This window comes from Spirillospora sp. NPDC048823 (assembly GCF_043198445.1).
Taxonomy (GTDB): Bacteria; Actinomycetota; Actinomycetes; order Streptosporangiales; family Streptosporangiaceae; genus Spirillospora.
The window spans coordinates 1-55380 of the sequence record NZ_JBICUT010000017.1; the positions used below are offsets into that span (position 1 = coordinate 1).

The 55380-nt window shown below is 71.0% G+C and carries 53 protein-coding genes and 1 riboswitch; of the genes, 25 read left to right on the plus strand and 28 right to left on the minus strand.

Going from position 1 to position 55380, the window contains the following annotated elements; all coding sequences use genetic code 11:
- Nucleotides 1-428: 428 nt before the first annotated feature.
- Nucleotides 429-1160, plus strand: a complete 732-nt coding sequence (locus tag ACGFK0_RS30565; RefSeq protein WP_392911078.1) for a hypothetical protein — start codon at nt 429-431, stop codon at nt 1158-1160.
- Here the strand turns inward: ACGFK0_RS30565 and ACGFK0_RS30570 are convergent, their stop codons facing one another.
- On the minus strand, nt 1161-1475 hold the full coding sequence (locus ACGFK0_RS30570; RefSeq protein WP_392911080.1) for a helix-turn-helix domain-containing protein: 315 nt from the start codon (nt 1473-1475) through the stop codon (nt 1161-1163).
- Nucleotides 1476-1554: 79 nt separating this feature from the next.
- Between ACGFK0_RS30570 and ACGFK0_RS30575 the strand changes: the two genes are divergently transcribed.
- Nucleotides 1555-1650, plus strand: a complete 96-nt coding sequence (locus ACGFK0_RS30575) for a hypothetical protein (RefSeq protein WP_392911082.1) — start codon at nt 1555-1557, stop codon at nt 1648-1650.
- 12 nt (nt 1651-1662) lie between these two features.
- Nucleotides 1663-4737, plus strand: coding sequence for a BTAD domain-containing putative transcriptional regulator (locus ACGFK0_RS30580; RefSeq protein ID WP_392911084.1), 3075 nt, complete (start codon nt 1663-1665; stop codon nt 4735-4737).
- Here ACGFK0_RS30580 and ACGFK0_RS30585 read toward each other — a convergent pair.
- From ACGFK0_RS30585 to ACGFK0_RS30595, 3 genes are all read right to left on the minus strand, one after another.
- Entirely contained in the window at nt 4719-5540 is an 822-nt protein-coding gene (locus ACGFK0_RS30585; protein ID WP_392911087.1) for an ABC transporter permease, read from the minus strand. The two genes, ACGFK0_RS30580 and ACGFK0_RS30585, sit on opposite strands and share 19 nt — an antisense overlap.
- Nucleotides 5537-6496: an ATP-binding cassette domain-containing protein gene (locus tag ACGFK0_RS30590; RefSeq protein ID WP_392911089.1), complete on the minus strand. Its 960-nt coding sequence runs from the start codon at nt 6494-6496 to the stop codon at nt 5537-5539. Before ACGFK0_RS30590 ends, ACGFK0_RS30585 begins: the two co-directional genes overlap by 4 nt.
- A gap of 169 nt (nt 6497-6665) precedes the next feature.
- The gene (locus tag ACGFK0_RS30595) at nt 6666-6974 is read right to left on the minus strand and encodes a hypothetical protein (protein WP_392911091.1); all 309 of its coding nucleotides are present in this window, start codon (nt 6972-6974) and stop codon (nt 6666-6668) included.
- 163 nt (nt 6975-7137) lie between these two features.
- Here ACGFK0_RS30595 and ACGFK0_RS30600 point away from each other — a divergent pair, with 163 nt between their 5' ends.
- A complete protein-coding gene (locus ACGFK0_RS30600; protein ID WP_392911093.1) occupies nt 7138-7830 on the plus strand; it encodes a hypothetical protein in 693 nt (230 codons plus the stop codon).
- 81 nt (nt 7831-7911) lie between these two features.
- Here ACGFK0_RS30600 and ACGFK0_RS30605 read toward each other — a convergent pair whose 3' ends face one another.
- Together ACGFK0_RS30605 and ACGFK0_RS30610 are read right to left on the minus strand one after the other, a co-directional pair.
- Nucleotides 7912-9225 (minus strand): phosphotransferase family protein, encoded by a 1314-nt coding sequence (locus tag ACGFK0_RS30605; RefSeq protein ID WP_392911095.1) that lies wholly within the window; start codon nt 9223-9225, stop codon nt 7912-7914.
- A 102-nt stretch (nt 9226-9327) separates the two neighbouring features.
- Nucleotides 9328-9954, minus strand: a complete 627-nt coding sequence (locus ACGFK0_RS30610; protein ID WP_392911097.1) for a TetR/AcrR family transcriptional regulator — start codon at nt 9952-9954, stop codon at nt 9328-9330.
- Between the two features lie 174 nt (nt 9955-10128).
- Between ACGFK0_RS30610 and ACGFK0_RS30615 the strand changes: the two genes are divergently transcribed.
- The 5 genes from ACGFK0_RS30615 (at nt 10129) to ACGFK0_RS30635 (ending at nt 13562) form a co-directional block, all read left to right on the plus strand.
- Nucleotides 10129-10710: a VOC family protein gene (locus ACGFK0_RS30615; RefSeq protein WP_392911099.1), complete on the plus strand. Its 582-nt coding sequence runs from the start codon at nt 10129-10131 to the stop codon at nt 10708-10710.
- Nucleotides 10694-11335 carry a carboxymuconolactone decarboxylase family protein gene (locus tag ACGFK0_RS30620; RefSeq protein ID WP_392911101.1) on the plus strand — a complete coding sequence of 214 codons (642 nt, stop codon included), beginning with the start codon at nt 10694-10696 and terminating at the stop codon, nt 11333-11335. Before ACGFK0_RS30615 ends, ACGFK0_RS30620 begins: the two co-directional genes overlap by 17 nt.
- Nucleotides 11335-12489, plus strand: a complete 1155-nt coding sequence (locus tag ACGFK0_RS30625) for an acyl-CoA dehydrogenase family protein (protein ID WP_392911103.1) — start codon at nt 11335-11337, stop codon at nt 12487-12489. Before ACGFK0_RS30620 ends, ACGFK0_RS30625 begins: the two co-directional genes overlap by 1 nt.
- 120 nt (nt 12490-12609) lie before the next feature.
- A complete protein-coding gene (locus ACGFK0_RS30630; RefSeq protein WP_392911105.1) occupies nt 12610-12987 on the plus strand; it encodes a hypothetical protein in 378 nt (125 codons plus the stop codon).
- A gap of 134 nt (nt 12988-13121) precedes the next feature.
- Nucleotides 13122-13562, plus strand: a complete 441-nt coding sequence (locus tag ACGFK0_RS30635) for an ATP-binding protein (protein ID WP_392911107.1) — start codon at nt 13122-13124, stop codon at nt 13560-13562.
- Between the two features lie 52 nt (nt 13563-13614).
- Here the strand turns inward: ACGFK0_RS30635 and ACGFK0_RS30640 are convergent, their stop codons facing one another.
- The 3 genes from ACGFK0_RS30640 to ACGFK0_RS30650 form a co-directional block, all read right to left on the minus strand.
- A complete protein-coding gene (locus tag ACGFK0_RS30640) occupies nt 13615-14286 on the minus strand; it encodes a choice-of-anchor P family protein (protein WP_392911110.1) in 672 nt (223 codons plus the stop codon).
- Between the two features lie 42 nt (nt 14287-14328).
- Complete coding sequence (locus tag ACGFK0_RS30645; RefSeq protein ID WP_392911112.1) at nt 14329-15144, minus strand: L,D-transpeptidase; 816 nt, start codon at nt 15142-15144, stop codon at nt 14329-14331.
- 171 nt (nt 15145-15315) lie between these two features.
- Nucleotides 15316-15867, minus strand: coding sequence for a MarR family winged helix-turn-helix transcriptional regulator (locus ACGFK0_RS30650; RefSeq protein ID WP_392911114.1), 552 nt, complete (start codon nt 15865-15867; stop codon nt 15316-15318).
- Between the two features lie 23 nt (nt 15868-15890).
- Here ACGFK0_RS30650 and ACGFK0_RS30655 point away from each other — a divergent pair, with 23 nt between their 5' ends.
- A complete protein-coding gene (locus tag ACGFK0_RS30655; protein ID WP_392911116.1) occupies nt 15891-17075 on the plus strand; it encodes a PP2C family protein-serine/threonine phosphatase in 1185 nt (394 codons plus the stop codon).
- Here ACGFK0_RS30655 and ACGFK0_RS30660 read toward each other — a convergent pair.
- The 4 genes from ACGFK0_RS30660 to ACGFK0_RS30675 form a co-directional block, all read right to left on the minus strand.
- The gene (locus tag ACGFK0_RS30660; RefSeq protein WP_392911118.1) at nt 17059-17496 is read right to left on the minus strand and encodes a response regulator; all 438 of its coding nucleotides are present in this window, start codon (nt 17494-17496) and stop codon (nt 17059-17061) included. The two genes, ACGFK0_RS30655 and ACGFK0_RS30660, sit on opposite strands and share 17 nt — an antisense overlap.
- A 48-nt stretch (nt 17497-17544) precedes the next feature.
- The gene (locus ACGFK0_RS30665) at nt 17545-19182 is read right to left on the minus strand and encodes an ATP-binding protein (protein ID WP_392911121.1); all 1638 of its coding nucleotides are present in this window, start codon (nt 19180-19182) and stop codon (nt 17545-17547) included.
- A 122-nt stretch (nt 19183-19304) separates the two neighbouring features.
- Nucleotides 19305-20504, minus strand: coding sequence for a PP2C family protein-serine/threonine phosphatase (locus ACGFK0_RS30670; protein ID WP_392911127.1), 1200 nt, complete (start codon nt 20502-20504; stop codon nt 19305-19307).
- A gap of 141 nt (nt 20505-20645) precedes the next feature.
- Nucleotides 20646-21197: a CGNR zinc finger domain-containing protein gene (locus ACGFK0_RS30675; protein ID WP_392911130.1), complete on the minus strand. Its 552-nt coding sequence runs from the start codon at nt 21195-21197 to the stop codon at nt 20646-20648.
- A gap of 85 nt (nt 21198-21282) precedes the next feature.
- Here ACGFK0_RS30675 and ACGFK0_RS30680 point away from each other — a divergent pair, with 85 nt between their 5' ends.
- Together ACGFK0_RS30680 and ACGFK0_RS30685 are read left to right on the plus strand one after the other, a co-directional pair.
- On the plus strand, nt 21283-22188 hold the full coding sequence (locus ACGFK0_RS30680) for an alpha/beta fold hydrolase (protein WP_392911133.1): 906 nt from the start codon (nt 21283-21285) through the stop codon (nt 22186-22188).
- A 63-nt stretch (nt 22189-22251) separates the two neighbouring features.
- On the plus strand, nt 22252-22539 hold the full coding sequence (locus ACGFK0_RS30685) for an RNA polymerase sigma factor (protein WP_392911135.1): 288 nt from the start codon (nt 22252-22254) through the stop codon (nt 22537-22539).
- A gap of 81 nt (nt 22540-22620) precedes the next feature.
- Here ACGFK0_RS30685 and ACGFK0_RS30690 read toward each other — a convergent pair whose 3' ends face one another.
- Nucleotides 22621-22932, minus strand: coding sequence for a hypothetical protein (locus ACGFK0_RS30690; RefSeq protein ID WP_392911137.1), 312 nt, complete (start codon nt 22930-22932; stop codon nt 22621-22623).
- Nucleotides 22933-23354: 422 nt separating this feature from the next.
- On the opposite strand from ACGFK0_RS30690, the gene ACGFK0_RS30695 reads away from it, so the two are divergent.
- Nucleotides 23355-25442 (plus strand): RNA degradosome polyphosphate kinase, encoded by a 2088-nt coding sequence (locus ACGFK0_RS30695; RefSeq protein ID WP_392911139.1) that lies wholly within the window; start codon nt 23355-23357, stop codon nt 25440-25442.
- A complete protein-coding gene (locus ACGFK0_RS30700; RefSeq protein ID WP_392911141.1) occupies nt 25435-26358 on the plus strand; it encodes an NUDIX domain-containing protein in 924 nt (307 codons plus the stop codon). Before ACGFK0_RS30695 ends, ACGFK0_RS30700 begins: the two co-directional genes overlap by 8 nt.
- Here the strand turns inward: ACGFK0_RS30700 and ACGFK0_RS30705 are convergent.
- Complete coding sequence (locus ACGFK0_RS30705) at nt 26324-27823, minus strand: CHAD domain-containing protein (RefSeq protein WP_392911143.1); 1500 nt, start codon at nt 27821-27823, stop codon at nt 26324-26326. The genes ACGFK0_RS30700 and ACGFK0_RS30705 overlap by 35 nt on opposite strands.
- Before the next feature lie 323 nt (nt 27824-28146).
- Complete coding sequence (locus ACGFK0_RS30710; RefSeq protein WP_392911445.1) at nt 28147-28605, minus strand: GNAT family N-acetyltransferase; 459 nt, start codon at nt 28603-28605, stop codon at nt 28147-28149.
- Between the two features lie 154 nt (nt 28606-28759).
- Here ACGFK0_RS30710 and ACGFK0_RS30715 point away from each other — a divergent pair, with 154 nt between their 5' ends.
- Nucleotides 28760-29089, plus strand: coding sequence for a WhiB family transcriptional regulator (locus ACGFK0_RS30715; RefSeq protein ID WP_392911145.1), 330 nt, complete (start codon nt 28760-28762; stop codon nt 29087-29089).
- A gap of 129 nt (nt 29090-29218) precedes the next feature.
- On the plus strand, nt 29219-29806 hold the full coding sequence (locus tag ACGFK0_RS30720) for a rhomboid family intramembrane serine protease (RefSeq protein ID WP_392911147.1): 588 nt from the start codon (nt 29219-29221) through the stop codon (nt 29804-29806).
- A 19-nt stretch (nt 29807-29825) separates the two neighbouring features.
- Here the strand turns inward: ACGFK0_RS30720 and ACGFK0_RS30725 are convergent, their stop codons facing one another.
- The 5 genes from ACGFK0_RS30725 to ACGFK0_RS30745 all read right to left on the minus strand — a co-directional run bounded on the left by ACGFK0_RS30725 (nt 29826) and on the right by ACGFK0_RS30745 (nt 34963).
- Nucleotides 29826-30572, minus strand: a complete 747-nt coding sequence (locus ACGFK0_RS30725) for an SDR family oxidoreductase (protein WP_392911149.1) — start codon at nt 30570-30572, stop codon at nt 29826-29828.
- 74 nt (nt 30573-30646) lie between these two features.
- Nucleotides 30647-32116 (minus strand): hypothetical protein, encoded by a 1470-nt coding sequence (locus ACGFK0_RS30730; protein ID WP_392911151.1) that lies wholly within the window; start codon nt 32114-32116, stop codon nt 30647-30649.
- An 81-nt stretch (nt 32117-32197) separates the two neighbouring features.
- Entirely contained in the window at nt 32198-32983 is a 786-nt protein-coding gene (locus tag ACGFK0_RS30735; protein WP_392911153.1) for a sporulation protein, read from the minus strand.
- Between the two features lie 139 nt (nt 32984-33122).
- Complete coding sequence (locus tag ACGFK0_RS30740) at nt 33123-33449, minus strand: DMT family transporter (RefSeq protein ID WP_392911155.1); 327 nt, start codon at nt 33447-33449, stop codon at nt 33123-33125.
- Between the two features lie 32 nt (nt 33450-33481).
- Nucleotides 33482-33544: riboswitch (guanidine-III (ykkC-III) riboswitch) on the minus strand.
- A gap of 81 nt (nt 33545-33625) precedes the next feature.
- On the minus strand, nt 33626-34963 hold the full coding sequence (locus ACGFK0_RS30745; protein WP_392911157.1) for a UDP-glucose dehydrogenase family protein: 1338 nt from the start codon (nt 34961-34963) through the stop codon (nt 33626-33628).
- A 301-nt stretch (nt 34964-35264) separates the two neighbouring features.
- Between ACGFK0_RS30745 and ACGFK0_RS30750 the strand changes: the two genes are divergently transcribed.
- A complete protein-coding gene (locus tag ACGFK0_RS30750; protein WP_392911159.1) occupies nt 35265-37100 on the plus strand; it encodes an acyl-CoA dehydrogenase in 1836 nt (611 codons plus the stop codon).
- Nucleotides 37101-37156: 56 nt separating this feature from the next.
- Here ACGFK0_RS30750 and ACGFK0_RS30755 read toward each other — a convergent pair whose 3' ends face one another.
- Nucleotides 37157-39049: a heavy metal translocating P-type ATPase gene (locus ACGFK0_RS30755; protein WP_392911162.1), complete on the minus strand. Its 1893-nt coding sequence runs from the start codon at nt 39047-39049 to the stop codon at nt 37157-37159.
- 134 nt (nt 39050-39183) lie between these two features.
- Nucleotides 39184-39867: a Crp/Fnr family transcriptional regulator gene (locus ACGFK0_RS30760; protein WP_392911164.1), complete on the minus strand. Its 684-nt coding sequence runs from the start codon at nt 39865-39867 to the stop codon at nt 39184-39186.
- 134 nt (nt 39868-40001) lie between these two features.
- On the opposite strand from ACGFK0_RS30760, the gene ACGFK0_RS30765 reads away from it, so the two are divergent.
- Nucleotides 40002-40238, plus strand: coding sequence for a heavy-metal-associated domain-containing protein (locus ACGFK0_RS30765; protein ID WP_392911166.1), 237 nt, complete (start codon nt 40002-40004; stop codon nt 40236-40238).
- 78 nt (nt 40239-40316) lie between these two features.
- Here ACGFK0_RS30765 and ACGFK0_RS30770 read toward each other — a convergent pair whose 3' ends face one another.
- Nucleotides 40317-42170, minus strand: a complete 1854-nt coding sequence (locus ACGFK0_RS30770) for a class I SAM-dependent methyltransferase (protein WP_392911168.1) — start codon at nt 42168-42170, stop codon at nt 40317-40319.
- A gap of 350 nt (nt 42171-42520) precedes the next feature.
- Between ACGFK0_RS30770 and ACGFK0_RS30775 the strand changes: the two genes are divergently transcribed.
- The 3 genes from ACGFK0_RS30775 (at nt 42521) to ACGFK0_RS30785 (ending at nt 44545) form a co-directional block, all read left to right on the plus strand.
- Complete coding sequence (locus ACGFK0_RS30775) at nt 42521-43951, plus strand: OmpA family protein (protein WP_392911170.1); 1431 nt, start codon at nt 42521-42523, stop codon at nt 43949-43951.
- Between the two features lie 17 nt (nt 43952-43968).
- Nucleotides 43969-44205: a hypothetical protein gene (locus ACGFK0_RS30780; RefSeq protein WP_392911172.1), complete on the plus strand. Its 237-nt coding sequence runs from the start codon at nt 43969-43971 to the stop codon at nt 44203-44205.
- 88 nt (nt 44206-44293) lie between these two features.
- On the plus strand, nt 44294-44545 hold the full coding sequence (locus ACGFK0_RS30785) for a DUF6458 family protein (RefSeq protein ID WP_392911174.1): 252 nt from the start codon (nt 44294-44296) through the stop codon (nt 44543-44545).
- Nucleotides 44546-44618: 73 nt separating this feature from the next.
- Here the strand turns inward: ACGFK0_RS30785 and ACGFK0_RS30790 are convergent, their stop codons facing one another.
- The 4 genes from ACGFK0_RS30790 to ACGFK0_RS30805 form a co-directional block, all read right to left on the minus strand.
- Nucleotides 44619-46079: a dihydrolipoamide acetyltransferase family protein gene (locus tag ACGFK0_RS30790; protein ID WP_392911176.1), complete on the minus strand. Its 1461-nt coding sequence runs from the start codon at nt 46077-46079 to the stop codon at nt 44619-44621.
- Complete coding sequence (locus ACGFK0_RS30795) at nt 46051-47028, minus strand: alpha-ketoacid dehydrogenase subunit beta (protein WP_392911178.1); 978 nt, start codon at nt 47026-47028, stop codon at nt 46051-46053. Before ACGFK0_RS30795 ends, ACGFK0_RS30790 begins: the two co-directional genes overlap by 29 nt.
- Entirely contained in the window at nt 47025-48155 is a 1131-nt protein-coding gene (pdhA, locus tag ACGFK0_RS30800) for a pyruvate dehydrogenase (acetyl-transferring) E1 component subunit alpha (protein WP_392911180.1), read from the minus strand. Before pdhA ends, ACGFK0_RS30795 begins: the two co-directional genes overlap by 4 nt.
- 216 nt (nt 48156-48371) lie before the next feature.
- Complete coding sequence (locus ACGFK0_RS30805; RefSeq protein WP_392911182.1) at nt 48372-49991, minus strand: hypothetical protein; 1620 nt, start codon at nt 49989-49991, stop codon at nt 48372-48374.
- A 95-nt stretch (nt 49992-50086) separates the two neighbouring features.
- Between ACGFK0_RS30805 and purS the strand changes: the two genes are divergently transcribed.
- The 4 genes from purS (at nt 50087) to purL (ending at nt 55208) form a co-directional block, all read left to right on the plus strand.
- Nucleotides 50087-50329, plus strand: a complete 243-nt coding sequence (purS, locus tag ACGFK0_RS30810) for a phosphoribosylformylglycinamidine synthase subunit PurS (RefSeq protein WP_392911184.1) — start codon at nt 50087-50089, stop codon at nt 50327-50329.
- A 199-nt stretch (nt 50330-50528) separates the two neighbouring features.
- Nucleotides 50529-50969, plus strand: a complete 441-nt coding sequence (locus ACGFK0_RS30815) for an ATP-binding protein (protein WP_392911187.1) — start codon at nt 50529-50531, stop codon at nt 50967-50969.
- Between the two features lie 100 nt (nt 50970-51069).
- Nucleotides 51070-51750 (plus strand): phosphoribosylformylglycinamidine synthase subunit PurQ, encoded by a 681-nt coding sequence (gene purQ / locus ACGFK0_RS30820; RefSeq protein WP_392911189.1) that lies wholly within the window; start codon nt 51070-51072, stop codon nt 51748-51750.
- Nucleotides 51747-55208, plus strand: a complete 3462-nt coding sequence (gene purL / locus ACGFK0_RS30825) for a phosphoribosylformylglycinamidine synthase subunit PurL (protein WP_392911191.1) — start codon at nt 51747-51749, stop codon at nt 55206-55208. The genes purQ and purL overlap by 4 nt, the downstream gene beginning before the upstream one ends.
- Nucleotides 55209-55380 lie beyond the last annotated feature (172 nt).

Here is a 55380-nt window from a genome sequence, read left to right on the forward strand (position 1 = left end):
ATGATCACACCACGCCCACCCTCAATGATCAACATGACGGACGGTCGCACACGGCCCAACCAGCAGCACAGCCCGTGAACGGCCTGAATGCTTACAGCGGCTCGCTTTGGGCGCTGCTTCCCGACCGGCTTGTCGAAGCCAGGACCGCCGACGACCTGGCTCGCCAACTCCGCGCCGCTCTCGCGCCGCGTCCCCAGGCGATGTGCCGTCCTGGACCGGCCACTCGCAGGCCGGACGGTAGTTGGGCCACCCCGTCTCGGCGCTCCGTCCGCCGGCGCCGTCGCAATTTCGGGCTCCTCTTGAGCGCGGTGTTCCGTTTCGCGGCGAGCACCTGTTGAGAACCGCGTGCGTTCACCGGCAGGTAGAGTTGCCGACTCTCGTCGAATGCTCTGGGGGACGGAACAGTGGGCGGAAACGGGGAAGCGGGCTTGCGGCAACAGTTCCACGACGCCTCTGGTCCGGGTGACGCATGGCTTTCACCACGCCTGCAGATGACCTTCCGGCCCGCGGCGTCGCCGATCCGCGATCCGCTTGCGAAACTGGGTGGGCAACCGGTGTGGTCGGACGGTTGCCACTGGCCGTTGTCCGCCGCGTACGGCACCCCCATGATGTTCGTCGGCCAGTTCCCGGTCCCGGGTGTTGAGAAGCGGATGGCCTACCTGTTCGTCACCGATAACGACGGCACCGTGTCCTCTTTTAAGGCCGAGGGCGGGGAGAACGCACTGCTTGTCCAGCCCGGTGGCCGGATCCCCGAGTTCCTGACCGTCACCGACGCGGAGGCCGGTCCCTCGCTATGGCGGCGCGGCGCGAGTTGGGACGAACACGTGCCGGTCGAGCTGCTCATCGCGACGTCCCTGCTGGATCCGGCCGAGGAATGGGTGCTGGAAGAAGAGATCGCCCAATGGGAAGCCGAACGTCGCGGCGAATTCATTGATCTTCCGGATACCGAGGTCTTCTCGCCGCGCAGTTACATCGGAGGCAGGCCCAACTTCTGGCAACCCCGGATAGAGGTGCCGTCGCCATGGCGATTCTTCTTCCAGATCCACGGCATGGAGGGATGGGACGGCGAGCCGTACGCGCTGAACTTCGGCGGTGGCACCGGCTACGCGTTTGTGAGCCCTGACGCGTGCGAGGGGCGCTTCTACTGGGACTGCGTGTGATCAGTCGAAAGCACGATCGTGAACCGCCCGAACTCTGCCGATGACAGGTAGGCCGCCGAGGGCCTCGACGTAGCGGGCAACGGCGTCGACGGTGGAGACCTCGCCCCGCTCGATCTGGGACACGCGGCTCTTGGTCACACCCATCCGGTCGGCCACCTCGCTTTGCGACAGGCCGATGGCCTTGCGCCGCTCCGCGAGCCGGTGCCCATCGATGTACGCCTGATTGCGCCTGCGGGCCTCGGCCACACCCTGCTCGCCACCGGCGCCCGCAACGACATCGGCTCGCACATCGCTCCACTTGGGAAAGTTCGTCATCGTTCCCGCCCCTTCACGCTCTCTAGCTCCACATCATCCACACCTCGGAGGCCCACGGGCCGGGATAGACGCCGGTGTCATGCGAGCCGCCGAGGGCCTGGCTCGCCGGGTCATCGGCATGGGGCACGGGAAGGACGGGTTCGTCCGCGTCACCGAACTCCTGTGCCGCCGCTGACACTATGTACGTATGCGGGTTGAGGTCCTTGGGCCGTTGGTCGTGACGGACCGGGGTGAGGACGTCGTGGTCGGCGGGGCACGGTTGCGGGTGCTGCTGATCAGGCTGGCGCTGGAGGCGGGGCGGACGGTCACCGTCGACGCCCTCGTTGAGGCGGTCTGGCCGGACGGCGGGCCGGGGGATCGGGTGCATGCGTTGCAGGCGCTCGTTTCGCGGTTGCGGCGGTGCCTGCCTGCGGGACGGTTGACGTCGGTACCCGGGGGCTACGCCTTGGACGCCGAGGCCGTCGACGCCTCGGAGTTCGAGCGGCTCGCCAGGGACGGCGGCAGGACGCTGAGGGCGGGGGACGCGAAGCTCGCGGTCTCGCAGTTGCGGGAAGCCCTCCGCCTTTGGCGCGGGGACGCCCTGGCGGATGCGGCCGGTGTGCCGTTCGCGGACGCGGCGGCCGTCCGGCTGGAGGCGCTGCGGGTGTCGGCGATCGAGGACCGGGTGTCCGCCGAGCTCGCCGTCGGCGCCGAGCCGGGACCCCTGGTGGCGGAGCTGGAAGAGTTGGCGACGTCGCATCCGTTGCGTGAGCGGGTGCGCGCCCTGCAGGTCGAGGCGCTGCACCGGGCGGGGCGGTCCGCCGAGGCGCTGGCGCTGTTCGAGGAGTTCAGGGGCGTCCTGGCGGAGGAGCTGGGCACCGATCCGGGGCGCGAGCTGCAGGACGCCTACCTGGCCGTGCTGCGGGCCGTCCCCCGGCAGCGGGCGCGTGGGAATCTGCGGGTGCCGCCGACCAGCTTCGTCGGCCGGGAGGACGAGCGCGCGTGGATCGCGCGGCGGCTCTGGGAAGGGCGGCTCGTCTCGCTCGTCGGGGCCGGGGGGTCGGGAAAGACGCGGCTCGCGACCACGGTCGGGGCGGAGCTGGCCGGGCGGTTCCCAGGCGGGGTGTGGCTGGTGGAGCTCGCGGCGGTCGATGATCCCGAAGAGGTGCCCCGGGCCGTGGCGGACGTGCTCGGCCTGCGGGACGGCACCAAACTCGTCGAGGCGCTGTCCGCCGACGACACGCTGATCGTCCTGGACAACTGCGAGCACGTCGTGGAGGCGGCGGCCCGCCTGGTGGACGACCTGCTCGGCACCTGCCCCAGCCTGCGCGTCCTCGCGACGAGCCGGGAACGTCTCGGCGTCGGCGGTGAGGCGCTGTGCCCGGTGCCGCCGCTGGACGTCCCCGAGGAGGGCGAGTCCGGTATGGCGTCCTCGTCGGTCGAGCTGTTCGCCGAACGCGCCCAGGTCGTCCGGCCCGGGTTCACGGTCACCGGGGACAACGTCGCGACGATCGGCGAGATCTGCCGCCGCCTGGACGGCCTGCCGCTGGCGATCGAACTGGCCGCGGCCCGGATGCGTTCGATGTCGCTGGACCAGCTGGCCGCCCGCCTCGACGACCGGTTCCGCCTGCTGACCGGCGGAAACCGTGCGGCCCTGTCCCGGCACCGGACGCTGCGCGCCGTCGTCGCGTGGAGCTTCAACCTGCTGGACGACACCGAACGCCGGTTCGCCGCCCGGCTGTCGGTGTTCCCCGGCACGATCACCCCGGAGAGCGCCGCCCGCGTGACCGGCCACCCGGACGCCCTCGACGTCCTGGACTCCCTCGCCGACCGGTCGCTGCTCCAGGTCGTCGAAGGTGCCGAGCCGAGGTTCCGGATGCTGGAGACGATCCGCGAGTACGGGAGGGAGCGGCTGGCCGAGGCGGGGGAGACCGGCGAGGTCCGCGCAGCGCACCTCGCGTGCTTCCTGGACCTCGCGGAACGGGCCGAGCCGCATCTCCGCCGCCCCGAGCAGCCGGAGTGGTTCTTCCTCCTCGCGGCGGAACGCGACAACCTCGTCGCCGCGCTGCACCACGCCGTGGAGGCGGGCGACGGCGGGTCGGCCGTCCGCCTGGGTGCGGCGCTGGCCACGTTCTGGATGATCCTGGGCGACCACGCCGAGGCGGCCCGCAGGCTGCGGCTCGCGCTGGAGGCACCGCGCCCGGAACCCGTCCCGGAGGACGCGGAGGCGGTCGCGCTGGGCGGTTACCTGTTCAACACCGTCATGGCCGGCGGCGGCGCGCGTGACGACCCGTTCATCGGCGAGAAGGGCCGGGACTCGGCGCATCCTCTCGCCGCGTTGATCGATCCCGCCATCGCGCTGCTCACCGACGACACCGCGCGTGGTGTGGCGGCGATCGATCGCCGGTTGCCCGAGCGCGACCCGTGGACGAGGGCGATGCTGCATCTGATGCGGGCGATGCTCAACGGCAACAGCGGCGAAATGGACGAGGCCTACGCCGACATCGCCGTCGCCCAGGCCGGATTCCGCGAAGCCGGGGAACGGGTCGGCCTCTCACTCGCGCTCGTCTTCATGGCCGAGGGGCGGACCGTCAGGGGAGAGTTCGGCGAGGCCGTCGCCGCGCTGGAGGAATCGATCGAGCTGCTGCGCGAACTGGGCCAGGACAATGGCGCCGTCATGCAGCGGGTCATGCTCGCGGTGACCCGCGCCCGGTTGGGCGACGTGCAGCGGGCGCGGGACGAACTCGCCGCGATGATCGTCCCGGGGGCCGGCACCCCGTCCCGCCACCTGGTGTCCGTGCGGCTCGCCCTGGGCGACCTCGCCCGCCACGCCGGTTCCGTGGACGAGGCGCTTGAGCACTACGCGGCCGCCGGCCGTGAACTCGACCGCGTCCCGTCCTATCCGCAGTACCGCTCGCTGCTGGAGACGGCGCGGGGGCAGATGGCGATCGACCGCGACGACCCGGACGCGGCGCGGCGGCACCTGCGCAACGCCCTCACCCTCGCCGTCGACGCGCCCGACATCCCGATCGCGGCCGTCGCCGGCTACGCGATCGCCCGGTTGCGGGCCGCCGCCGACCCGGAGACCGCGGCGGAGATCCTCGGCGCCGTGTCCGTCCTGCGCGGCGCACCCAACGCGCACAACCCCGACGTCGTGCTCGTGACCCGGCCGCTGAGCCGGGCGCTGGGCGAGCACGCCTACCGGGCCGCCCATGCCCGCGGCGGACGACTGGACGTCCCCGGCGCGCTCGCCCTGCTGGACGATCAGCTCCGGCGCCGGTAGGTGTACACGGCCAGGGGGCAGAACACGACGAGGAACACCGCCGACCACAGCAGCGTCATCGCCGCCGGATCGGCGACCGGGCCGCCGGTCAGCAGTCCCCGCGACGCGTCCACGGCGTCGCTGACCGGGTTGACCTCGACCCACGCCTGCAGCCACCCCGGCAGCGTGTCCGCCGGGACGACCATGTTCGTGCCGAACGCCAGCGGGAAGATCCCGAGGAACGCCACCGTCTGCACGACGACCTCCTCCTTGATCAGGACCCCGATGAGGACGTTGATCCAGCCCAGCGAGAAGCCCAGCGCCGTCGCCAGCGCGGCCGCCGCCACCGCCGACAGCGGGTCGGTCTCCACCCGGAAACCCAGCACGTAGCCCGTGGCGAACAGCACGGCCGCCGCGACGACGTAGCGGATCAGGTCGCCGAGCACGTTGCCGACGAGCGGCACGGAACGTCCGATCGGCAGGCTGCGGAACCGGTCGAACACGCCCTTCTTGACGTCGGTGTTGATGCTGAGCCCGGTGGACAGCATCCCCACCAGCAGCATGGTCATCACCAGCACGCCGGGGAAGATGTAGCGCAGGTACTCCTGCGTGGACCCGGACACCGCGCCGCCGAACAGGTACACGAACAGCAGCAGGAAGATGATCGGCATGAACAGCGCGTCGAGGAGCAGCCCGGGGTTGCGCCTGGTCTTGGTCAGGCTCCGTCCCGCGAGCAGGAGGCTGTGCCGCACCAGCCGGTGACGGCGCCTCGGACGTGCCTCATCCCGCACGGCCAGGCCGGATTCGAGAACGATGTCGCTCATGCCGCCGCCTCCTCTTCTTCCGTGCGGTGGCCGGTCAGGGTGAAGAACACCTCGTCGAGGCTGGGCAGCCGGAGCGACAGCTCCGTGGCGCCGATTCCGGCGGCGTCCAGGCGCCGGACGGCCTCGGCGAACACGTGCTCCCCGTCCCCGGTGACCGGCACGCTGATCACGTCCCTGCGCAGCGACTCGGCCTCCCGTCCCGACACCGCGTTCAAGATCGCGGCGACTTCGATGAGCCGCGCCGGGTCACGCGGCCGCACCGTGATCGTCTGGCCGCCCGCGATCCGCTTCAGCTCGGCGGGCGTGCCGGCCGCGATGACCGTCCCCCGGTCGATGACGGTGATCTCGTCGGCGAGCGCGTCCGCCTCCTCCAGGTACTGCGTGGTCAGCAGGACAGTCCCGCCGCCGTCGGTCATCGACCGGATCAGCCGCCACGCCTCCTCCCGCTTGCCCGGATCGAGGCCGGTCGTCGGCTCGTCCAGGAAGATCACGGCGGGTCTGCCGATCATGCTCGCGGCCAGGTCGAGCCGGCGCCGCATCCCGCCGGAGTAGGTGGAGACGCGGCGCCCGGCGTCCCCGGTCAGCTCGAACCGCTCCAGCAGATCCGCCGCCCGGGCCTGCGCCTCCGTCTTGCGCATGTCGAGCAGCCGCGCGATGAGGACGAGGTTCTCCGTCGCGGTGAGGTCCTCGTCGACCGACGCGTACTGCCCCGTCAGCCCGATCAGTTCCCGTACCTTGGCCGCGTCCCGGACCACGTCCAGGCCGCACACTTCGGCCCTTCCCGCATCGGGCCGCAGCAGCGTCGCCAGGACCCGGACCGCAGTCGTTTTCCCGGCGCCATTGGGCCCGAGGACGCCGAGTACCGTCCCCGGCCGCGCGGCCAGTTCCACCCCCGCGAGCGCGGTCGTCTTCCCGAATCGTTTGACCAGGCCATCGGCCTGAAACGCGTAACTCATGCCCCGAGGCTGCCGCCCCCCGCTCACAAACCCCTCACACGGCACGAATCACCTGGTCAGGCAGGGAGGGGAATGATCGCCCCCCGCGAAAAGAGGCCCCTGGGCACATCAAGCAAACGAATCCGGCGGCGGCCCTCCCCCTGGCCGCCGCCGGACTATCACCGGATCATCACTTCAGGTCGAACTTGACCTTCTGCCCGTCCGACGATGTGACCCTGATCTGGACGCCCCCGACCTCGGCGCTCTGCCCCACGGGGATCTCGGTCGGCGCCGAACCGCCCGCCGACACCGTCATTCCCCGGTCGGTGATCTCTGTGACCGTCACGTTCGTGTCGTTGATATCGAGAGTCTGACCGGCACCGGACACGGTCACGTGACACTCGCCATTGCTGCACGAGTACGAGTTGCTCTGGCATCCGCTGAGCGTCAGCGCACCCGCGACCACGAGAACGGCCAGAACCGGGACGGAACGGAGCAAAGTACCCTCCTCCTGTTGAACACGGTGTCAAAGGAATAGATGCACCAAACCACCTTTTGGTTCGCCGCCCGAACGATGAACCGTCCTGTCCAGATCGCGCCGGTCACAGGCCGGCGAACCGATCACGAGGCCGTTCGTCGGTCGCGACTGCTTGAATGCGGCCATGACCGCCACAGATCTCGCCCACCGGCTCCCCTCCATCGCGGCCGTCCGGACGCTGAGCCGGTCCTTCGCCGTCCTGGACGCGATCCTGAGCCCGAACGGCCACGCCACCTACACCTTCGACAGCCGGTGGGCCGGACACCAGGAACTCGCCTCGATGGACAACGGCAGCGGCGACGAGTACTCGATCGTCTTCACCCCCGCCGGCGCCTTCATCCGCGGGTTCGACCACGAGTCCCCGATGAGCCCTTACGCCGACGAGGACTACGAGCTCTGGCCCGGCCTGGTCGAGTCGATCCCGGAGCAGTTCGCCGAGCAGGCCACCGAACCGGCCTTCTGCCATCACGGGGACACCGAACCGTTCCTGGCGGCCACGGTCTGCCTGTGGCGCCTGCATGACGATTCGGCCTGGCGAACCGGAGACATCGAGTTCCCACCGCAGGAGCAGAGCACAGACCCCGACGGATCAGACTGGCTGTTCGGCCTCCTGGCCGAGGGCACTCCGGAGGCCTACCGCGCCTACGCCACCGACTACTTCGAGGTCTCCCTCGACTCCGCCGCCGTCGGGGAGGTCTTCGAACACCGCCCCCTGACCACCGACCTCGTCCGGCGCATCAACCCGCACACCGACCTCGCCTCCCTGACCGAAACACTCGACACCATCGGCTACCCCTTCACCGAGGTGCGTGCATAGTCAGCGCGGACGGGGCCGAGTCGACGCCTTTCCAAGTTCGTCATTCGATAGTGAACTTGACTGTCCGGCCGTCCACGGAGCTTAGCCGGGTAGGGAGAGGTGGGCGGGGTTGGCGACGGTGAGTTTGTCGATGATCGAGGCGCGTACCGCGGCCACGACTTCGTCCCGCCGGTCGTCCAGGGTGGCTTCGCGGATGGCCGTGGCCAGGTCGGCGTCGGTTTCGCAGTCCAGCTTCCGCAGGCGGTCGAGGTGCGCGGCCTTGTGGGTTTCGCCCAGGAGGAGTTCCCGGCGGGCTATGCCGAGGGCCGCCGCGGCCACGCGGGCGTGGAAGCGGAGGCGGTCGTCGGGCTGCTCGGCCTGGATCAGGAACGCGGCGACGGCGTCTATGAGGGTGGACGCGCCAGGGCGGTCATGGGGCGCGTTGTCCGGGGTGGGGGCCGTTTTCAGCGGGTCTTGGACGGTCATCGGTTCGGTGAGGCCCAACGCCAGGAAGAGGTCGTGTTCCTGTTCGCAGACCTTCCGGCCCAGGACGGCGTACTCGATGGACAGGTCGGTGCCGCTGAGGTAGCGCTCGGCCTGGTGGCGGCACAGGATCGTCCAGCGGAGGGTGCCGTAGACCTCCCACCAGTGGAGTTCCTCAGGGGTCGGCGGGGTGCCGCCGGCGGCGGCGTAGCCGTCCAGGAGGTCTTCGCGGGGGCCGAAGCCGCCGACGGGGTGAGGGGAGCCGAAGCGCCACGCCTTCACGCACAGCCAGCCGAGGTCTTCGGCCGGGTCGCCGGTGTGGGCGAGTTCCCAGTCCAGGACGCCGGTCACGCCGGACGGGTCGATCATCAGGTTGCCGTTGCGGAAGTCGCCGTGGACGACCGTGCGGCGGCCGGACGCGGGCGGGCGGTTCTCGTGCAGCCACCGCAAGGCCAGTTCGACGGCGGGACGCGGTTCGTCGAACTCCTCGTAGTAGGCGGTGAGCGCGGTGAGCGGGTCGTCGTCGGGCAGGCCCGGGACGGGTGACATCGTGTGGAGCCGGGCGAGGATGGCGCCGAGGTCGCGGGCGAGGCGGCCCCGGACGGGTGCGAGGCGCTCGTCCCGGAGCAGGCGGCGTGGGATCGTCTCGCCGGACAGGCGTTCCATGATCAGGTAGGGGGAGCCGTCCAGGTCGGGGCCGTGGTCGACCAGGTGGGGGACGGGGACGCCCGCGGACGCGGCGGAGGCCAGGAGGGCGGCCTCGCGGGCCATCGCCTCGGCGTCGGGGGACGCGGGCGGGTCGCGGCGCAGGATCAGCGGGCGGCCGTCCGCGTCGAACGACCAGGTTTCGCGGCTCGCCCCGCCCGACAGGCGGACCAGATCCGACACGGCCGCGCCGAGGCGTGCGGCGAGCGCGGCGTCCAGCCCGGTCATGCGCGGGCCCGCAGGGTGTCTTCGACGTTGAAACGGTCGGCGAGTTCCACGAGTCTCCCTTGAGGTCGGCGGGGGCAAGGCGGCAGGGGCGAGGCGGCGGGGTCAGGTCGGCAGGCCGAGGGCACGGATGCTGAGGGTGTCGAGGGTGTCCAGGAGGCGGTCCGTGTGGGCGTCCTCGTCGCCCTGGACGAGCCACAGGTACAGCGAGTGGTCGACCATCGCGGCGAGCGCGCGGGCGGTCATCTCCGGGTCGACGTCGGACGGGACGATCCCGGCGCTCTGCCAGCGTTCGATGGCCTTGGCGGAGCGGCTCCAGGACACGGCACGGTGCTTGCGGCGCATCTCCTGGAACTCCACGTTGAACGTGGCGACCTGCTCGATGATCGCCATCATCCTCGCGTTGCGCCGGTACGCCTCGTAGTAGGCGCGGTTGACGCGGCGGATGCGCGCGGCGGGGGACGGGCCGGTGACCGGGACGAGGTCGCGGTCGATCATGTCCTGGAAGAGCCGGTCCGCGACCTCCAGGAACACCGCCTCCTTGGACGGGAAGTAGGTGTAGAAGGAGCCGTAGGCCACCTTGGCGTGCCGGGTGATGTGCGCGACGCGGGTCTCGAGGAAGCCGCGCTCCTCGAACACTTCCCGCGCGGCGGCGATGACGCGTTCCCGGGTCCGGGCGCCGCGCTCGGTGCGCGGCCCCTGCTGACCTCCTGGATCATCCCCGCTCCGCATGGCCGTGGATCCTTTCGCCCGGGTTGACAGACCGACGTTCGCAGGCAGAGTATCCGAGCATCCGAATAAATTGATATGACTGTCAAGTCAACTCTGGGAACCGTGATGGGTGACCGCGCGGCGTCGCGGGCAAGGTCCTGAACACGATCTTCGCCTCGTCCATAGGGAGGTCTCATGACCGGCGGGAACACCGAGTTCGAGCTCGGTGGCATCAACCACCTGGCGCTGGTGTCGTCCGACATGAAGCGCACCATCGACTTCTACTCCGGCGTCCTCGGCATGCCGCTCATCAAGACCCTGGACCTGCCGGCCGGCATGGGCCAGCACTTCTTCTTCGACTGCGGCGGCGGCGACTGCGTCGCGTTCTTCTGGTTCCCCGACGCCCCCGACGGCGTCCCCGGGATCTCCGCGCCGAAGGGCCGCCCCGAGGAGGGCGAGCTGATCAGCGCGGTCGGGTCGATGAACCATGTCGCGTTCCACGTCCCGACCGACAAGTTCGACGACTACCGCCGCCGGCTGAAGGAGAAGGGCGTCAAGGTCAGCCCGGTCCTGAACCACGACGACAGCGAGTTCGGCGTCTCCCGCGACGTGAACGAGGGCGTGTTCGTCCGGTCGTTCTACTTCCAGGACCCGGACGGGATCCTCCTCGAATTCGCCTGCTGGACGCGCACGTTCGGCGACTCCGACGTCTCCCACGAGCCCAAGACCGCCGCCGACCGCACCATTGCCAAGGAGAAGCATGCCGCGACTGCGTGAAGTTCCCCGCGCCGAGGTCACCGACGAACAGATCCTCTTCTTCTACGACCGTCTGTTCGGCCCCGACCGCGACCCGGCCGTCGACCACGGCACCGCGACCGGCTCGCCCGGTGACTGGTGGACGGTCTTCGCGCAGTCCCCGGACGTGTTCCGGCACGCCGTCAAGGGCTTCGCGCTGTACCGGAACGCCGAACTGGACCCCGTCCTCCGCGAACTCGGCCAATGCCGGGCCGGGTGGGCGCGCGGGAGTCAGTTCGTCTTCTCGCAGCACTGCAAGCAGATGCGGGCGCTCGGCATGGCCGAGGAGAAGATCGAGGCGATCCCGCACTGGCAGACGGCCGACTGCTACTCGCCGCTGGAACGCGCCGTCCTCGCCTACACCGACGGGCTCGTCCTGGACGGCGGCCGGGTGGCCGACGCGGTCTTCGACGTCCTCAAGGAGCACCTGTCCGACAAGGAGATCCTCCAGCTCACCTACATCACCTGCATGTACGACATGCACGCGACGATGTCGCGGGCGCTGCGGCTGGAGTTCGACGACCGTCCGGAGCCGATCGTCGAGGTCGCGGCGCCCGAGGGCTACGGCGACCGCGACATCTCCGCCGACCTGACCGGGGACCGCTGATGCTGTTCCCCGTGCCGGACCGGGTCCGGGACGTCCGCGACGCCGTCCACGCGTTCATGACCGAACGCGTTGAGCCCGCCGAACCCGCCCTCAGCGGCGGCGACCGCGAGAAACTCGGGGAGCTTCAGCGGGAGGCCAAGGACGCCGGCCTCTGGGCGCTCGGCCACCCCGCCGAACTCGGCGGCGGGGGCCTGCCCTTTCTCGACTACGTCTACGTCAACGAGGTGCAGGGACGCTCCGAATGGGGCCAGCTCGCCCTCGGCACGTTCACCCTCCAGGACTCGCTCATGCTGCACAAGTACGCGAGTCCGAGCTGGCGTGAGCGCTACCTGGCGCCGCTGGTCGCGGGCGAGGTGTGGCCGAGCTTCGCGATGACCGAACCCGACTTCGCCGGCTCCGACCCGACCCAGCTGCAGACGAAGGCCGTCCTGGACGGCGACCACTGGGTCATCAGCGGCCGCAAATGGTTCACGACGGGCGCGGCGAACGCCGCCTACACCACCGTCATGTGCCGCACCGAGCCCGAGGGGACGGCCCCGCACCGCTCCTTCAGCATGATCGTCGTGCCGACGGACACGCCCGGTTACCGCATCGTCCGGGAGACGCCCGTCCTCGGCATGAACGGCGGGCACTACGAGGTCGCCTACGACGACGTGCGCGTCCCCGCCGAGAACCTGCTCGGCCCGCGCGGCGACGGCTTCGTCATCGCCCAGGACCGCCTCGGCCCCGGACGGATCTTCCACTGCATGCGCTGGCTCGGCCAGGCGCAGCGGGCATTCGAGCTCATGTGCGCCCGCCTCGGCACCCGCGTCGCCTTCGGTGAGCCACTCGCCGCCAAGCAGCTCATGCAGCAGCACGTCTTCGACTCCTACACCGAGATCCAGGCGTCCCGGCTGCTGACCCTCCAGGCCGCCGAGCGGATCGACGCGGGCGACCAGGCACGCATCGAGATCGGAACCATCAAGGTCGCCGGCGCCCGGATGCTGCACAACGTCGTCGACCGCGCCATCCAGGTCCACGGCGCCGCGGGCCTGACCGACGACACGCCCCTCTCCCGGATGTACCGCCACGCCCGCGAAGCCCGCCTCTACGACGGCCCGGACGAGGTCCACATCCAGAGCACGGCCCGCCGCATCCTCCACAAGATGACCTGAGGCCAGGCCGACTCGCGTCCCAGCTCACCCGGTGGGCCGGTCCGGCGTCCAAGGTCAAGAACGCGTCATTGACGTCAGGGTGGCTTGACGTCCGAGGTCCACGATGTTGAGACTTGGGGCATGGTCACTCCGGATGGAATCGAACGGGACATCACGCTGACGACTGCGGCGGGGCGGTACGACGAGCTGTGGCTGCGGGACGCGGTCGGGGAGGAGCCGCTCCGGCGGGAGGAGGTGCTGGAGATGCTCGCGCTCGGGGAGGTGATCGCGCGGAAGGCGGTGTACGGGCGGCAGCTCGCGGTGCGGTCGGCGCGGTCGGCCGGGGCGTCGTGGACGCAGATCGGGGCGGCGCTCGGGGTCAGCAAGCAGGCCGCGTGGGAGGCGCACGGCCGGTGGATCGACGACCAGGCCGAGCAGCATCGGCGCAGTGACCACCAGGGGCTGGACGAGGAGCAGATCGCGGCGGCGCGGCGGCTCGCCGGGCGCGCGGACGAGTAGGCCCGGTGAGCAAGCGGGCGGACGCGGAAGTCGCGGTGAAAGGGCGTCCCGGTGGCCCGTGTTTTTCTGGTGGCTTGAGTTTCTTCTGAAGATCAGCGGGAAATCTGGCTGCTAGAGGAACGGAGGCGATTGGCATGGAGGTCGTTCTCGAAATGACCCTGCCGAGGAACGCCGAGAGCGCTCCGCTGGTACGGCACACGCTCGATGCCTCGCTGCGCGGGCTCGGGGTCGCCTCCGAGATCCGTGCCGATATCGCGCTCGCTCTGGGTGAGGCGTGCGCGAACGTCATCCAGCACGCCGAGAACGGAATGGAATATGAGGTCCGGGCGCGGATGGACGGGGCGAGATGCGTCGTGGAGGTCATCGACGGGGGCGCGGCGAACGGCGTCGGCGTCGCGGTGGCCGGCGACGAGGCCGACGGGGCCGGCGGGTGGGAGAGCGCCGTGACCGCGCCGCTGGCCGAGCACGGGCGGGGACTTCAGCTCATGCGGGCGTTCACGGAGGAACTGCACATCGCCGATCGCGTCCACCGTGAGGGCGCGATCGTGCATTTCGAGAAGTCGCTGGCGAGCTGACGGCGACGGCCCGGAGGGGGTACCCGCCGGGCCGCCGCGTCGAGGACGTTCGTCAGCCGGTGACCGGAAGGTCGTGCTCGACCGGCGTCGGGGCGGGCGCCTCGGACGGGGTCTCGGACGGGCCGGCCTGGCCGCAGGTGGCGGACGCGATCCTGACCGTCGCGGGCTTGCCGGGCAGTGGCACCTGGAGTTCCATCGCGGTGACGCCGAGCCGGCCGTCGGCCATGCGCTGCTGCTTGTTGAGGATCAGCGAGGCGCGGCCGAGGCCTTCGATGTCGACGGGGACGGTGGTGTTGGGCGGCGGCGAGGCGTCCAGGCGCTTGCCGGCGATGACGGCGCGGGCGAGGTGGGCCGAGCCCCGGCCGCCGTCGCATCGCGCGGAGACCGCGCTGGCCATGAGCTTCGCGGCCGGGACGGCGACCCGCGCGACGGTCGAGCGGGCACGGGCGGCGGACGCGGTGACGTCCAGCGCGGACGCCTGGACGAGCTTGGTGTGGTTCTCGCGCAGCAGGCTCTTGCTGACCTCGCCGGTGGTGGACGAGACGGCGGGCACCGGTGGGACGGAGACCGGTCCGGCGACCGTCAGCCCGTACGCGGAGCCTTCGGAGCCGTGCGGGGCGGCGGCGAGGGCCGTGGTCGCGGCGGTGGCCGTGACGGGGGCCAGCAGTCCGGTGGCGAGCAGTCCGGTGGCGGTGAGCCGTCCGACGGCAGTGCTGTAACGCATGATGGTTCTCCGATTCTTGGGATCTGAGGCGTGTCCGGCAGGTCAGCCGTTGATGAACACCAGGGACCCGAGCGGGACCCGTGACAGGGCGTCGAGCGCGTCCTCCGGCACCCGAACGCAGCCGTGCGTGACGGCCTTGCCGAACACGGAGGCGTCGGGCCAGCCGTGCAGGGCGACGGTGCCGGGACCGCCGCCGAAGGTGTCGAGGGTGGCCGAGTGGGTGCCGAGCGGCAGGACGATCGGGCTCGGCGACGTCTTCTTCCGGGCGAGCGTGGCCATGAGGAACGTCCGCCCGGACGGTGTCGGGGTGTTCGCGCCGCCGATCGCGACCTTCCACCGGCCGACCTGCCGCGCGGACTTGAGCAGCGTGAGCTGACGTTCGGCGAGGTCGACGCGGATGGCGTAGGACGTGTGCGCGGTCCGCAGCGGCCCCGCACCGGAGATCCAGCCGCTCGCCCGGTTGGGACGGCTCGGCAGGAGCACCCGCCGCCAGCCGCCCGAGGTTTCCACCACGGGGACCCAGGTGGGGCCGCCCAGCTGCTCGGTGGGAAGGGTGGCGACGCGGCGCCCGTCCGGCCGGTCGTGCACCGGAACCGGTTTGGCCGGGTGCAGGACCAGGCCGTCGGTGGCGCCGTCCGGCGCCGGGTCCCTCGGGGCACCGGAGACGGTGGTGAACGTGGTGGCCTCGGGGACCTTGGACGCCGCGGCCTCGCCGCCCGCCGCGTCCCCGCCCTTCGCCGCCGCGCTGGGCGACGCACCGCCGCATCCGCCGAGCAGCAGCGCGGCGGCCGCCGCCGGGATCAGGCCGGCGGCGGTGACGGCGCGGCGGGAATGCCGCGGGACATTTGTGGTCGCCATGAGGCGCGATATTAGCGGGACAGGGGGCGCCCACATCGAGAATGGCGGAAAATTGACGCGGAGTCGCTCGCGGAAATGGCGATATTCTCCGACTTTCTAGAAATTCTGCCAAGTCTCGGATTATCCGGCAAACCGGATCATTGCGGCGGTTCGGGCAGGCGTGGAGGGGGATCAGGCGGGCATGGAAAAGGAACCGCCGTCGGCCCCCGGCTTCGAGGCCGCCTCATGGAACTCGCCGAGCCCCCACAGCAGCGCCGCCCGCGCGGGCGCCGGCATCGACGCCAGCACCCGGGCCAGGTCCTCGCGCCGCCGCAGCCGGACCCGGTCGAGCAGCGCCTGCCCGTCCGCGCTCAGCCGCACCGTGACCTCGCGCCGGTCCCGGCCGGAGTCGCGGGTCAGCAGCCCGGACGCCTCCAGCCGGTCGCACAGCCGGCTCGCCGAGGACACCAGCGCGCCGAGCTCCTCCGCCAGCCGGCTGACGTTGACCGGCCCGCGCTCCACCACGAACAGCGCGCGCAACTGTGTCGACGGAACGGGTACATCGGGGGCACTGTGCGCACGCGACCAGACGTTCATCAGGGTGGAGGCCGCGTCATCGAGCGCGGCCGCGGACTCCGCGGCGTCCTCACCCGACGTGGCCACCATGCCCTCCACTGTTACATACGACGTCGCCGACGGCATCCGCAGCTGCCACAGGGCCGTCCAGTTCTCCAGGTGGCGCACGCTCCTACCAGGCGAGGAAGCCGATGCATGACGAACCAGCGGACAAAGAGTTCCAGGCCATCGCGCAGGGCATCTGGGCGGCTGCCCCGCACGAGCTCATCGACATCGCGAACGGGCTCATCGGACGGTACGCGAACGGGGTCGACGCCGAAGTCATGCTCATCGACTACCGGCAGGCGTTCCTCGTCCCGACCGGCCCGGGGCACGAGGACGTCCCGGTCGACAACACCGCCCCCGGACGCGCGTTCGCTTCACGGCAGACCGTCCGGGAACGGCAGGACGAGGACGGCGGCCGCCGCGTCCACGTGCCCCTGACCGTGCACGGCGAACGCCTCGGCGTGCTCAGCGTCCGCCTCCCGGACGGTGCCCCGCCCTGGCTGGAGGAGTTCGCCGCCGTCCTCGCCCGCGCCATCAAGATCGCGGACCAGGGCACCGACCTGTTCCGCCGCATCCGGCGGCGGACGCGGCTGACCCTCGCGGCCGAGATGCAGTGGGACCTGCTGCCCGCCCTGTCCTGCGACGGCGCCGAGTTCCACCTCGCCGGGCAGCTCGAACCCGCGTACGCGGTGTGGGGCGACAACTTCGACTGGGCCGCGTCCGGGGAGCGGCTGACGCTGACGGTCAGCAACGGGATGGGGTCGGGGACGGACGCGGCGGCGCTCACCCACCTCGCGATCAGCGCGCTGCGCAACGCGCGGCGGTCCGGCGCGGGCATCGCCGAGCAGGCCGCGCTCGCCGACCAGACGGTCTTCGCGCGGCACCGCGGCGAACGGCACGTGGACACGCTTCTGCTGGACTTCGAGCTCGCCACCGGGCGCGTCAGGGTGACCGACGCGGGTTCGCCGAGGATTCTCCGCATGCGGGGGAGCGCGACCGACGGCGTCGGGTTCGAGGCGCAGATGCCGCTCGGGATGTTCGGCGACACCCGGTACGTGACGGAGGAGTTCGCCGCCGAGCCGGGCGACCGCCTGGTCATCGTGAGCGACGGGGTGCACACCGCCTTGTCGCCGGCGGGCGAGCCGTATGGAGAGTCCGCGCTGATCCAGGCCCTGCGCGCCACCCGGCTGCAGGAGCCGCCGGAGGCCGTCCGCACCATGGTCCGGCATTTCGTCGCCTACCACGAGGAGACCGAACCGGCCGACGACGCGGTGATCGTCTGCATCGACTGGGCCGGACGCGGTGAACCGCCGGTCAGCGCGGAAGCTTGACCACCGTCACGAAGAAGTCGTCGATCCGGCGGACGACGGAGATGAACTGCTCGAAGTCGACCGGCTTGGTGACGTAGGCGTTGGCGTGCAGGTTGTAGCTGCGCAGGATGTCCTCGTCGGCCTCGGACGTGGTGAGCACGACCACGGGGATGCGGCGCAGGTCCTCGTCGTTCTTGATCTCCTGGAGCACCTCCCGGCCGTCCTTGCGCGGCAGGTTGAGGTCGAGAAGTACCAGGTCGGGACGCGGGACGTCCGCGTACTCGCCGTCCCGGCGCAGGAACGCCATGGCCTGCTCGCCGTCGTTGACGACGTGCAGGGTGTTGTTGACCTTGTTGTGCTCGAACGCCTCGACGGTCAGCAGGACGTCGCCGGGATCGTCCTCGACGAGCAGGACCTCGATGGGGTGCGGACCGTTAGGCATGTGCGTGTCCTTGCTCGGTGTCTCGGGTGTGGCGCGGCGATGTCATCGCTATGCGTCCGTGCCGGGTTTCGCGTGTGTTCGTGCGGGGTCGGCGGGCAGCGTCCAGTGGAAGACGGTGCCGGGGTCGCCGTCGCCGTCGCCGGTGCCGGGGCCGAGCCAGATCCGGCCGCCGTGGAACTCGACGATCTTCTTGCAGAGGGCCAGGCCGATGCCGGTACCGGCGTACGCCTCGCGCGGATGGAGCCGCTGGAAGATCAGGAAGATCCGGTCGGCGTAGCGGGGCTCGATGCCGATGCCGTTGTCGGCGCAGCGGAACTCCCACTCGTCCCCGGTCCGCCGGACGTCGATGGTGACGCGGGGCGGCGCGTCCTCGCGGCGGAACTTGATCGCGTTGCCGAGGAGGTTCTGGAAGAGTTGCGTGAGCTGCGTGCGGTCGCCGCGCACACGCGGCAGGTCCCCGACGTCGACCTCGGCGCCGGTCTCCTCCCGCAGGGCCGCGACGTTGTCCAGGGCTTGCTGGACGACCTCGTTCAGATCGACCGATTCCTCCGGACGCGACATCCGGCCGACCCGGGAGAAGCTCAGCAGGTCGTTGATGAGCGCCTGCATGCGCTTCGCGCCGTCGACGGCGAACGCGATGTACTGCCGCCCCCGCTCGTCCAGCTCGTCGCCGTACCGGCGTTCGATCATCTGGCAGAAGCTCGCCACCTTGCGCAGCGGCTCCTGCAGGTCGTGGCTCGCGACGTAGGCGAACTGCTCCAGTTCGGAGTTGGAGCGGCGCAGCTCCTCGGTCTGCTCATCGAGCTGCCGGGTCTTCTCGACGGTGGCCCGCCATTCGTCGATGATCCGGTCGCGCATCGCGTCGATGATCACCGCGAGTTCGTTGATCTCCGCCGGGCCGGGGACGTCCAGCGGATGTGCGAAGTCGCCCTGGGCCACCGCGCGGACCCGTGCGGTCAGCGAGGACATCGGGGTCAGCACGGTCCGGCGGATCAGCACGGCGAGCGCGAGCGCGGCCGCCACGACCAGGGCCAGCGCGGTGACCGTCGACCACAGCATCGTCCTCGCGCGGGCACGGAGCGTGTCGGCGGCCCGGTCGTGCAGCCGGGTGATCCCGGCCTGCAGCGGGGACATGTCGCCCCGCGCCTGGTTGAGCAGCTGCCGTGCCTGCCGGCTCTCGACACGGCCGAGGCCCTGGGCGCCCGGCCCGGCCGCGACGTCGTCGGCGAACGCGGTCCGCCATGCCCGTGAATCCGCGACCGCCTTGTCCAGGAGACGAAGGACGTCCCCGCTGCCCGGCACGTCCGCCAGAAGTTCGTGCATCCTGGCGGCGGACGTCCGTTCCCGCCGGACCGCCTCCCGGTACTCGGTGAGCTGCTCCTGGCCGCCGTCCAGCGCGTAGTCGCGGATGGCCCCGTCCTGGGTCGTGAGCGCGGACGAGAGCCGGAACTGCTCCAGCGCCGCCGGGTCGACCTTGTTGACGAGGACGTCCCGCGCCTGGTTGTTCTCGTGCAGCGCCGCCCCGGCCTGCGCGAACGCGAGGAGAAGCAGCAGCCCGAGGACGACCGAACCCCAACGGTAGATCTGGACGAGCCGCATGCGGCTCATCCCGTGCGCCTCCGGGAGATCCGCCGCCGGCAGTACGACGGCCGGCCCGGCGATCCTCGGCTTCCGCCCGGTCTCCACGACCGGCGGCGGCTCCGCGGGCAGTGGGGAAGACCCGCCCGCGCGGGATCCGCCCACGGGAGATCGGCCCACGGGAGATCGGCCCGCGGGAGGCTTGTCCGGGCCGGGGCGGTCCGCGGTCATCAGCCGCCGCCCCGGCTCAGCAGGAGCACGGCCAGGTCGTCGGACAGGACGTCCCCGTTCAGCCGCTCGGCTTCGGCGATGAGCCCGTCGACGAGCACGTCACCGCGCTGGCCGTCCCCGTGCGCGGTCGTCGCCAGCTCCACCAGGCCGGCCAGGTCGAGGTGCTCGCCGTCGTCGCCGGCGTACCCCTCGATCAGCCCGTCGGTGTAGAGCAGCAGCCCCCACGAGTCGCCGAGGTCGAGGTCGACCGCGGGCCAGTCCGCGCCGGGGATCAGCCCGAGCGCGGGGCCGCGCGGCTCGTCCGGGATCGGCTCGACGCCGCCCGGGCCGAAGAACAGCGGGCACGGATGCCCGGCCCGGTACAGCTTGGCGCCGCGCCGGTCGGGGGCGATGGTCAGCATGCACACGGTCGTGAAGATCTCATCGCCCCACCGCTCGTGTTCCAGGACGGCGTCGAGCGTGTCGAGGAGCCGCGGCCCGGTGTGCCCGGCGAGGACGAGCGTGCGCCACGCCATGCGGAGCCGCACCCCGAGGGACGCCTCGTCCGCGCCGTGCCCGCTGACGTCGCCGATGACCACGTGGACGGTGCCGTCCTCGGTCTCCACGGTGTCGTGGAAGTCGCCGCCGAGCAGCGCCCGGTCGCGTCCCGGCCGGTACCGGGTGTGGTGGCGCAGGGTCGTGTCCTTGAGGATCGGGACGGGCAGCAGCCCGCGCTCCAAGCGGGCGTTCTCCCGGCTCAGCGCGCGCGCCTCCACCAGTTGCCGCTCGGACTCGTCGGCGCGCTTGCGCTCGATCGCATAGCTGATCGCCCGGGTGAGCAGCGCACTGTCCACGTCCTGTTTGACGAGGTAGTCCTGGGCGCCGGCGGCGACGGCCTCGACGCCGACGTGGGCGTCGTCGAGACCGGTCAGCACGAGGACGGCGATGGACGGCGCGTGGGCGTGCATCTGGCGCAGCGCGTCGAGGCCCCGCGCGTCCGGCAGCGACAGGTCGACGATGACGCACTGGATGTCGGGCCGCAGCGCGTCGAGGGCCTCCCTGAGCGTGGTGGCGACGGTGATCCGCACGCCGGGCTGGGCTTCGGCCAGCAGTTCCTCGAACAGGAACGCGTCGCCGGGGTCGTCCTCGACGAGAAGCAGGTGGGGGGAGCCGGCCACGCCGAGGAGCCGCTCCGCGCCGCGACTGTGCATCGCGGTCATGAATCAGCCCCCTTGGCACGACCATTGAGCATGGCAGACGGGCGGTTGTTTGCCATCGAGCAAATGTTAAGGGCACTCGACTGATGTGGTGCACCCTGGTTCCGGTGTATCGCCCGAAACGGATCCTTTCGTCCGGTCAACCTACTTGTGCCGTTCGTAGTAGCGGGCGACGCGCATGCGATTTCCGCAGCGGGCCGCCGAGCACCAGCGGCGGCGGGGGTGCGCAGGCAGGAAGAGCATCGTGCAGTCGGCGGCCTCGCAGGACCGGATCCGGCCGATCGCGGGGTCGGTGAGGAGCGCGACGGCCGCCTCGGCGAGGTGCGCGGCGAGGCATACGCCGTAGGGGCCGGTGCGGTCGGCGGTCGCGGTGACGGCCGTTCCGTCCCAGGCCGGCCGCTTGATCGCGGGCGCCCGCCGCTGGGCGTCGGCGAGGCCCTCGAGGGACGCGGTGGGCGGCCGCTCGCCCTTGCGTGCGTGGTCGATGGCGGCGGCGGCGTGGTCGCGGACGGCGTGGACCGGCGCGAGGTCGTCCACGGTGAGCGTTCCGGGTTCCGGCTGCGGTACGCGGTCGCCCTGGAGGGCCAGCCAGGCGGCGAGCCCGTCCGGTGTGGAGATCAGGTCGGCGCCGGCGGGGCGGGTGTTGACCAGGTCCAGCGCGGGCGGCTCACCGGTCAGCGGGACGAGCTGGTTCATGGCCCTAATGCTACCTGTCCGTGTTGACACATTAGGTGGCCGCGGGTTAGGACTAATGCATCTTCCTGCCTTGGAGGCATGTGACATGACGTTCCCCGTACTCGCCCGCACCGCACACCGCCACATCGACGTCGACGGGATCCGGGTCTTCTACCGCGAGTCGCTGCCCGAGACGCCCGACGCGCCCGTGCTGCTCCTGCTGCACGGCTTCCCGTCCGCCTCGCACCAGTTCCGGCGCCTGATCGACGTGCTCGGGGGGCGCTATCGGCTGATCGCCCCCGACTACCCGGGATTCGGGCACAGCGACGTCCCGGAACCCGCGTCCACCGGCGGGACGTTCGCCTACACCTTCGACGGGCTCGCCGACGTCATGGAGGGGTTCGTCCAGGGCCTCGGCCTGGACCGCTTCGCCATGTACGTGTTCGACTTCGGGGCGCCGGTCGGGTTCCGGCTGGCCCTGCGGCATCCCGAGTGGATCGCGGGCCTGGTCGTCCAGAACGGCAACGCCTACGAGGAGGGGCTCTCGGAGGGCGCCCGCGAGTTCATCGCGTTGCGCCCGGAGACGGAAGGCGCGGAGAAGACGATCCGCGACCTGCTGACGCTGCCGTCCACACGCGGCCAGTACGAGGGCGGGACGGCCGACCCCGAACTCGTCGCCCCCGACGGCTGGACGCTCGACCAGCACTTCCTCGACCAGCCCGGCCGGACCAGGCCCCAGATCGACCTCGCCTTCGACTACCACTCGAACGTCGAGCGGTATCCGGAGTGGCAGGCGTGGCTGCGGGAGCACACCCCGCCCACCCTCATCGTGTGGGGACGGAACGACATGTTCTTCCCCGAACCCGGCGCCCGCGCCTACCTGCGCGACCTCCCCGACGCCGACGTCCACGTCCTCGGCACCGGCCACTTCGCGCTGGAGGACGGGCTTCCCGAGATCGCCCCGCTCATCGCGGACTTCCTCGACACGGTCTTCCCGCGAACACGCGCGTAACGATGGCGCTCCCCGGGCCACTACCTGGTGACGTGGACATCCGGACGGACAGAGGAGCAGCCGGTGCCAGATGAGGCCCCCGATGAACGGCGCTTCACGGCGATCTACGACGAGTGCCGCCAGCGCGTGTGGGCGTTCGCCGTCAGCCGCGCCGGGCGGCAGGTCGCGGACGAGGTGGTGAGCGAGACCTTCGCCATCGCGTGGCGGCGGCTCGCCGACGTCCCCGACCCGGCGCTGCCGTGGCTGCTCGGCGTCGCGCGGAACGTCCTGCGCGACGGCCACCGCGCGGACGTGCGGCGTGAGTCGTTCGCCACGGTCGGCACGGAATGGACCGACTCGGCCCCGCGGTGACCCGTTTATGGGAAGGGGCGGCGCCCGGCCGGTGCCGTCCCTTTCGCATGGCCGCGGCGAGTGTTAGTGGCCGGGTTGTGATCAGGCGCTTTTCGGAGCGTGGCGCGCGGTTCTCTGTGCGGCCCTGCGCTGGGCGGCGGTCGCCCTCGCGCGGTTGAGGCTTTCCCTGACCTTGGCGGCGCCGCGCGTCGCGGTCACGGTGTCCTTGGCGCGGCCGGCGTAAACCGCGAGGACCTCCGCGACGGGCGGCGGCTGCCATTCCTCCTTCGAGACGATGGGCACGACGGGCAGGACGGGCACGGTGGTCGCGGCGGAGTTTCCAGGCACGGGGACGAGCGCGAGATGCGATTGGCAGTGCGGGCACTGCACCCCCGGGTGGGTGTCTCTGCTCATAACTGGAATCATTACCCAAGGGTCTGACAAAACAAGTGCCCCGCCCTTTCGGAGTGATCCCCGGTTATGCGTTCGGCCGCGCCGCAGAACAGCAGCCCCGCGATCCACCCGGGCACCCAGAAGCACGAAAGCCCCACCCCCGCCCGAACTCCGGCCCCCCTGGCGGGTCTCCAGGGATCGTCCCCCTGGAACGACACGGCACGAGCCGGGCGACCGCAGCGACACGACACCAACCGAGACGGTCACAACAACCGCAACCGTGTCGTGAGGATCGACCGGCTCGTGACGGGGGTCCCAGGGGGTCGCCCCCCTGGGAAACAAAGTGTGAGCAGCGGGAACCCCGGGCATGATCGAAGTGTCGGATACTTGGGCGATACCGCCGAGTTCGACTCTCGTTCATCTTGCTCAGGGAAAATACGGGTATGACCGTCAATCCAGGACAACTCCCCCATCAACGCGCCGAAGCGCTCCCGGACGACCGCTTCCTCGACAGGGAGGAGAGCTGGCTCAGATTCAACCAGCGCGTCCTGGAGCTCGCCGAAGACCCCGGCCTGCCGCTGCTCGAACGGGTTCGGTTCCTGTCGATCTTCTCCAGCAACCTGGACGAGTTCTTCATGGTCCGCGTCGCCGGCCTCGCCCGCCGGATGGCGACCGGGCTCGCCGTCCAGTCCGCCAGCGGCCGGCAGCCCCGCGAGGTCCTCGAACGCACCGGTGAGGTCGCGCACGAGCTGATGGGGCGGCACGCCGCCTGCTTCCGCAACGGGATCCGCCCCGCGCTCGGCGACGAGGGCATCGACATCCTGCGCTGGGACGAGCTGGCCGAGACGGAGCGGGAGCGGCTGCGGCGGCTGTTCCGCGACCGGATCTACCCCGTCCTCACCCCCCTCGTCGTCGACTCCGCGCACCCGTTCCCCTACATCTCGGGCCTGTCCCTCAACCTCGCGGTGATCGTCCGCGACCCGGAGACGGACGCGACGATGTTCGCCCGCGTCAAGGTCCCGCCGCTGCTGCCGCGCTTCATCGAGGCGTCGTCCGACCGGTTCACGCCGCTGGAGGACGTCATCGCGGCGCACCTCGGCCAGCTGTTCAGCGGGATGGAGGTCGTCGAGCACCACGCGTTCCGCGTCACCCGCAACCAGGACCTGGAGATCGACGACGACATCAGCGAAGGCCTCCTGCAGGCCCTCGAACGCGAGCTGCTGCGCCGCCGGTTCGGCCCGGTCGTCCGGCTGGAGGTCGAGGAGTCGATCTCCGAGGGCGTGCTCGACCTGCTGACCGACGAGCTGGCCGTGGACGAGGGCCAGATCTACCGCGTCGTCGGCCCCCTCGACCTCGGCGGCCTCGCGTCGATCGCCGACCTCGACCGCCCGGAGCTGAAGTACCCCCCTTTCGTCCCGTCCAAGGAGGCGCTGCCGGAGGACGCGAGCATTTTCAGCGCCATCCGTGAACGGGACGTGCTCGTCCACCACCCCTACGACTCGTTCACCACGAGCGTCCAGCGGCTGATCGAGGACGCCGCGACCGACCCGCGCGTCCTGGCGATCAAGCAGACGCTCTACCGGACCAGCGGCGACTCGCCGATCGTGGACGCGCTGATGAACGCCGCCGAGGCCGGCAAGCAGGTCGTGGTCGTCGTCGAGCTGAAGGCCCGCTTCGACGAGCGCGCCAACATCGCCTGGGCGCGCAAGCTGGAGACGGCCGGCTGCCACGTCGTCTACGGGTTCGTCGGGCTGAAGACGCACTGCAAGCTCGCGCTGATCGTCCGGCAGGACGCCGACGGCCAGCTGCGCCGCTACTGCCACATCGGCACCGGCAACTACCATCCGAAGACCGCACGCCTCTACGAGGACTTCGGGCTGCTCACCGCCGACCCCGAGGTCGGCGAGGACGTCAGCGCCCTGTTCAACCACCTCACCGGCTACTCGCGGCAGAACTCCTACCACCGGCTGCTCGTCGCGCCGAACAGCCTGCGCTCGGGGCTCGTCCAGCGGATCGACCACGAGATCGACAACCGGCGGGCCGGGCATCCCGCCCGGATCCGGATCAAGTGCAACTCCCTCGTGGACGAGGTGATCATCGACGCGCTGTACCGGGCGTCGCGGGCCGGTGTCCCGGTGGACGTCTGGGTCCGCGGCATCTGCGCCGTGCGTCCGGGCGTGCCCGGCCTGTCGGACACGATCCGGGTGCGCAGCGTCCTCGGCCGGTTCCTGGAGCACTCCCGGGTGTTCGCGTTCGAGAACGGCGGCGAACCCGAGGTGTGGCTCGGCAGCGCCGACCTCATGCACCGCAACCTCGACCGCCGCGTCGAGGCGCTCGTCACCGTCACCGACCGGGTCCAGCGGGACGAGCTGCTGTCCCTCATCGACCAGGCCATGGACGACGGCACCGACGCGTGGGCGCTCTCCGGCGACGGCACGTGGACGCGGCTCACCGCCCGTCCGGGCGAGACCCTTCAGGACATCCAGACCCACCTGGTCAAGAGCCGGCGGTGGAGGACCGTCGATGGCTGAGCGCGCCACCCCGCCGGGCCCCGGGGTCATCTGGGCCGCCGGTGCGCTGCTGTGGCGCGACGGGCCCGAGTTCGCGGTGATCCACCGTCCCCGCTACGACGACTGGTCGTTCCCGAAGGGCAAGGTCGACAAGGGGGAGCATGTGCTGCGGGCCGCCGTCCGCGAGATCGAGGAGGAGACCGGTATCGTCCCCCGCCTCGGCCGCCGCCTGCCCACCAGCACCTACCCGGTCGGCGACCGGAACAAGCGGGTCGACTACTGGGCGGCCCGCCCCGCCGCCGAGGCCGCCGCCGCCTTCGCCCCGAACGACGAGGTGGACGAGCTGGTCTGGCTGCCGGCCGGCGAAGCCGAGGACAGGCTCAGCTACCTGCACGACATCGACCTGCTCCACGAGTTCCTGCGCGGCCCCCTGCACACCTCGCCGCTGGTGATCCTGCGGCACGCGTCCGCCGGGGAGAAGAGCGACTGGCGCGACGCCGACGAACTGCGGCCGCTGGACGCCGCGGGCCGCGCCGAAGCGGCCCGCCTCGCCGGCCTCTTGTACGCCTACGGCCCCGCACGGCTGATCAGCTCCGCGACGGCCCGCTGCCTGGAGACCGTCCTGCCCTACGCGCGCCGCACCGGCGCGTCCATCGTCACCGACCCGGCGTTCACGGTCGGCGACACCGGCCCCGGCAAGGCGACGGACAGGCTGCTGTCACTGGTCGCGGACGGCGTCCCCACCATCGTGTGCACTCACGGCGAGGTCGTCTCCGAACTCGTCACCGCCCTGTGCAGGGAAACGGGGGAGAAGGTCCCGGACGACCCGGGCCTGCGCAAGTCGGAGTTCTGGGCGGCGCATCTCGCCGGCGGCTCGATGCCCGCCCTGGAACGTCACACCGTTAGAACGACGGCCCCAGAGTCTGCGACCAGGTAGTCGACAGGCGGTCTCGTGCCCCTTCGGCCTGGCACCGTTCCCGCCCGTACAGGACGCCCAGGGTGAACGCCTCCTCCGGGACCCTGGTGCGCTTGGCCGCCGCCCCCAGATGCTCCATGGCGATCACGCCGTCCTGGTAGCCGCCGAGGACCTCCTGGATGCGCTTGGCGTCCTTCACCACCCGCTTCGCGGCCACACCCAGCACCGGAACCGCCAGCTCCGCCGCGTACCGCGCCCGCTTGGCCGACTTGCGGGTCTCGTGCTGCGCGACCTCGGGATCCTTCGCGCCCTTGATCGACGCGTAGTCCTTGGCCATGCGGTCCCACGCCCGCGTGACCAGATCGGGCAGCTCCTTGCGGGCCTTCTTGTCCGCCGCCTCCACGACCAGCGGCGGCTCGGCGATCAGCTTGTCGAGCTCGTCGAGCAGCGCGAAGTACCGCGGCTCCTTGAGTGAGGTGTTCATCCGCCGGTACGCGGCGCGTTCCCGCCGCTCCAGGTCGTCCAGCAGGAACGCGGGGGCCTCCGCGAAACGCATCCGGAGCACCTCGAGGTCGCGCACCTCACCGAGGACGGCGGCCAGCCACCGCAGCTCCTGCCCCAGCGGCGCGGTCCGCGCCGGGTCCAGGACGGTCCGGTAGCTGCGCAGAGCGCTCCTGATCCGCCGCGTCGCCACCCGCATCCGGTGGACCGCGTCCTCCTCGCCCAGCCGCGCCTTCGGGTCGAACGCCACCACGGCCTCGACCTGCTCGGCCAGGTAGGCCAGGACGACATCCCCGGTCGTGATGGACGGCCCCTTCCCGTTGGACGCCGCCGCCGCGATCCGCGACCTCGCCGCCGCCCGCGCCGCCGCGGACACCGACGGCACGACCGCCTCGCCCAGCAGCCGCCCCAGCTTGGACGACGACCTGCCCTTCTTGGCGCCGCCCTTCCGGAGCCGCTTGCCCGCCGCCTTCAGCAGCTCGGCCGGGCCGTCCCTCAGCTCGACCTCGATCTCCCGCCACCGCTCGGTCTCCGCGCCGTCCCCGCCGCCCCGGCCGGTCACCAGGTCGTCGGCGACCTCGGCCAGCTCGACGCCGTCCTGCCCGAGCAGCCGGACGACCGTCCGCCGCGTCTCCAGCGTCGCGACGGGGCACAGCTCCGCCCCGCGCGTGTACACCGCGACCAGCCCCGCCAGCCGCGGGGGGACGATCAGCGGCCGCCCCAGCGGGGCCCGCAGCTCCTGCCTGCTGTCCGGCCCGGCCGGCATCTTCAGATGCCACCCCGCGTCCGGGCCGCCGCGCCTGCGCCGCAGCGTGATCCCGTGCGCCGCCAGCCGCAGGTCGGCGGTGTCGAAGTAGGTGGCGTGCAGCTCGTGGACCTCCGGCTCCCCCGCCGACACCACGCCCGGCAACCCGTCCAGCTCCGGCAGGACGAAGTCGGCGGCGGCGTCGTACTTCTGCTCGATCTCGAGATGCCTCTCGGCCACGCTCAGCTCCTCCAAGACGACCCGGCAACCACGCACACCCAGGTGACAAGCATTTCACGCCCGCATGAACAACAACAGAAACCTTGCGGTCAAGCCTTTGCGCCTGGCATGCGCGGCTGCGAACACCGGTGCCCTGGGACACCGGCCACACCCTCATCAACGCGGAGGGGTTAAACGCCGAAATCTACGCCATTGCGCTCCTCCGTCTGACCAGCCACCCACCAAAGAAGATCGCCCCCACGGCCGGACGCGCCATCACCGCCGGCACACTCCGCCGGGCCGGGCCGAGGCGAGCTCTCGCCGCCGGTAGAGGCTGGTCGCCGTCAGATGTCGCGGAGGTGGTACTTCATGCCCATGTGGGAGGGGCGGAAGCCGATCTTCTGGTAGAAGCGGATGGCGGCGGGGCGCTGGCGGTCGGTGGTGAGCTGGACGACGCGGCAGCCTCGGGCGCGGGCCTGGTCGATGGCCCAATTGATCATGTCCTGGCCGACGCCGAGGCCGCGTTGCTCTGCGGCCACGCGGACGCCTTCGATCTGGGCGCGTTCGCCGCCGGTGTAGGTGAGGCCGGGGATGAAGGTCAATTGGAGCGTTCCGGCGATGTCGCCGCCGACCTCCGCGACGATCAGGTTGTTGTTGGGGTCCTTTTCGATCGCGGTGAAGGCCGTGAAGTAGGCCTCCGGGATCTCGTCCCCGGGTGTTTCGCGGGTGGCTCCGAGGGGATCGTCGGCGAGTAGTCGGACGATCTGGGGCAGATCGGCCACCGTCGCCTCGCGGAAGGTCACTTCTTGATCACGCTGCACACCTCCCAGGTTATCCGCACGGTAACTTGCAACGTTCACGAACGTCTTGTAGTACTACGAGTCGTAGTACTACGTTGAGTGGAGACCACCCCGAGCCGAACTGCCGGTGGTCTCGTCGCCGCGCAGGGAGAAGCCAATGCACATCAACGAGAACGAGGATCACTGGAGCGACCACGCCATCTGTCGCGGTGCCGATCCGGACCTGTTCTTCCCGATCGGCTACTCGGTACCGGTGCTCCAGGCTCAGGAGGACGCCGCCAAGGCGATCTGCGCGAACTGCCCCGTGAAGGCCGAATGCCTCGCGTGGGCGCTGCGGGTCGGCGAGCCCGACGGCATCTGGGGCGGCACGACCCCGGAGGAGCGCCGCCACCTGCGCCGGACGGCCGACGCTCCCGCACGGCGTCCCCTGCCCGTCATCGTCGTCCGCGGGGACGCGTCCGAGTCGGAGCACGCGTCCGCCGCCTAGGGGCCTCGCAGATCGCAGCGCGCATCCGTCCAATATGCCGGAGGCGGCGCGGGAAGCCCGGGTCAGGGGCACCTTTGGGCCGTCCCGCGCGTTGACTGTGCAGGGTCGTCGAGACTTACGGTGGCTGATATGAGCTATGTCCCCGACCGGCAGCGTTCCGAAGGGCTCGCCAAGCACGGCGCTCGCGCGCTCTCCTCGGCGGTCCTGATCGGGTCCGTGACCGCGCTGATGTGGGTGCTGGAGGCGTTCGACTACACGGCGGGCGGGTGGCTCGACCGGTTCGGCATCCAGCCCCGGGACGTGAACGACCTGCCCGACATCTTCACCGCGCCGTTCATGCACGGCGGGTTCGGGCACCTGATGGCGAACACGGTCCCGTTCCTCATTCTCGGGTTCATCGCGGCGGCGCGGGGAATCGCCAAGTTCCTGGCCGCCAGCCTGATCATCATCGTGGTCGGCGGGCTCGGCGTGTGGTTCACCAGCTCCGCCAACACGCTCGGATCCAGCATCCTGATCTTCGGCTTCTTCGGCTACCTGGTCGGACGCGGGATCTTCGAGCGGCGGCTGATCGACATCGGGATCGCCGTCGCCGTCGTGGCCGTCTACGGGACGATGCTGCTCGGCGTCATCCCGGGCGACCCCGGCATCTCCTGGCAGGGCCACCTGTTCGGGCTGATCGGCGGTGTGCTGGGCGCCTGGTTCCTGCGCCGGAGCTGAGTCAGGCCCGCAAGCCGGATCAACCGGGCCGGACGGTGACCTCCGAGACGACCGCGTCGCGGGACGTCTCCAGGGCCGACACCAGCACCCGCGCCACGGTCGCGGGCGCCGCGAAGTCGTCCTCGGCGTAGGGGTGGCCTTCCTGGGCGCGTACCCTCCGCTGCATCTCCGTCGCCGTCCGCCCGGGGTAGACGGTCGTGACGCGCAAGGCCGGTTCTTCGGCGCGCAGGGAGTCGGCCAGGGCCCGAAGGCCGAACTTGCTCGCCGCGTATGCCGACCACTCAGGGTTGGCGCGCAGACCGGCGGTCGAGTTCACGAAGACGACGTGGCCCCCGGCGGCGCGTAGCGCGGGCAAGAGCAGCCGGGTCAACTCGGCCGCGGACACCAGGTTGACCGAAAGGTGCTCGATCCACTCGTCCGCTTCGGTGTCCGCCACCCGTGCCAGGTGCACCATGCCCGCAGTGTGGACGACGCCGTCCAGCCGCGCGGGTACGCCGGCCATGGCGAGGGCCGCCTCGATGCGCCGCGGCTCCGTCAGGTCCAGCGGGATCGTGGTGATGGACGCGCTCCGCGGCGGTGAGGGGACCGCGCCGGGGTTGATGACCTGTGTGGCCGCGTTCGCGCCGCCGCGCAGGGACTTGGCCAGCCCGTCGAGGCGGTCGGGCGAGCGTCCGGTGAGGATGAGGTCATGCCCGCGCTCGCGCAGCAGTTCGGCCACCGCGGTCCCGATGCCGCCGGTCGCCCCCGTGATCAGATACGTGCCCATGAGGTTCCATTCTGGTTGATCCTCGACCTCGGTGGACGCCCGGGGCGTCCCTTTGGTTCGGGTTCGGGTGGGGCTCAGCGCGAGCCCGTGCTGGGTCGCAGGACCCGTGCCGTCCCGGCGATGAGCGCGGTGGCCAGGACCCAGCCCGTCGTGACGAGCCCGTACGCCACCCAGCGGGACCAGTTCACGGCGTCGTAGGACAACTGCTGCCCGAACGTGTCGAGCGGGATCAGCAGGTCCAGGGTGTAGATCAGTGCGTGGAACGCCGGCAGTTCGTCACGCGGCTTGACGGGACGCGGATTCTCGATCGAGAACACCGTCGTCCCGAGGGCCAGCAGCGCCGCGAACCACGCGAACGCCAGCCAGGGCCGGTAGCCGAAACCGACCGTCCAGTCCAGGAGGTGGTTCCATGCCTTGCCGACCGGGTTCAGCCTGCGGCGGCGTGCCCGGAGTTTGGCGAGCTGCACCTTGCGGGCCAGGTCGTCGTGGCCGATGTCGTGGTACCAGGCGGCGAGCTGCTCGTACGGCTGGAGATGGAACTCCTTGTCGCGGGACACCCAGCTGAGGCGGTCCTTGAACTCGGCGCCGCGCAGCGTCTCGTACGTCATACCGTTCAGGTACAGCTCGTCCGGCCACACGGACGGATGGTCCATGATCAGGTCGATCCGGGAGTACGACAGCGACACCCGGCCCTTGATCTGCTCCTCGGGCCACAGGAGCAGCTCGTCGGCCTGGATGTGGCTGGCATGCAGCGCCATCCGGGCGGGGTCGCCGGAGTCGAGCCGGGCGCGGGAGAAGGACAGGATGCCGTTGAAGCGCCCGCTGCGCAGCCGGACGGTGCCGAGCGCGGTGAACCCGCGGCTGAACTCGGCGGCGTCCTCGACGACCATGTTCTGGGCGTCCAGCGCGAGGCGGCCGGGGTTGGCGAGGGTGGTCCCCTCCATGAACAGCCCGCCGTTCATCCGGGCCCCGACGAACCGCACCCCGCCGGTGATCCGCGCGTCCCGGATGAAGGTGCCGACCTCGACGACGAGTCCGCCGCTGAACAGCGCCCACTTGTCCGGCTCGGACGCGGTGATCGTCGTCCCGTTCATCCGCAGGCCGCCGGCGAGCTGCGCACGCGGCAGCCTGACCTCCCCCTCGATCTCCGACCCGGACAGGCTGAGGTAGCCGTCCGCCCGCAGGCCGCCGCCGTCGAAGCCGGGCATCCAGCACCTGGCGAACCGCAGCTCCCGTGTCCCGGCGTTGGAGAAGTCGGGCTCCTCGACGATGCGGCAGTCCTCCAGCCGGAGTTCGTACTCGACGGAGCCGCCGGAGATGTCCATCCGCCCCATGATGTAGGCGCCGCGCAGCCGCACGGCCGCGACGGCTCCGGGACGCGGGTCCTGCGCGCCGAGAAGGAGCCGGGTGATGATCTCGGCGCGGACGATCCGGTCGGGCAGCGGGCCGGCGGGACGGTCGTCGCCGAGGACGACGGTCTCGCCGGTGGGGAACGCGGCCCAGAGGCGTCGTTCCGCGTCGTTCAGTCCGGGGGGCTGGGGCACGGAAGATCTTTCTACGCGGAGATCCCCTCCGCGAGCAAATGTCGCGGAGGGGATCGGGTCGGCCGTCGGGTCGCCGGGGGCTTAGAAGAAGCCCTTGCGGCGCCCGGCGTCCTGCAGGAAGCCGCCGAGCTGCTGCTCCCAGTCGGTGTTGTCGACGCTCGCGTAGTCGACGGTGAACCGGCTGAACGCGTCGCGCCCCTCGGTGAACGCGCCGCCGCGCTTGTCGAGCTCCAGCACGACCTCCATCGACTGCGGGTAGGACACGAACGTCACTTCGAGCTGCTTGATGCCGCGCGCGTACTGCCCCGGAGGGAAGAACTCGATCTCCTGGTAGAACGGCAGCTCCTGGTGCACGCCCCAGATGCGGCCCTTCTCGCAGTCGGCGTTGCGGAACTGGAAGCCGAGGTTGGAGAACGCCGCGAGGATGCGCTCCTGCGCGGGCAGCGGGTGCACGGCGATCGGGTCGAGGTCGCCCGGGTCGATCGCCCCCGCGACCTCCAGTTCGGTCGCGAGTCCGACCGTGGTGCCGCGCAGCGGCTGCCCGTACATGTGGGTGAGCGGTGCCTCCCACGGGATGGCGAACTGGAACGGGAGGCTGTGCCTCGCGCCGTCGTCCAGCTCGAAACTGCCGGCCACCCGCAGTTTGGCGTACTCCAGGTTGGAGGTGTACTCGTTGTCGCCCGACTCGACCTCGACCCTGGTGCGCAGGGCGAGGTTCACCGACTTGATGTCGGAGTCGTGCTGGCCTCCGATGATGGTGACCTCGCCGGTGATGGTGCCACCGGGCCTGGTGTTCGGGTCGTGCAGGATCGTTTCGATCGACGGGCCGCCGATGCCCATCGCCTGGCGCAGCTTCTTGAAGACCAAGATCCGTCCTCCCGTGTTCGAGCACCCCGGGCGCTCTCCGTCCCGTGCGTCCGGGCACTCTCATCCCATAGACGCCGTTACCGGAGATTACGTTCCTGGATATCGTCGTGACCTGCGAATCGCCGGGTTGGTCGGCTTTTCAGTGGCCGCCGGCGCCCGCCAGGTTGAGGCCGATGACCCCGATGACGATGAAGGCCAGCGCGGTGATCTTGGCCACGGAGACCTGGTCGCCCATGACCAGCATGCCCAGTGCGGCGGTTCCGACGGCTCCGATGCCGACCCAGACCGCGTAGGCGGTGCCGACGTCCAGGTTCTTCAGGGCCAGGCTGAGCAGGCCGAAACTGGTCACGGCGAAGACGAGGAATCCGGCGGACGGCAGCGGCTCGGTGAAGCCCTTGCCGGCCTTCAGGCACAAGGCCATCGCGACCTCGAATAGACCGGCGACGATGACGAGGATCCAGGCCATGGTTCTGCTCCCGGTAAGCGAGACGGTTGTTGCACGCGTCGTCTTCGCCTGCCGGGTACGACGCACCTCGTCCGGGAGGACCACGGGCCCTCACCACGGAGAACGGCCCCGGCGCGCAGGGTGTTCCCTGCCCGGCGGGACGCCGGGACGCCTGGACGCCGGGACGCCGGGAAACGTCAGGATCGGCCGAGTGCGCGGTACTCCCAGCCCGCCGCGCGCCAGTGCGCCGCGTCCAGGGCGTGGCGGCCGTCCACGATGCGCTTGTGCCGGACGACCTCGGCAAGCGCCTCCGGCTCCACCTCCCGGAAGACCGACCATTCGGTCAGCAGGACGACGACGTCGGCGTCCTCGGCCACGTCGAACGCGCTGTCGCCGTACCGGAGTTCGGGGAAGGCGCGGCGGGCGTTGCCGAGTGCCGCCGGATCATGGACGCGGACGTCCCCGCCGAGGCCGTGCAGGGTGTGCGCCACGTCCAGCGCGGGCGCGTCGCGGATGTCGTCGGAGTTGGGCTTGAACGCGGCGCCCCACGCGGCGATCCGCTTGCCGGCGACGGTGCCGCCGAGCACCTCGCGGACGAGGTCGACGGTGCGGGCGCGGCGGCGCCGGTTGATGTCGTCCACCTCGCGCAGGAACGACACGGCCTGGCCGACGCCGATCTCCTCCGCGCGGTGCGCGAAGGCGCGGATGTCCTTGGGGAGGCAGCCGCCGCCGAAGCCGAGGCCGGGCCGGAGGAACTTGCCGCCGATCCGGTCGTCGAGGGCGAGGGAGTCGGCGAGGTCCTTGATGTCTGCGCCGACGGCCTCGCAGACCTCGGCCATGGCGTTGATGTAGGAGATCTTGGTGGCGAGGAAGGAGTTGGCGGCGACCTTGACCAGTTCGGCGGTGGCGAGGTCGGTCCGGATCACCGGTGTGCCGATGTCGAGGACGGGTTTGAACGCGGCGCGCAGCCGCTCGTCCGCCCAGTCGGAGGCGACGCCGAACACGAGCCGGTTGGGACGCATGGTGTCGTCGACGGCGTAGCCCTCGCGGAGGAACTCGGGGTTCCAGGCCAGTTCGACGCCGGTGCCCGCGGGCGCCAGTTCCTGGACGACGCCGGTGAGGCGCTGCGCCGTCCCGACCGGCACGGTGGACTTGCCGACGACGAGGGAGCGGCGGCGCAGGTGCGGGGCGAGGGAGCGGACGGCGGCGTCGACGTAGGACAGGTCGGCGGCGTCGGAGTCGGGGAGCTGCGGCGTCCCTACGCACAGGAAGTGGACGTCGCCGAACTCGCCGGCCTCCGCGTAGGAGGTGGTGAAACGGAGGCGCCCGGAGTCGAGGGCCTTGGTGAGCAGCTCGGGCAGGCCGGGTTCGAACATCGGGACCTCGCCGGACGCCAGCCGGGCGATCTTGCCCGGGTCGGCGTCCACACCGAGGACCTCGAACCCGAGCACGGCCATGCAGATGGCGTGCGTGGCGCCGAGATAGCCGGTGCCGATGACGGTCAGTCTCGGGGCCTCGGCATCCCCCTGTTTCATGCGCACCTCCCTTGCTTCGCGGTGGTTTCGCTGCGCCCGATCCTCCCACCGGCGGTCCGCGGCCCGTAGGCGGGTGTCCGTGCCGGGCGACTGCCCTGCGTGGACGCCGGACGTCCCGCCATCGTGTGAGCGGGATCACGCGGGGGGTCCGGACGTGATATCGATATGGCCTCCCTCTCCGGATTGGGGTGGTTGTCACGGGTTACCAGCGGGTAGCATGATGTTGAGTTACTAGCGAGTAAAACCAGTCAGTAGTAGACGCGCGGCGCCGCCGGGCCCGCAGGACCAGACGGAGTCTCGAATGGGGCACTACAAGAGCAACCTCCGGGACCTGGAGTTCAACCTCTTCGAGGTGTTCAGGCGCCAGGACCTCCTCGGCAGCGGCCCGTACGCCGACCTCGACGAGGACACCGCGCGCAGCATCCTGGACGAGATGAAGCGCCTGGCGGAGGGCCCGCTCGCGGAGTCCTTCGAGGACGCCGACCGCAACCCGCCGGAGTTCGACCCGGCCACCGGCGCCGTGACGATGCCGGAGAGCTTCAAGAAGTCGTACAAGGCGTGGATGGACGCCGAGTGGTACCGCCTCGACCTCGGCCCCGACTTCGGCGGCACCGGCGCCCCGCGCTCCCTGACCTGGGCGGTGGCGGAGCAGGTGCTCGGCGCCAACCCCGCCGTCTACATGTTCTCGTCCGGCCCCAGCTTCGCCCAGATCCTCTGGCGCATCGGCACGCCGGAGCAGAAGAAGTTCGCCGAGCTGGCCCGTGAGCGGCAGTGGGGCGCCACGATGGTGCTGACCGAGCCGGACGCCGGCTCCGACGTCGGCGCCGGCCGCGCCAAGGCCGTCGAGCAGCCGGACGGCACCTGGCACATCGAGGGCGTCAAGCGCTTCATCACCTCGGCCGAGCACGACATGTCGGAGAACATCTTCCACCTGGTGCTCGCCCGCCCCGAGGGCGCCGGCCCCGGCACCAAGGGCCTGTCGATGTTCCTCGTCCCCAAGTACATGGTGGACGTGGAGACCGGCGAGCTGGGCGAGCGCAACGGCGCCTACGTGACCAACGTCGAGAAGAAGATGGGCCTCAAGGTCTCCACGACCTGCGAGCTGACCTTCGGTGAGAAGCACCCGGCCGTCGGCTACCTGGTCGGCGGCGTGCACCAGGGCATCAGGCAGATGTTCCTCGTCATCGAGCACGCGCGGATGATGGTCGGCACCAAGGCCATCGCCACCCTGTCCACCGGCTACCTGAACGCGCTCGAGTACGCCAAGGAGCGCGTGCAGGGTGCGGACATGACGCAGATGACGGACAAGACCGCCCCGCGTGTGACGATCACCCACCACCCGGACGTCCGCCGCAGCCTCATGACGCAGAAGGCGTACGCCGAGGGCATGCGGGCGCTGGTGCTGCTCGCCTCGTCCTACCAGGACGCCGTGCAGATCGCCGGGCACGAGGGCCGCAAGGACGAGATCGCCGAGAAGATCAACGACCTGCTGCTGCCGATCGTGAAGGGCTTCGGCTCGGAACGCGCGTACGCCCTGCTCGGCGCCGAGTCGCTGCAGACCCTCGGCGGGTCCGGCTTCCTGCAGGACTACCCGATCGAGCAGTACATCCGCGACTCCAAGATCGACACCCTGTACGAGGGCACCACCGCGATCCAGGGCCAGGACCTGTTCTTCCGCAAGATCGTCCGGGACAACGGCGAGGCGCTCAAGGTGCTCACCGGCGAGATCAGGAAGTTCACCGAGTCCGAGGCCGGCAACGGCCGGCTGAAGAACGAGCGGGCGCTGCTCGGCCGCGCCCTGGACGACGTGCAGGGCATCATCGACCCGATGGTCGGGTGGGCGCTCGGCTCGATGGAGAACCCGAAGGAGCTCTACAAGATCGGGCTCAACTCGTCCCGCCTGCTGATGGCCCTCGGCGACCTCATCGTCGGCTGGCTGCTGGCCCGCCAGGCCGAGGTCGCCCTCACCGCCCTCGGCGGCGGCGGCGTGTCCGACTCCGACAAGGCGTTCTACAACGGCAAGGTCGCGTCCGCGCAGTTCTTCTGCCAGACCGTCCTGCCGCGCCTGGCGGCCGACCGCGCCACCACCGAGTCCACCACCCTGGACCTGATGGAACTCCCCGAAGAGTCCTTCTAGCGCCAGAGGCCGGCGGCCGAGGGGGTGCTTTCCCTTCGGCCGCCTCTGTCGTCGGGTCACGATGCCAGCCGGTCAGGATCCCGGGCCTCGGACCGGTGCGGCGTCCGGTCGGGCGTGCCGCCCGCGGTCCGGGGCGTGCCGCGGCGGCGCAGCAGACGCATCGCGTTGCCGATGACCACCAGGACCGAGATCTCGTGGACGAGCATCCCGATCGCCATCGTGACACCGCCCAGAAGGACGCCCGCGAGCAGGGCGCCGACGGTGCCGAGGGCGATGAAGATGTTCTGGCGCATGACCGAGACGGTGCTGCGGGCCATGGCGATGGCCCGGGGCAGCTTGGACAGGTCGTCCTTCATCAGGGCGATGTCCGCGGTCTCGATCGCCACGCCCGTTCCCGCCGCGCCCATCGCGACGCCGATGTCGGCGGTGGCCAGGGCGGGGGCGTCGTTGACGCCGTCGCCGACCATGGCGACCACGTGCCCGCGGGCGCGCAGGCCGGCGACGGCCTCCAGCTTGCCCTCCGGCAGCAGCTCCGCACGGACCTCGTCGACACCGACCTGCCCGGCGACCGCCTCGGCGACCCGCCGGGTGTCCCCGGTGAGCATGACGACCTTCTTCACACCGGCGGCGTGCAGGTCGGCGACCATCCGCGCCGCATCGGAGCGGACCCGGTCCGCAACGGCGACGACACCGGCCGGACGGGCGTCCACGGCCACGACCATGGGGGTCCGGCCCGCGGCGGCGAGCTCGTCGACCACGCCGGCGATCACCGCGGACGTGACCCCCTCGTCCTCCAGAAGGGCCAGGTTGCCCACCGCGACGCGGTGCCCGTCGAGGGTCGCGACGATGCCCTTCCCCGGCACCGGCTCGGTGGCCTCCGGCAGGCCGGTGATGTCGAGCCCCTCGCCGCGCGCCGCGTCGACGATCGGACGGGCCAGCGGATGCTCCGAGCCGGCCTCGGCGCGGGCCGCCCAGCCGAGCACGTCCGCGCGGCTCCACGCCGCGCCGAGGGGCACCACGTCGGTCAGGTACGGGCGGCCTTCGGTCAGCGTGCCGGTCTTGTCCAGCGCGACGGCGTCGATCCTGGCGGAGGTCTCCAGATACTCCCCACCCTTGATCAGGATGCCGTCCTTGGCGCCGCGCCCGATGCCGGCGACGATCGCGACCGGTATGGAGATGACCAGGGCGCCGGGGCAGCCGATGACCAGCAGCGTCAGCGCGAGCACGGCATCGCCGGTCGCCAGGCCGAAGGCCAGTGCCAGAGCGATGACCGCCGGGGTGTACCAGGACGAGAACCGGTCCATGAACGCGGCGGTGCGCGCCTTGGCGTCCTGGGCCTCCTCGACCCGGTGGATGATCCGGGCCAGCGTGGTGCCGGCACCGACGCCGGCGGCCCGCACCTGGAGGAAACCTCCCATGGAGACGGTTCCGGCGTACACCTCGTCGCCGGTGGTCTTCTCCACGGGGATCGACTCACCGGTGATCGACGCCTCGTCCAGCGCCCCCGTGCCGCCGGTGACCTCACCGTCGACCGGAACCCTGGCACCGTTCTTGACCAGCACCTCCTCCCCGACCGCCACCGAGGCGGCGGGCACCTCCACCTGCTCACCGCCGCGGAGCACCACGGCGACCTCGGGGGCCACCGCGACCAGCTCGGCCAGGGCCGATCTCGTCCTGCTCAGCGTCGCGTTCTCCAGCGCGTGTCCCACGGCGAACAGGAACGTCACCGCGGCCGCTTCCCAGTACTCGCCGATGATCACCGCGCCGATCGCGGCCACCGAGACCAGCAGGTCGATGCCGACCACGCGGACCATCAGGGCACGGGCCGCCTTGACCGCGATGCCCCATCCGGCCACCGCCGCCGCCGCGACCATCAGCGCGTCACCGAGCGCGTCCGCGCCCGACGCGGCCGAGGCCGCGAACGACGCGACGATCAGGAGGCCGCTCACCAGCGGCACTCTCCACCGCCAAGAACCCATCCGACTCAACTCCTCACAACGCCCTGTCAACGTCTGCCTCCGACGCTAGGCCGGGACGCCTTGACGTTCCTTGACGCGGGTCAAGCCGCTCAGGGGCGGAACGGTCAGCGGGGCACGGCCGCGTGATCGAGAGCCTCGACGTCGAGGATGACGACGTCGCGGCGGCCGCGCAGTTCGATGACACCGTCCGCGGACAGGGCGGCGAGGGAGCGGCTGAGGGTCTCCGGCGTCGTCCCCAGGTAGGCGGCCACGTCCTTCTTCGCCATCGGCAGCCGGACCGCGGGGACCCCGTCCCGCACATCGGCCGGCAGGTCGAGCAGATGGGCCGCGATACGGGCGGTGACGTCGCTGGAGGTGACCGCGGCGAGCAGCCGCTCGACGGAGGCGAGCCGGTCCGACAGCGTGCGCAGCATCCGCCGGCCGATCTCCGGGTGGTCGTGCAGCAGCGGCGAAAGGTCACGATGGTCGAACGCGCACATCCGGCTGTCTTCGAGAGCGACTGCGAAGTGCTCTGGCCGGTGACCCGTGAGGAAGGCCCGCTCGCCCACCACGTCCCCCTCGGACGCCGTGCGCAGGATCTGCTCATGGCCGCTGGCCGCCACGTGGCTGATCTTGAGGCGCCCACTGTGCATCACCAGCAGGCGGGACGCTCCGCGCTCCGGGGCGAGGACGGTCTCACCCTTCGTCACGGACACCGGGCGAGCGAGGCCCGCGACCTCGATCTGCTCCGCACGGGTCAGTCCCTGGAAGATCGGGACACGGGTCACGCACAGGTCGTCCTCGGCCATGATGCCAGCTTGCCACGCAGCGCCCCCGGGCCTGCGGGCGCTTGATCCACGTCAAGGAATCCGGCGTCCCGGTTGCCTACGGTGAAGCCGTCATCAAGAGAACGGACCGGCGAGTAAGAAGGGAAACCGGGACCATGAACGCGACAGCGAACACCACGACGACCATCCTGCGAGCCGAGGGCTTCTCCTGCCCGTCCTGCATCAACAAGATCGAGAAGCAGGTCGGCCGGCTCCGCGGCGTCGAGTCGGTGAAGGTGCACTTCGCCTCGTCCAGGGTCGAGGTCGTCCACGACCCCGCGGAGGCCGGCACCGACGAACTGGTCGCCGCGGTGAAGAAGGCCGGGTACGTCGCCCGCCCCACCGCCTTCTGACCCGACGTGGACGCGACACCCGCCTCGGCTCGGCCACCGGGGCGAGATCGCCGAATGGTCGGCCGGGCGACGGTGCCATCAGGCCGCGGGCACCTTCCGGGCGAGGATGCGGTAGGTGTTGCTGCCGCGCCGGAACGGCATGATCAGCAGGTCCAGCACGGTCGCCGCGGTGAGCAGGGGAAGGCCGACCAGCTGGCCCGCCGTGATGCGGGCGTACTGCCGGACGCCGGGCCGGTGCGGGCTCCGCCACGGATGCTCCAGGTCCACCCCGATCAGGTTGATCAGGCAGGCGGCACCGCCCCCGAGGTCGCCGCCGCGGCGCGCCTCCCGGCGGTGCACGGCGACCACCTCCATGCCCCGCTCGCGAAGGGCCCGCTCGAGGTTGCCGATGGGGATCAGGTGGAGGTGCTGCGGCGGCAGGTACGGCAGGTAGAACGTGCGCAGCAGCTTCGCGAACGGGGACTCCGGGTCCGGCATCTCCAGCAGGAAGAGCCCCTCGGGGGCGAGGACCTTGGCGGCCAGGTCCAGCTCGGCCAGCGGGTCGGCGGTGTGCTCCAGGTAGTGGTTCATGCTGATCACGTCGTAACGGCCGGCCATTTCGGGTCCGAGGTCGAAGAACTGGCCGTTGTAGGCGCGGTCGATCCAGCCGCGGCGGACGGCCTCCTCGACGCCGGTGCCCATGTCCAGTCCGTCGAACGCGGTCTCGGGGAGCACGGTGCGGGCTACGCGGCAGAAGTGGCCCTTGCCCGTGCCGACGTCCAGCCAGCGGTAGGGCGTGCCGAGCCGCTGCACCATTCGGGCGCGTGCGAGGTAGTCGCTGTTGGTGGAGCTGAGGATGAGTTCGGTCGTCTGCTCGTTGAGCCCGTCGTAGGCGTCGCGGTAGTAGAAGTCCAGGCCGTCCGGGGTCAGCCTGGGGTTCTGGAAGATGTGCCCGCACTGCTTGCAGCGGTCCAGGGGGAACCGGCCCGGCTTCCCAAGGATGACGTCCCGGGTTACCACGTGGCGGGTGAGCTCGGCGGATCCGCACCACGGGCATTCGGTGCACCGCTCGCCCTGGAAGCGCTCGACGCCCGCCTCGATCTCCTTCCAGTACCACTCCCGGGCGCGTTCCCGGCGGTCCAGCAGGCGCCGTTCCCACCTGGTGCGGGGCGCGCGCAGCGTCCGCCAGATCGACAGCGGCGTGGCGACCGGGCGGGTCCAGGCGGCCAGGTGCAGGTCCGCGGGAGCCAGCGGGGTCCGGGCGAACACGATGTAGGGGCTCAGGCAGTAGAGCAGGACGAGCCCGAGTCCCCAGCGGACGTCGATCAGTAGGCTGGACAGCACGAGCAGGTAGGCGGCCCCGGCGAAGTAGGACGTCTGCGGCAGCGCCACCGAGGGCGGCAGCGACAGCGCCAGCGAGCGCAGCCAGGCCCGCCGCTGCCCGGTCCGGTCGACGGCGTGGAACGGGGCGACCACCATGTCCGCGGACTTGACGTAGAACCGGAGCCGTCCCGTGGTCTCGCCCATCTCGCCGGCGTCGAGTCCGGTGGGTTCGGCGGAGCCGGGCAGGGGGATGTCGGAGCGTTCCAAGGAGGTCTTCGCTCGCTGGAAGGCCCCCGTCTCCAGCAGCACCGTGTAACCGGCGCCCCGGCCGAGCCCGAACCACTGCCCGCGGTAGGACCGCGGATCGACGTGGCGTACCAGGTCGAGAGCCTGCTCCACCGGCAGGTCGGACGGAACCAGGTCCAGCATCCCGATCCCGCCCCGCCGGGCGTGCTCGGCGGCGGCCTGAAGGACGGGCGCGGGGACGTCGGCGTCGGTGGCCGTGACGGCCGTGAATCCGTCAAGGGATCCTTTTGAGGCGGACAGCGTGGACAGGCCGGTGACCCTGCGGCGCATGCGCAGGCCGTTGGCCAGGACCCCGCCCATCACCGCCCAGATCAGCCAGACCACGGGGCATCCAGAGAGAACGGGGTGTGCAGGGCGGCGCACGCCGCGCTGAGCCGCCCGGCGGACGGCGTCGAAGTTGAGATCACGGTCTGTGAGCGTATGCGGTTTTTGCCACGCTGTGTCAGGCGACAGCGATGTGTAAGGACTCCACAAGATCTTGTCACTTCTTCGGGACATGCGATGACGCCCTGTTACAGCCCGGCCGTATCCCCAAACGCCGCGTGTGCCGCTCGCAAGCCGGCTGACCGGTCCAACGCACCGGAGGTGCCCTCCGCCGGGATCTGGCGGGGTGCGTCCGGGGTGACTACTCTGGCCCCCGTCCCCCGCCCGTCCTTCCCCCCGACGGATGATCGATGCGCCGTGCCCTGCCCCTCGCCGTCTCCTTTTCGGGGTTGCTGCTCCTTGCCGGCTGCGGCGGCGGTGGTGAGGCGGAGAAGGTCGATCCGCCGACGGCGGGGGTCGTCGGCTCGGCCCGTCCCGCGAACGCCGGGGGAGGGTTCGCCAAGGAGGGCTGGTTCGGCGGGGCGGACGGGCTGCACGCGCGTGTTCAGATCAAGGGTGTCGAGCGGCAGGGCACCAAGTCGGTGTTGCGCTACAGCGTGACGTCTCTGGATTCGTCCACGAAGTCCGTCGCGTTCGCCATCAGGCTCCTCGACCCGGTCGGACGCCTGCTCTACCGGCCCACCGGGTCCACGAGCGGGGACGGGTTCGCGCCCGGTGCGACCCGTGAGATGGCCGCCGAGTACCCGGCCATTCCGGCGGGCGTCGAGAAGGTCACCGTGCTCACGCCGGGCACGGCGGGGGAGTTCACCGGTGTTCCCGTGACCGGCACCGGCGACGCGGCCGCCGCGGCCTCGGCCCGGCAGCGCGGCAATCCCGCCGACCTGTACGACATCACCGAGGGCGAGATCAAGGACGTCGCGTCCAGCGGCTCGTGGGTGACGGTCGACCTGCACACCGACGTGCTTTTCGCCACCGGCTCCGCCGAACTGTCCGGACGGGCCAAGACCGTCCTGGACCAGGCCGCGCAGGAGATCAAGGCGAAGGCCATGAGCCCCCTGACGTTCGAGGGGCACACCGACGGCGAAGGCGGCGACGCCGACAACCTGAAGCTGTCCAAGGAGCGCGCGGAGGCCGTGCTGAAGGAGATGAAGTCCCGGCTCGGCGACGGCTACACCTACACGTCGCGCGGCATGGGCGAGGCGGAGCCGGTCGCCGAGGAGGGCGGCGCGGACGACGCCAAGGCGCGCGCCCGCAACCGCCGCGTCGAGATCACCTACCAGGTGAAGCGGCCGCCGGCGGGGTCGCCGAGCCCGTCCGCGATCCCGGGCCGTGGCGCCGCTCCCGCCGGGTTCCGGGCGGACGACGGCGAGACGGTCGCCAGCCGCTACGGACGCTTCGGTGAGGCGAAACGGCGCCTGGACGTCAAACCGTTCTACCGGGACGGCGCCTACATCGTCGCCGTGTTCGACATCGTGAACGAAGGGCCCGGCACGACGCCGCCCGACGCCTCCTACGCGCACAAGGACTATCCGGGAGGCGTGTTCACCTCCTTCTCCATCCAGGTGCCGGGTGACCAGACCGTCTACCGAGCCGTCCGGATCGGGCCCGCGTCGCCGGACGCCGCCGGCGCCTACGCCGACCCGGGACGCGCCGTTTTCCGGACGGAAATGAACCAGCCGGTCCGCGGCTTCGTCTATGTACCAGCGCCATCGGGGGACATCACGTCCGTCGTCTTCAATGGTGGCCCTTTCGGAAAGGTCGACAAGGTTCCAGTCTCGTAGTGGAGGAGATCCACCACATGCGTGCCGCTCCCAGCCTTCTCCTCGCCCTCTTCTGCGTCCTGTTCGGTTCGCTCCTCGCGTTCACGATCGACGACGAGACCAACTCCGACGCGTGGATGCTGCAGATCTTCGGCGTGGTCCTCATCGCCGGGGGCGCGCTGGGACTCCTCGTGAGCCTGATCGCCACCTGGAACGCCCGACGGGCCGGCGAGGGCGACGACCCCGTCCCGGGCGGGGACGGGCTGTCGCGGTGACCTACCTGCCGCCCGTTCGACGTGTGACCGGCGATCCGAACGGATAGTTAAAGAGCACGGCTACGGATCGTCTGGCGGAGGTCATCGCATGGGTGTCGGCGTCAGTGTTTTCACGATCACGCTCGGACTGATCCTCAAGTTCGCGATCAGCCCGGACGCGATGACGGACCCGGTGGACATTCACGTCATCGGCGTAATTCTGATCATCGTCGGCGGGGTGTCGTTCGCGCTCCAGTTGCTGATGATGTCGCGTACGGGTGGGCAGCAGCGCGGCCCGCGGTTCCAGGAGAGGCGGGACGAGCGCACCTACGACGGAGAGAACAACCCGCCCGTCCCCTGAACGCTCGCCCCCGAAGAAGTGGGGCCGGTGCCGCCTGCACGGCACCGGCCCCACGATTCCGTCGATCCCTGAGTTACCCCCAGGCGAGCATGCGGATCGGGTCCTCCAGCATGTCGCCGACGTCGCGGAGCACCCGCGACCCCAGTTCGCCGTCCACGATCCGGTGGTCGAACGACAGCGACAGCGTGGTGACCTTCCGGATCGCCAGCTCGCCCTCGTGCACCCACGGCATGTCCCGGATCTGGCCGAACGCCAGGATCGCGGCTTCACCGGGCGTGAGGATCGGGGTGCCGGTGTCCACCCCGAACACGCCCACGTTGGTGATCGTGATCGTTCCGTCGGACAGGTCGGCCGGGGACGCCTTGCCCGCCCGCGCCTTCTCCGCCAGGGCGTTGATCGCGCCGGCCAGGCCGGGCAGGTCGAGGTCCTGCGCGTCCTTCACCTTCGGGACGATCAGGCCCCGGTCGGTGGCCGCCGCGATCCCGAGGTTCACGTACCGCTTGACGACGATCTCCGCGCCGGACCGGCCGTCGCCCGACGGGTCGTCCACCCACGTGGAGTTCACCTGCGGGTTCCGCGCCACGGCCGTGAGCAGCGCCCGCGCCACCAGCAGCAGCGGCGACACCTTCACGTCCGCGAACTCGGGCAGCTCGCGGAGCCGTTTCACGGTCTCCATCGTCCGCGTCACGTCGACCTGGAGGAACTCGGTGACGTGCGGCGCGGTGAACGCCGAGCCGGACACCGCCGCCGCGGTCGCCTTGCGGACGCCCTTGACCGGCATCCGCTCCTCCCGCGGCCCCGCCTGGACGGGAACCCGCGGCGCCTCCGCCGCAGCCTGGGCGGCGGCGACGTCGTCGCGCGTGATCGACCCCTGCGGGCCCGACCCGGTGACGGTCGCGAGGTCGATGCCGAGGTCCTTGGCCATTTTCCGGACGGGCGGCTTCGCCAGCGGCAACCCGTTGTCCACAGGCTGTGGACGAGGAGCCGGCGGAGCCTGACGTGCCGGAGCCGGTGCCGGAGCCGGGGGCGGTGGCGGGGGCGCTGCCGCCGCCGGCGGTGGCGTTCCGTTCGTCGACTTGCGTTGGCGGCGCTTGGTCGCGCCCTCCTTGACCCCGTACCCGACGAGGACGGGCTGCCGCTTCGGGGGCTTCTCCGGGGACACCATGCCCGGCTCCTCGACGCGCGGCACGCCATCCCTCTTGATCGCCGCCGCCTGCGCGGGAGGTTCGGACACCGGCGTCGCCACGGCGCCGTCCCCGTCGGCGTCCACGGAGATGATCGGCATGCCGACGTCGACGGTCTCGCCCTCGGCGACCAGCAGTGCGGTCACCACGCCCTCGAACGGGCAGGGCAGCTCCACGATCGCCTTCGCCGTCTCGATCTCGACGATGGTCTGGTTGATCTCGACCGTGTCACCGGGCTGGACGTGCCATTTGACGATCTCGGCCTCGGTCAGGCCCTCGCCCACGTCCGGCAGCTTGAAGGTCTTCGGCTGGCTCACCGCGTCACCACCCGAAGGTCCGGTCGACGGCATCCAGGATGCGGTCGAGGTCGGGCAGGTAATGGTCCTCGATGCGGGACGGCGGATACGGCGTGGAGAACCCGCCGACCCTCAGCACCGGCGACTCCAGCCGGTAGAAGCACTTCTCGGTGATCCGCGCGGCCAGTTCCGCGCCGAACCCGTTGAACACCGGTGCCTCGTGGACGACGACGCAGCGTCCCGTCCGGTTCACCGACTCCACCACGGTGCCGATGTCGAGCGGGTTGAGCGACCGCAGGTCGATGACCTCCAGCGACCGTCCCTCCTCGGCGGCCGCGGCGGCCGCCTCCAGGCACGTCTTCACCGACGGCCCGTAGGCCAGCACGGTCACGTGCTCGCCCGGCTGGACGACCCGGGCCCGGTGCAGCGGCGTCCAGTCGGCGGACTCGGTGTCGACCTCGGCCTTCTCCCAGTACCGCCGCTTCGGCTCGAAGAAGATCACCGGGTCGGGGGACGTGATCGACTGCTGGATCATCGAGTACGCGTCCGCCGGGTTCGAGCACGCCACCACGCGCAGGCCGGCGGTGTGCGTGAAGTACGCCTCGGGCGACTCCGAGTGGTGCTCCACCGCCCCGATGCCGCCGCCGCACGGGATCCGGATGACGACCGGCAGCGACAGCGTGCCGAGCGACCGCATCCGCATCTTCGCGAGCTGCGTGATGATCTGGTCGGCCGCGGGGAACACGAACCCGTCGAACTGGATCTCGCACACGGGCCGGTAGCCCCGCAGCGCCAGCCCGATCGCCGTCCCGACGATGCCCGACTCGGCGAGCGGCGTGTCGATGACCCGCTCCTCGCCGAAGTCCTTCTGCAGCCCGTCGGTGATCCGGAAGACCCCGCCGAGCTTCCCGACGTCCTCGCCCATCATGAGGACCTTCGGGTCGTTCTCCATGGCCTTGCGCAGGCCTTCGTTCAACGCCTTGCCGAGGGTCAGGGTGGTCACTTCGCCTCCTCCTCGAACGAGGCCAGGTAGGCGGCGAACTGCTCCTGCTCCTCGGTCATCATCGGATGCCGGTCCGCGTACACGTGGTCGAACATCGACAGGGGTTCGGGGTCCGGCAGCGCCAGGCACGCCTCCCGCAGTTCCCTCGCCATCTGCTTGGCCTCGTCGTCGACCTTCTCGAAGAACCCCGAGTCCGCCAGGTCGCTCCGCACCAGGTACGCCTTGACGCGCTCGATCGGGTCCTTGAGCTTCCACGCCTCCTCTTCGGCCTTCAGCCGGTAGCGCGTGGGGTCGTCCGTCGTCGTGTGGGCGCCCATCCGGTACGTGTACGCCTCGATGAGGGTCGGGCCCTGTCCCGTCCTGGCGTTCTCCAGGGCCTTCCTGGTCACGGCCAGGCAGGCGAAGACGTCGTTGCCGTCCACCCGCAGGCCCGGGAACCCGAATCCCTGCGCCCTCTTGTAGAGCGGAATCCTGGACTGCCGTTCGAGCGGTTCCGAGATGGCCCACTGGTTGTTCTGGCAGAAGAACACGATGGGTGCGTTGAACACCGAGGCGAACACGAACGACTCGTTCACGTCGCCCTGCGATGTCGCCCCGTCCCCGAAGTACGCGATCGTCGCGCCCGCCGACGACGTGCCCAGCACGCCGTCCCGCTGGATGCCCATCGCGTACCCGGTGGCGTGCAGCGTCTGGCTGCCGATCACGATGGTGTACAGGTGGAAGCCGTGCTCGGCGGGATCCCACCCGCCGTGGCTGACGCCCCGGAACAGGCCGAGCAGCCTCAGCGGCTCCACGTCCCGGCACCACGCCACGCCGTGCTCCCGGTACGTCGGGAACACCATGTCGTGATCGGACAGAGCGCGTCCTGACCCGATCTGCGCCGCTTCCTGCCCCAGCAGCGACGCCCAGATGCCGAGCTCGCCCTGGCGGGTGAGCGCCACGGCCTCCAGGTCGATCCGGCGCACGATCACGAGATCGCGGTACAGATCGCGGACTTCCTCGGCGCTGAGGTCCAGGGGGTAGTCGGGATGCTCGACGCGCTCGCCCTCGGGGGTGAGCAACTGGACGAGCTCTGGCCCGGCGAGCTCGGGGGTGCCGGGCGCACCGCGCACGGAGTCGATCGTCATCGATGACACTCCTCGTTCGGGGCCGCCGCGCGGGATCGCCGCACGTCCGGCCGATGTCAACGACCTTGGGCCCCGGTAAGGGACAAAAGCCGCTTATGCCATCGTGGCAGACATCACACCTCGCGATGCAAGTCCGCCACCGAGGTCCCTACCCTTAGGCACATCCCCTGACCCAAACGTGATACACGCCACCGCGCCGACACCGGGCAGGCCGGCTCATTCGCGGGAGAGGGCCCGGGTGGCTCCGGCGGCGACCGTCAGGCCGAGGAGCAGGCCGGCCGTGACGATGAACATGGCGATCCACTGGTAGACGCCGTCGGGGGCGAAAACCCTCTCCTGACCGAGGTCGCCGATGGGCAGGATCAGGTCGAGCGTGTAGATGAACGCGTTGAAATGGGGGCTGTCGTCACTGTTCAGAATGGCGGGCTTGTGGAAGGAGAAGATGATCGTCCCGAAGGCGAGCAGGCCGACCAGCCAGCTCGCCGCACGGAACGGGCGGTAGCCGTAGCCGACCAGGCCGTCCTGCAGCCAGCCGACGATCTTGCGGGGGAAGCCCTGGGTCTTGCGGCGGTCCCGGGCCTTGGCGAGCAGGACCGAACGCCCGTCGGAGTCCAGGCCGAGGGCACGGTAGGTCTGGGCGAGGCGCTCGTAGGGCTGCGGGGCGTAGCCGTCGGTGTCGCGGTGCAGCCAGTCGAGACGTTCACGTGCCGTCAGCGGCGGTTCGAGCGTCTCGTACTGCAGGCCGTCCAACTGGAGGCGCTCCGGCCAGGACTTGGCGTCGTCGCGCAGCAGGTTGACACGGGCGTAGGACAGGTCCGCGATGCCGTGGATCGGCTCGGCGGTGCGCAGCAGGAGTTCCTCCGCCTGGATGCGCTGCACGCTGAGCGCCGTCCCCTCCTCGTTCCGCAGCCGGGCGTCGCGCAGGCTGAGCTGGCCGGTGATGCGGGCGCCGGCGAAGCTGACGGCGCCGACCGCGCTGAAGCCGTCCGAGCAGTAGACGTCGGTCTCCACACCCAGGTCGTCCGCGTTCAGGGCGGTGCGCTGGGGGGCCGACAGGCGTGCGCCCACGAACGACAGGTAGCCGCCGACGCGGGCGCCCCGGAGCCGGATCTCGCCCTCCGCGGAGAACCCGCCGTCGCAGAACACGTTCGCCGCCACGTCCAGGCGGCTGGCGTACAGGGCCGCGCCGGACGGGTTGTGCAGCCGCGCACCCCGGAAGATCAGCTGGCCGCCGACGCGGGCACCGGGCAGCCGGACCTCCCCGTTGGCCGCGAAGCCCTGGTCGCAGTACACGTTCGCCTCGACGGCGAGGCGGTCGGCGAGCAGCGCGTCCCCGCCCGGGTTGCTCAACTGCACGCCCGACATGTTGAGGATGCCGGTGATGTTCGCGCCGTCCAGCCACAGGCCCCCGGAGATGCGGCTGCCCTCCAGCCACAGATGCCCGTCGACCCTGGTACCGGACGCGATGAGGCCCGGCAGGCGGCAGCGCATCAGGTGGACGCTGTTCATGCTCGCCCAGTACAGATGCGGGGCCTCGTCGAATGAGCACGAGGTGAGCGCCAGCGGGACGCCGACCTCCGCGTGCCCGAGGTTCAGCGAACCGGTGATGCGGGCGCCGCCGAGCCGGACGGCGGCGACCTGACCCGGCTGGGGCTCCACCGCGCCGACGAGCAGGGCGACGAGGACCTCGGCCCTGACCGTCCGCTCACGACCCCACCGGTCGGCCTGCCCGAGGTCGTCGTAGGCGGGGTCGCCGGACGACAGGTCGACGGATTCGCCCTTGGGGAAGGCCTCCCAAAGGCGGCGTTCCGCGGGGGTGAGGTCCTCGATGTTCATCGGGCTGCTCCGGGGGTGCGGGTGGTCCGTGATGGGCAATGGTGCCGTACGCTTCAGGATCGTAAGGAAAAGCGCAGACCAGTGAGGGGGCGGTCGTGGCGCGTGTCGTCGTCGACGTCATGCTCAAGCCGGAGATCCTGGACCCGCAGGGGCAGGCGATCGCCCGCAAGCTGCCGCAGCTGGGGTACGACGGGGTGGTGGCCGTCCGGCAGGGCAAACGGTTCGAGGTGGAGGTCGAGGGAGAGGCCGACGAGGCCGCCCTGGAGCAGGTCGGCAAGATCGCCGAGACGCTGCTGGCCAACCCCGTAATCGAGAACTTCGAGGTCCGCGTTCTCTAGCCGGAAATGGCATGGAATGCCGTTCTGGTACTGGATGGAGTGGCGCGTTCCACGGCGTTTTCCCGCAACGACCCGTGAGTATAGCGATTACGGAAGTTTCCGCCGGGGAAGTGTTAGCTGCGTCGAGTCGTCGAGCACGCTCCGGGGACCGGGGGAACGGCCAGGAAGCCCGGGGCATGGACGAGGTGTCCGGGTGGATATGAGGTTCTCGCTCTCGCTTCCGCGCGAGGCGCTCACCATCCCGGTGATCAGGCGGGTGGTCGGGGACGCGCTGCGGGGGCTGGGCGTTTCCGACGACTGCGTCGACGACGTGCTGGTCGCCACCTCCGAGGCGTGCACGAACGTCGTCCAGCATGCCCGCGCCGCCGGTGAGTACAAGGTCACAGGACACGTGGACGAGGGCGTCTGTGTGCTCAAAATCATGGACCGGGGCCGCGGGCCCCGGCCGGCCCCCGAGGATCGGGGGGTGATGAGCGAGTCCGGCCGCGGGATCAGGATCATGCGGGCTCTGGTGGATGACCTGGACATCGACACCTCGCCCGACAGGGGCACCGTCGTTCACCTGCGAAAGCGGCTGAGCTGGCGGGACGAGGCCCTCGTCCGGCGCCTCGACCGCAAACTCATCCACAGCGCCGGGTAGATTGGTAGGCGCGCGCGGGGGAAAACGACGCGCAGCGGGGTGATCGGCGGAGGAGATACCGCCCGTCCCGGCCGCCCCTCATTTCGGAGGAACAGAAGAGATGGATGCTGCCCGGGTCGGGGTCATCACCTTCCCCGGTTCTCTCGATGACAAGGACGCCGCACGTGCCGTGCGGCTGGCCGGCGCGGAGCCGGTCGCCCTCTGGCACGGCGACCATGACCTGCAGGGAGTCGACGCTGTCGTCCTGCCCGGCGGGTTCTCATACGGGGACTATCTGCGTGCCGGGGCGATCGCCCGGTTCGCGCCGCTGATGTCGGAACTGGTGGCCGCCGCCGAGGCGGGCCTGCCGGTCCTCGGCATCTGCAACGGCTTCCAGGTGCTGTGCGAGTCGCACCTGCTGCCGGGCGCGCTGCTGCCGAACGCCGGCCTGCACTTCGTCTGCCGCGACCAGCGGCTGCTGGTGGAGAACGCGGACACCGCCTGGACGACCGAGTACCGGGAGGGCCAGGAGCTGGTGATCCCGATCAAGAACCGGGACGGCCGGTACACCGCCGATCGGGAGACACTGACCGAACTGGCCGACACCGGCCGGATCGTCGCCCGCTACCTGGACCTGAACCCCAACGGCTCCCTCGATGACATCGCCGGGATCTGCAACGAGGCCGGCAACGTGGTCGGGCTCATGCCGCACCCCGAGCACGCCGTGGAGTCACTGACCGGCCCGTCCACCGACGGGCTCGGCTTCTTCACCTCCATTGTCAAGAGACTGGTCAACGCATGAGCGAGCAACCGCCACACGCCTCCGGGCGCGCCACCCGGGAATCCTCGGACGAGCCTTCGATGGAGTGGCTCGGCGAGCTCAAGTCCGACGCGGACGACCCCGAACTCGAGCCGGTCGACCACTCGGTCACCCAGGCCTTCGAGGCCATGCTCGACGAGGCCAAGCCCGCCGCGAAGCCGGCCGCCGCTCTGCCCGAACCGGCCGCCGTCCAGCCGCAGCCGGTGGCGCGGCCCGTCCCGGGCGTCCAGCCGCAGCCGTCCATCCAGGTCGACCCGACCGTCCAGGCCATGCTCAGGACGGCCCAGCCGGGTCCAGCGCTCGGCGGCCCGGCGCTCGAAGCCGGGCCCGCCGAAGGGCCGGCTCAGGAGTTCGCGCGTGCCCTGGCCGAGGAGCGCGCCGCCGGCGACCCCGCGTCCACCCTGGCGGACCCGACGCTCACCACGCCCGACCTGAACGGCTACACCGCCCCGCCCCTGCCGACGGACCCCGGCACCAGCCCGCGGCCGGTGGCCGGCCCCGGCACCGGCCCGCAACCCGCCGTAGGCCCCGGCACGGGCCCGCAACCCGCAATCGGCCCGGGCACCGGCCCGCAGCCCGCTGTAGGCCCGGGAACGGGCCCGCAGCCCGCCGTAGGCCCCGGCACGGGCCCGCAGCCCGCAATCGGCTCAGGGACCGGCCCCCAGCCCGCTGTAGGCCCGGGAACGGGTCCGCAGCCCGCGGTCGAGGCTCAGCCGCCTTTCAGCCCTCCGTTCCCGCCCGGCCCGGGCACAGGCCCCCAGCCCGCGGTAGGGACCGGCACGGGCCCGCAGTCCGCCGTTGAGGCTCAGCCGCCCTTCAACCCTCCCTTCCCGCCCGGCCCCGGCACAGGCCCCCAGCCGACGGTCGGCCCCGGAACGGGCCCGCAGCCCGCCTTCCGCTCCGGAACGGGCCCGCAGCCCGCCGTCCGCCCCGGCACGGGCCCGCAGCCTGCGATCGGGGGCCCGGGGACGGGCCCGCTGCCCGCTGTCCGCCCCGGGTCGGGTCCGCAGCCCATGATCGGCCTGAACACGGGCCCGCAGCCGCCCGTCCACGGCGACGGACGCGGCACCGGCCCGCAGCCCGCCGTCGGCCCCGGAACCGGCCCGCAGCCCGCGCTGGGCTTCGGGACGGGCCCGCAGCCCGCCATCGAGACGTCCGCCCCGGTTTACCCCGGTACGGACACGGTGGCGATCGCCGCCGCGTCCCCCGAGCGCCCGCAGCCGTACGCCGAGCTCGGGATGAACGACGAGGAGTACCGGCGCGTCCGCGACATCCTCGGCCGCCGTCCCACCTCCGCCGAGCTGGCGATCTACTCGGTGATGTGGAGCGAGCACTGCTCGTACAAGAGCTCCAAGGTGCACCTGCGCCAGTTCGGTGAGAAGGCCCCCAAGACCGACAAGCTGCTCGTCGGCATGGGCGAGAACGCCGGTGTCGTGGACGTCGGCCAGGGCTGGGCGGTCACCTTCAAAGTCGAGTCGCACAACCACCCGTCCTACGTGGAGCCCTACCAGGGCGCCGCGACCGGTGTCGGCGGGATCGTCCGCGACATCATGTCGATGGGCGCCCGGCCGATCGCGGTGATGGACTCCCTCCGCTTCGGCCCGGCCGACGCCCCCGACACCCAGCGCGTCCTGCCCGGCGTGGTGGCCGGCGTGGGCGGCTACGCCAACTCGCTCGGCCTGCCCAACATCGGCGGCGAGACCGTCTTCGACGCCTGCTACGAGCAGAACCCGCTCGTGAACGCGCTGTGCGTCGGCGTCCTGAAGCACGAGGACATCCAGCGCGCCGTGGCCCCCGGCCCCGGCAACAGGGTGATCCTGTTCGGCGCTCTGACGGGCCCGGACGGCATCGGCGGCGCGTCCGTTCTCGCGTCGGCGACGTTCGACGAGGAGTCGCACCAGAAGCGGCCGTCCGTCCAGGTGGGCGACCCGTTCATGGAGAAGCTGCTCATCGAGTGCTGCCTGGAGCTGTTCAACGAGGACCTCGTGGTCGGCATCCAGGACCTCGGCGCCGCCGGCGTGTCCTGCGCGACGACGGAACTGGCCGCGGCCGGCACCGGTGGCATGCACGTCGACCTCGACGCCGTTCCGCTCCGCGACGAGACGCTCCTCCCCGAGGAGATCCTCATGAGCGAGTCGCAGGAGCGCATGATGGCGGTGGTCACGCCCGACAAGGTCGACCGCTTCATGGAGATCTGCGGCCGCTGGGAGATCCCGGCGACCGTGATCGGGACGGTCACCGACACGCGCCGGCTGGTCATGACGTGGCGGGGCGAGACGATCGTCGACCTCCCCCCGACCACCGCCGCCGACGAGGGCCCGGTGTACGAGCGCCCGATGCAGCCTCCGCACGACCTCGGGACGCTGCAGTCCGACACGCCGGGGCGCCTCACCCGCCCGTCCAACGGCGACGAACTGCGCCGCACCGTCCTGTGGCTGGCCGGGTCGCCGAACCTCGCGAGCAAGACGTGGGTGACGTCCCAGTACGACCGCTACGTCCTCGGCAACACGGTCATGGCCATGCCGGAGAACGCGGGCGTGGTGCGCATCGACGACGAGTCCGGCCTGGGCATCGCCCTTTCCCTCGACGGAAACGGCCGCTACACCCGCCTGGACCCGTACGCGGGCGCGCAGCTCGCGCTGTCCGAGGCGTACCGCAACGTCGCCGCCACCGGCGCACGGCCCCTGGCCGTCACCAACTGCCTCAACTTCGGCTCCCCGGAGGACCCGGGCGTCATGTGGCAGTTCGCCCGCGCGGTCGAGGGCCTGGCGGACGGCTGCCAGTACCTCGGCATCCCCGTCACGGGCGGCAACGTCAGCTTCTACAACCAGACCGGCGCCACGCCGATCAACCCGACCCCGGTCATCGGCGTCCTCGGCGTCCACGACGACGTCCGCCGCCGCGTGAACATGTCGCTCACCACCGACGGCGCAACGATCGCGCTGCTGGGGGAGACCCGCGAGGAGTTCGGCGGCTCGGAATGGGCCCACGTGGTCTACGGCCACCTGGGCGGTCTGCCGCCGCTGGTCGACCTGAAGGCCGAGACGGCACTGGCGTCCGTCCTGGTCAACGCCATCCGCGACGGGCTGGTGACCGTCGTCCACGACCTGTCGGACGGCGGCCTGTCCCAGACCCTCGTGGAGTCGTGCCTGCGCGGCGGCCTCGGCGCCCGGATCACCCTGCCGGGCGACCCGTTCGTGTCACTGTTCAGCGAGTCGGTGGCCCGCGCCATGGTCGCCGTCCGCCCGGGCGCCGAAGCGCGCCTGGCGGCCCTGTGCGAGTCGGCGGGCGTCCCCGTCACCCAGATCGGCGTGGCGGGCGGCGACTCCCTGAGCGTGACGGGCCGCGGCCCCGACGGCGACCAGCAGGAGCTGTTCAGCATCCCGCTGTCCGAACTCCGCGAGTCCCACGAACGCACCCTCCCCAGCTACGCCGACTGAGGACCGTCCAACAGAAGGGCGCCCTCCGCTGGGGGGCGCCCTTCGCGCTGGGTCACCCGCATCCAAAACGGTCTTCTGCTTGTTCCGAGCAGATGGTCTACTGATGTCATGGCCATTGTCCGGAGGCTGGTCCGAAACGTCCTTGGCGGACTGATCAACTAAACACCACCTC

Bases quoted from the DNA above. Each gene is read 5' to 3' on its own strand.
- ACGFK0_RS30585 (WP_392911087.1), bottom strand. From the start codon at position 5,540: ATGAGCGACATCGTTCTCGAATCCGGCCTGGCCGTGCGGGATGAGGCA.
- ACGFK0_RS30690 (WP_392911137.1), bottom strand. From the start codon at position 22,932: ATGAGCAGAGACACCCACCCGGGGGTGCAGTGCCCGCACTGCCAATCG.
- ACGFK0_RS30725 (WP_392911149.1), bottom strand. From the start codon at position 30,572: ATGGGCACGTATCTGATCACGGGGGCGACCGGCGGCATCGGGACCGCG.
- ACGFK0_RS30785 (WP_392911174.1), top strand. From the start codon at position 44,294: ATGGGTGTCGGCGTCAGTGTTTTCACGATCACGCTCGGACTGATCCTC.
- ACGFK0_RS30745 (WP_392911157.1), bottom strand. From the start codon at position 34,963: ATGAAACAGGGGGATGCCGAGGCCCCGAGACTGACCGTCATCGGCACC.
- ACGFK0_RS30680 (WP_392911133.1), top strand. From the start codon at position 21,283: ATGACGTTCCCCGTACTCGCCCGCACCGCACACCGCCACATCGACGTC.
- ACGFK0_RS30740 (WP_392911155.1), bottom strand. From the start codon at position 33,449: ATGGCCTGGATCCTCGTCATCGTCGCCGGTCTATTCGAGGTCGCGATG.
- ACGFK0_RS30625 (WP_392911103.1), top strand. From the start codon at position 11,335: ATGCTGTTCCCCGTGCCGGACCGGGTCCGGGACGTCCGCGACGCCGTC.
- ACGFK0_RS30615 (WP_392911099.1), top strand. From the start codon at position 10,129: ATGACCGGCGGGAACACCGAGTTCGAGCTCGGTGGCATCAACCACCTG.
- ACGFK0_RS30805 (WP_392911182.1), bottom strand. From the start codon at position 49,991: ATGAACATCGAGGACCTCACCCCCGCGGAACGCCGCCTTTGGGAGGCC.
- ACGFK0_RS30790 (WP_392911176.1), bottom strand. From the start codon at position 46,079: ATGCCGTCGACCGGACCTTCGGGTGGTGACGCGGTGAGCCAGCCGAAG.
- ACGFK0_RS30715 (WP_392911145.1), top strand. From the start codon at position 28,760: ATGCACATCAACGAGAACGAGGATCACTGGAGCGACCACGCCATCTGT.
- ACGFK0_RS30700 (WP_392911141.1), top strand. From the start codon at position 25,435: ATGGCTGAGCGCGCCACCCCGCCGGGCCCCGGGGTCATCTGGGCCGCC.
- ACGFK0_RS30630 (WP_392911105.1), top strand. From the start codon at position 12,610: ATGGTCACTCCGGATGGAATCGAACGGGACATCACGCTGACGACTGCG.
- ACGFK0_RS30750 (WP_392911159.1), top strand. From the start codon at position 35,265: ATGGGGCACTACAAGAGCAACCTCCGGGACCTGGAGTTCAACCTCTTC.
- ACGFK0_RS30610 (WP_392911097.1), bottom strand. From the start codon at position 9,954: ATGCGGAGCGGGGATGATCCAGGAGGTCAGCAGGGGCCGCGCACCGAG.
- purQ (WP_392911189.1), top strand. From the start codon at position 51,070: ATGGATGCTGCCCGGGTCGGGGTCATCACCTTCCCCGGTTCTCTCGAT.
- ACGFK0_RS30775 (WP_392911170.1), top strand. From the start codon at position 42,521: ATGCGCCGTGCCCTGCCCCTCGCCGTCTCCTTTTCGGGGTTGCTGCTC.
- ACGFK0_RS30670 (WP_392911127.1), bottom strand. From the start codon at position 20,504: ATGACCGCGATGCACAGTCGCGGCGCGGAGCGGCTCCTCGGCGTGGCC.
- ACGFK0_RS30780 (WP_392911172.1), top strand. From the start codon at position 43,969: ATGCGTGCCGCTCCCAGCCTTCTCCTCGCCCTCTTCTGCGTCCTGTTC.
- ACGFK0_RS30580 (WP_392911084.1), top strand. From the start codon at position 1,663: ATGCGGGTTGAGGTCCTTGGGCCGTTGGTCGTGACGGACCGGGGTGAG.
- ACGFK0_RS30720 (WP_392911147.1), top strand. From the start codon at position 29,219: ATGAGCTATGTCCCCGACCGGCAGCGTTCCGAAGGGCTCGCCAAGCAC.
- ACGFK0_RS30645 (WP_392911112.1), bottom strand. From the start codon at position 15,144: ATGGCGACCACAAATGTCCCGCGGCATTCCCGCCGCGCCGTCACCGCC.
- ACGFK0_RS30655 (WP_392911116.1), top strand. From the start codon at position 15,891: ATGCATGACGAACCAGCGGACAAAGAGTTCCAGGCCATCGCGCAGGGC.
- ACGFK0_RS30590 (WP_392911089.1), bottom strand. From the start codon at position 6,496: ATGAGTTACGCGTTTCAGGCCGATGGCCTGGTCAAACGATTCGGGAAG.
- ACGFK0_RS30815 (WP_392911187.1), top strand. From the start codon at position 50,529: ATGAGGTTCTCGCTCTCGCTTCCGCGCGAGGCGCTCACCATCCCGGTG.
- ACGFK0_RS30695 (WP_392911139.1), top strand. From the start codon at position 23,355: ATGACCGTCAATCCAGGACAACTCCCCCATCAACGCGCCGAAGCGCTC.
- ACGFK0_RS30635 (WP_392911107.1), top strand. From the start codon at position 13,122: ATGGAGGTCGTTCTCGAAATGACCCTGCCGAGGAACGCCGAGAGCGCT.
- ACGFK0_RS30660 (WP_392911118.1), bottom strand. From the start codon at position 17,496: ATGCCTAACGGTCCGCACCCCATCGAGGTCCTGCTCGTCGAGGACGAT.
- ACGFK0_RS30605 (WP_392911095.1), bottom strand. From the start codon at position 9,225: ATGACCGGGCTGGACGCCGCGCTCGCCGCACGCCTCGGCGCGGCCGTG.
- pdhA (WP_392911180.1), bottom strand. From the start codon at position 48,155: ATGACGATCGACTCCGTGCGCGGTGCGCCCGGCACCCCCGAGCTCGCC.
- ACGFK0_RS30640 (WP_392911110.1), bottom strand. From the start codon at position 14,286: ATGCGTTACAGCACTGCCGTCGGACGGCTCACCGCCACCGGACTGCTC.
- ACGFK0_RS30620 (WP_392911101.1), top strand. From the start codon at position 10,694: ATGCCGCGACTGCGTGAAGTTCCCCGCGCCGAGGTCACCGACGAACAG.
- ACGFK0_RS30575 (WP_392911082.1), top strand. From the start codon at position 1,555: ATGCGAGCCGCCGAGGGCCTGGCTCGCCGGGTCATCGGCATGGGGCAC.
- ACGFK0_RS30765 (WP_392911166.1), top strand. From the start codon at position 40,002: ATGAACGCGACAGCGAACACCACGACGACCATCCTGCGAGCCGAGGGC.
- ACGFK0_RS30675 (WP_392911130.1), bottom strand. From the start codon at position 21,197: ATGAACCAGCTCGTCCCGCTGACCGGTGAGCCGCCCGCGCTGGACCTG.
- ACGFK0_RS30570 (WP_392911080.1), bottom strand. From the start codon at position 1,475: ATGACGAACTTTCCCAAGTGGAGCGATGTGCGAGCCGATGTCGTTGCG.
- purL (WP_392911191.1), top strand. From the start codon at position 51,747: ATGAGCGAGCAACCGCCACACGCCTCCGGGCGCGCCACCCGGGAATCC.
- ACGFK0_RS30760 (WP_392911164.1), bottom strand. From the start codon at position 39,867: ATGGCCGAGGACGACCTGTGCGTGACCCGTGTCCCGATCTTCCAGGGA.
- ACGFK0_RS30600 (WP_392911093.1), top strand. From the start codon at position 7,138: ATGACCGCCACAGATCTCGCCCACCGGCTCCCCTCCATCGCGGCCGTC.